At 45.2% G+C, this 40,590-nt stretch carries 35 protein-coding genes; 22 read left to right on the forward strand and 13 right to left on the reverse strand.

Annotation, left to right across the window (positions count from 1 at the left end; translation table 11 throughout):
• Positions 1-136: 136 nt before the first annotated feature.
• From iscB (JG770_RS06200) to pepV, 11 genes are all read left to right on the forward strand, one after another.
• Positions 137-1,555: an RNA-guided endonuclease IscB gene (iscB, locus tag JG770_RS06200; RefSeq protein WP_291956592.1), complete on the forward strand. Its 1,419-nt coding sequence runs from the start codon at positions 137-139 to the stop codon at positions 1,553-1,555.
• Positions 1,555-3,390, forward strand: coding sequence for a nucleoside-diphosphate sugar epimerase/dehydratase (locus JG770_RS06205; RefSeq protein ID WP_291956594.1), 1,836 nt, complete (start codon positions 1,555-1,557; stop codon positions 3,388-3,390). Before iscB (JG770_RS06200) ends, JG770_RS06205 begins: the two co-directional genes overlap by 1 nt.
• A 29-nt stretch (positions 3,391-3,419) precedes the next feature.
• Positions 3,420-4,838 carry an LCP family protein gene (locus JG770_RS06210; protein WP_291956597.1) on the forward strand — a complete coding sequence of 473 codons (1,419 nt, stop codon included), beginning with the start codon at positions 3,420-3,422 and terminating at the stop codon, positions 4,836-4,838.
• A gap of 50 nt (positions 4,839-4,888) precedes the next feature.
• Positions 4,889-5,905: a LacI family DNA-binding transcriptional regulator gene (locus tag JG770_RS06215; protein ID WP_291956600.1), complete on the forward strand. Its 1,017-nt coding sequence runs from the start codon at positions 4,889-4,891 to the stop codon at positions 5,903-5,905.
• Between the two features lie 287 nt (positions 5,906-6,192).
• Positions 6,193-7,506: an RNA-guided endonuclease IscB gene (iscB, locus tag JG770_RS06220; protein WP_291956603.1), complete on the forward strand. Its 1,314-nt coding sequence runs from the start codon at positions 6,193-6,195 to the stop codon at positions 7,504-7,506.
• Between the two features lie 155 nt (positions 7,507-7,661).
• The gene (locus JG770_RS06225; RefSeq protein WP_291956606.1) at positions 7,662-8,711 is read left to right on the forward strand and encodes a Gfo/Idh/MocA family oxidoreductase; all 1,050 of its coding nucleotides are present in this window, start codon (positions 7,662-7,664) and stop codon (positions 8,709-8,711) included.
• A gap of 57 nt (positions 8,712-8,768) precedes the next feature.
• A complete protein-coding gene (locus JG770_RS06230; RefSeq protein ID WP_291956609.1) occupies positions 8,769-9,440 on the forward strand; it encodes a cyclase family protein in 672 nt (223 codons plus the stop codon).
• Positions 9,440-10,144, forward strand: a complete 705-nt coding sequence (locus tag JG770_RS06235) for a metallophosphoesterase (RefSeq protein WP_291956611.1) — start codon at positions 9,440-9,442, stop codon at positions 10,142-10,144. The genes JG770_RS06230 and JG770_RS06235 overlap by 1 nt, the downstream gene beginning before the upstream one ends.
• Before the next feature lie 3 nt (positions 10,145-10,147).
• A complete protein-coding gene (locus JG770_RS06240) occupies positions 10,148-11,392 on the forward strand; it encodes an adenosylhomocysteinase (RefSeq protein WP_291956613.1) in 1,245 nt (414 codons plus the stop codon).
• A complete protein-coding gene (locus tag JG770_RS06245; RefSeq protein WP_291956614.1) occupies positions 11,389-12,669 on the forward strand; it encodes an amidohydrolase in 1,281 nt (426 codons plus the stop codon). The genes JG770_RS06240 and JG770_RS06245 overlap by 4 nt, the downstream gene beginning before the upstream one ends.
• Positions 12,659-14,053, forward strand: a complete 1,395-nt coding sequence (gene pepV / locus JG770_RS06250) for a dipeptidase PepV (protein ID WP_291956616.1) — start codon at positions 12,659-12,661, stop codon at positions 14,051-14,053. The genes JG770_RS06245 and pepV overlap by 11 nt, the downstream gene beginning before the upstream one ends.
• 85 nt (positions 14,054-14,138) lie before the next feature.
• On the opposite strand, the gene JG770_RS06255 is transcribed toward pepV, so the two are convergent.
• Entirely contained in the window at positions 14,139-14,303 is a 165-nt protein-coding gene (locus tag JG770_RS06255) for a hypothetical protein (protein ID WP_291956621.1), read from the reverse strand.
• 198 nt (positions 14,304-14,501) lie between these two features.
• Here JG770_RS06255 and JG770_RS06260 point away from each other — a divergent pair, with 198 nt between their 5' ends.
• Complete coding sequence (locus JG770_RS06260; RefSeq protein ID WP_291956623.1) at positions 14,502-15,290, forward strand: peptidase MA family metallohydrolase; 789 nt, start codon at positions 14,502-14,504, stop codon at positions 15,288-15,290.
• 51 nt (positions 15,291-15,341) lie between these two features.
• Entirely contained in the window at positions 15,342-16,598 is a 1,257-nt protein-coding gene (locus JG770_RS06265) for a UDP-N-acetylglucosamine 1-carboxyvinyltransferase (protein ID WP_291956625.1), read from the forward strand.
• An 87-nt stretch (positions 16,599-16,685) separates the two neighbouring features.
• Here JG770_RS06265 and mreB read toward each other — a convergent pair whose 3' ends face one another.
• The 3 genes from mreB to JG770_RS06280 form a co-directional block, all read right to left on the reverse strand.
• Positions 16,686-17,723 carry a rod shape-determining protein MreB gene (gene mreB, locus JG770_RS06270; protein WP_291956626.1) on the reverse strand — a complete coding sequence of 346 codons (1,038 nt, stop codon included), beginning with the start codon at positions 17,721-17,723 and terminating at the stop codon, positions 16,686-16,688.
• An 80-nt stretch (positions 17,724-17,803) separates the two neighbouring features.
• On the reverse strand, positions 17,804-18,058 hold the full coding sequence (spoIIID, locus tag JG770_RS06275; protein WP_291956628.1) for a sporulation transcriptional regulator SpoIIID: 255 nt from the start codon (positions 18,056-18,058) through the stop codon (positions 17,804-17,806).
• A 105-nt stretch (positions 18,059-18,163) separates the two neighbouring features.
• Entirely contained in the window at positions 18,164-18,829 is a 666-nt protein-coding gene (locus JG770_RS06280) for a M23 family metallopeptidase (protein WP_291956630.1), read from the reverse strand.
• A gap of 157 nt (positions 18,830-18,986) precedes the next feature.
• On the opposite strand from JG770_RS06280, the gene JG770_RS06285 reads away from it, so the two are divergent.
• Both JG770_RS06285 and JG770_RS06290 read left to right on the forward strand, forming a co-directional pair.
• Positions 18,987-19,775 (forward strand): flagellar hook-basal body complex protein, encoded by a 789-nt coding sequence (locus tag JG770_RS06285; RefSeq protein WP_291956632.1) that lies wholly within the window; start codon positions 18,987-18,989, stop codon positions 19,773-19,775.
• Positions 19,772-20,566: a flagellar hook-basal body protein gene (locus JG770_RS06290; RefSeq protein WP_291956634.1), complete on the forward strand. Its 795-nt coding sequence runs from the start codon at positions 19,772-19,774 to the stop codon at positions 20,564-20,566. Before JG770_RS06285 ends, JG770_RS06290 begins: the two co-directional genes overlap by 4 nt.
• Here JG770_RS06290 and JG770_RS06295 read toward each other — a convergent pair.
• From JG770_RS06295 to JG770_RS06305, 3 genes are all read right to left on the reverse strand, one after another.
• Entirely contained in the window at positions 20,563-22,461 is a 1,899-nt protein-coding gene (locus tag JG770_RS06295) for an AAA family ATPase (RefSeq protein WP_291956636.1), read from the reverse strand. The genes JG770_RS06290 and JG770_RS06295 overlap by 4 nt on opposite strands.
• Before the next feature lie 9 nt (positions 22,462-22,470).
• Positions 22,471-23,700, reverse strand: a complete 1,230-nt coding sequence (locus tag JG770_RS06300; RefSeq protein ID WP_291956638.1) for a glycosyltransferase family 1 protein — start codon at positions 23,698-23,700, stop codon at positions 22,471-22,473.
• A 381-nt stretch (positions 23,701-24,081) separates the two neighbouring features.
• Positions 24,082-24,861, reverse strand: coding sequence for an IclR family transcriptional regulator (locus tag JG770_RS06305; RefSeq protein WP_291956640.1), 780 nt, complete (start codon positions 24,859-24,861; stop codon positions 24,082-24,084).
• 250 nt (positions 24,862-25,111) lie between these two features.
• Here JG770_RS06305 and ilvB point away from each other — a divergent pair, with 250 nt between their 5' ends.
• Entirely contained in the window at positions 25,112-26,782 is a 1,671-nt protein-coding gene (gene ilvB, locus JG770_RS06310) for a biosynthetic-type acetolactate synthase large subunit (RefSeq protein ID WP_291956642.1), read from the forward strand.
• 80 nt (positions 26,783-26,862) lie between these two features.
• Here the strand turns inward: ilvB and JG770_RS06315 are convergent, their stop codons facing one another.
• On the reverse strand, positions 26,863-27,021 hold the full coding sequence (locus tag JG770_RS06315; protein WP_291956644.1) for a hypothetical protein: 159 nt from the start codon (positions 27,019-27,021) through the stop codon (positions 26,863-26,865).
• Between the two features lie 571 nt (positions 27,022-27,592).
• Between JG770_RS06315 and JG770_RS06320 the strand changes: the two genes are divergently transcribed.
• From JG770_RS06320 to JG770_RS06340, 5 genes are all read left to right on the forward strand, one after another.
• Positions 27,593-28,993: an extracellular solute-binding protein gene (locus JG770_RS06320; protein ID WP_291956646.1), complete on the forward strand. Its 1,401-nt coding sequence runs from the start codon at positions 27,593-27,595 to the stop codon at positions 28,991-28,993.
• A 113-nt stretch (positions 28,994-29,106) separates the two neighbouring features.
• Positions 29,107-30,033 carry a sugar ABC transporter permease gene (locus JG770_RS06325; protein WP_291956648.1) on the forward strand — a complete coding sequence of 309 codons (927 nt, stop codon included), beginning with the start codon at positions 29,107-29,109 and terminating at the stop codon, positions 30,031-30,033.
• 27 nt (positions 30,034-30,060) lie between these two features.
• Complete coding sequence (locus JG770_RS06330; protein WP_291956650.1) at positions 30,061-30,903, forward strand: carbohydrate ABC transporter permease; 843 nt, start codon at positions 30,061-30,063, stop codon at positions 30,901-30,903.
• A gap of 72 nt (positions 30,904-30,975) precedes the next feature.
• Positions 30,976-33,531, forward strand: a complete 2,556-nt coding sequence (locus JG770_RS06335) for a hypothetical protein (RefSeq protein WP_291956652.1) — start codon at positions 30,976-30,978, stop codon at positions 33,529-33,531.
• 49 nt (positions 33,532-33,580) lie between these two features.
• Positions 33,581-34,954, forward strand: coding sequence for an FAD-dependent oxidoreductase (locus JG770_RS06340; protein ID WP_291956654.1), 1,374 nt, complete (start codon positions 33,581-33,583; stop codon positions 34,952-34,954).
• Between the two features lie 104 nt (positions 34,955-35,058).
• Here JG770_RS06340 and JG770_RS06345 read toward each other — a convergent pair whose 3' ends face one another.
• The 3 genes from JG770_RS06345 to JG770_RS06355 are packed head-to-tail and all read right to left on the reverse strand — an operon-like array spanning position 35,059 to position 38,298.
• On the reverse strand, positions 35,059-36,213 hold the full coding sequence (locus tag JG770_RS06345) for a metallophosphoesterase (protein WP_291956656.1): 1,155 nt from the start codon (positions 36,211-36,213) through the stop codon (positions 35,059-35,061).
• Positions 36,213-37,628 (reverse strand): HAMP domain-containing sensor histidine kinase, encoded by a 1,416-nt coding sequence (locus JG770_RS06350; protein WP_291956658.1) that lies wholly within the window; start codon positions 37,626-37,628, stop codon positions 36,213-36,215. The genes JG770_RS06345 and JG770_RS06350 overlap by 1 nt, the downstream gene beginning before the upstream one ends.
• On the reverse strand, positions 37,615-38,298 hold the full coding sequence (locus JG770_RS06355; RefSeq protein WP_291956660.1) for a response regulator transcription factor: 684 nt from the start codon (positions 38,296-38,298) through the stop codon (positions 37,615-37,617). The genes JG770_RS06350 and JG770_RS06355 overlap by 14 nt, the downstream gene beginning before the upstream one ends.
• A gap of 130 nt (positions 38,299-38,428) precedes the next feature.
• Here JG770_RS06355 and JG770_RS06360 point away from each other — a divergent pair, with 130 nt between their 5' ends.
• The gene (locus JG770_RS06360) at positions 38,429-38,827 is read left to right on the forward strand and encodes a DUF2680 domain-containing protein (protein ID WP_291956662.1); all 399 of its coding nucleotides are present in this window, start codon (positions 38,429-38,431) and stop codon (positions 38,825-38,827) included.
• Between the two features lie 32 nt (positions 38,828-38,859).
• Here the strand turns inward: JG770_RS06360 and JG770_RS06365 are convergent, their stop codons facing one another.
• Together JG770_RS06365 and JG770_RS06370 are read right to left on the reverse strand one after the other, a co-directional pair.
• Positions 38,860-39,708 carry an HIRAN domain-containing protein gene (locus tag JG770_RS06365; RefSeq protein WP_291956665.1) on the reverse strand — a complete coding sequence of 283 codons (849 nt, stop codon included), beginning with the start codon at positions 39,706-39,708 and terminating at the stop codon, positions 38,860-38,862.
• A 122-nt stretch (positions 39,709-39,830) separates the two neighbouring features.
• A complete protein-coding gene (locus JG770_RS06370; protein WP_291956668.1) occupies positions 39,831-40,466 on the reverse strand; it encodes a hypothetical protein in 636 nt (211 codons plus the stop codon).
• Positions 40,467-40,590: the final 124 nt, after the last annotated feature.

Here is a 40,590-nt window from a genome sequence, read left to right on the forward strand (position 1 = left end):
TGCAACCGCATGGTTAAAAGCCCGATGGGTAAGGGCGGTGCCATGCGGGCGTACTGACTGCCAACATTGGCGAGGAGAGACAATAACAATTGCGTTACCGGCCCCGTAAGGGGCTCCGAAAGGAGAAAAAGAAAAGATGGTATTCGTACTGGACAAACATAAGAAACCACTGATGCCATGCACAGAAAAAAGAGCGCGGCTGCTCCTTACAAGAGGCCGTGCGGTGGTGCATAAGATGCAGCCGTTCACCATACGCCTAAAAGACAGGACAGTAGAAGAAAGCCAGATACAGCCGTTAAGGCTCAAGCTTGACCCGGGCAGCAAAACAACCGGTGTAGCGGTTACTGAAGAAAACGATCCGGACTGCGGCAAAGCAATCTATTTAGCAGAAATACATCACAAACCAGGCATAAAGAAATCGCTAAAACAAAGACAGGCACAGCGCCGGAACAGACGCAGCCGAAAGACGCGATACCGCAAGGCGAGGTATAACAACCGGCATCCAAACAAATGCGCCTGCTGCGGCAACAACGCAAAACACGACAGCCGGTATTGCAGCAAATGCCATCTGCGCCGCGACAACGGGTACAGAGACCGATGGCTGCCGCCATCATTGAACGCCCGCGTGGACCAGACCATGAGCATAATCAACAAACTGCGCAAAAGCATGCCGATAGCTGCCATATCAACAGAACACATCAAATTTGATACGCAGCTTATGCAGAACCCGAACATTGAAGGGGCGGAGTATCAGCATGGCCAACTGGCAGGCTACGAAGCCAAAGAATACCTGTTGGAGAAATGGGGCAGGAAATGCGTATACTGCGGCAAAGAAAACGTACCGTTGGAAGTAGAGCACATAATCCCAAAATCCAGAGGCGGGAGCAACAGGATAACCAACCTGACGCTGGCCTGCCACAAATGCAACCAGAAGAAGGGCGACATGACAGCAGAAGAATTCGGTTTTCCCGAAGTGCAGAAACAAGCCAAACAGCCGCTCAAAGACGCCGCCATGATGAACGCTACGCGCTGGGAGCTATACGACAGGCTGAAAGAAACGGGGTTGCCGGTTGAGTGCGGGAGCGGAGCAAGAACCAAGATGCAGCGTCTAAGACACGGCTTGCCGAAAGAGCATTACTACGATGCCTGCTGCGTGGGTGTCAGCACGCCGCATAACCTCAAAATTAAGGCAGCATATGTGCTGGAATTCCATGCCAAAGGCAGAGGTACAAGGCAAAGGACACTTGCGGACAAAAACGGATTCCCAAGAGGCTATCTATCCAGAGATAAGACATTCTTCGGATTCCAAAACGGCGACTATATCAGAGCCGATGTCCCGAAAGGGAAATACAAAGGCGAATACACAGGATATATAGCCATAAGGAGGACGGGATACTTTGATATACGCAGTGCCGCAGGCAAAAACCTAGCACAAGGCATACCTTATAAGTATTGTCATATTATACAAAGATACGATGGATACAAATACGAGAGGAGGCAAAGGCGCATTTCTCTCCACCCTGCGGAGGATGGAGTCTCCTGCGCCAATTTTTGATGAATATAAATTGGAAAAAAGCATTCTGGCTTATGCTGGATGTTTTATTCATTAATCTGGGCATAATAGCGGCTTTTTGGGCACGATTCGGATGGCTGCAGGTAAGCGACGTGTATATAAACACATATGTGCGCGTGATGCCGGTGTATACCATCATAATGTTGGCTGTATTTTACGTTTTCGGATTGTATGATAGCCTATGGAAATATGCCAGCGTTGACGACATGGTATCCATAACTTTAGCTACGGGATTGGGCACGGCGATAAATATGGCCGGCTTATATCTCATAACGATACGTTTTCCGCGCAGCATTTATCTTTTAAGCTGGCTATTTACACTGTTGATGGTAGGCTCAAGCCGTTTGATATTCAGAGGTGTTGCATTTTACAGGCCCATATTGTCGCGGGAACCCAAACAGCAGAGCAAGGTGCTCATAGTGGGTGCCGGCGAGGCTGGAGCCATGGTTATAAAAGAGCTAAAAAAGCACCGCGAACTGGGAATGGTGCCGGTAGCCATAATAGATGACGACAGTAATAAACAGCATGGCAGGCTGCATGGCGTTCCCGTATTGGGAAGACGCGAGGATATCGCGGAGATAGCAAAAGAGCTTCATATAGATCAGATCATAATAGCCATACCCTCGGCTAGCAGAGATGAACTGAGAGCCATATTGGATGAGTGTAAAAAGACAAGATGCCGTTTAAAAATAATGCCGGGCGTTTATGAGGTTATAAACGGTGATGTTACTATAAACCAGATACGCGATGTGAAGGTGGATGATTTACTGGGCAGAGCGCCTGTCGAGCTTGATGTGCAGTCCATAGCGGGTTATCTTACCGATGCCGTGGTATTGATAACCGGCGGAGGGGGTTCTATAGGCTCGGAGTTATGCCGGCAGATAGCCAGGTTTAATCCGAAGCAGCTGCTGATCTTTGATATATATGAAAATGGGGCTTATGATATTCAGAATGAGCTTAAAATACATTACCCATTGTTGGATTTAAAAGTGTTGATAGGCTCTATAAGGGATAGGGCCAGATTGGATAGCGTATTTGAACAATATAAACCGGATGTGGTATTTCATGCAGCGGCTCATAAGCATGTACCACTTATGGAAGAAAACCCTACAGAAGCTATTAAAAATAATGTGTTCGGCACATTAAATGTAGCTGAAATGGCTGATAAACACGGCGTTAAGCGATTTGTGCTCATATCCACCGATAAAGCCGTAAATCCTACCAACGTCATGGGCGCTACAAAACGCGTGGCTGAAATGCTGATACAGGCTATGGCCAAGCACAGCAATACCATATTTGCTGCGGTGCGGTTCGGGAATGTATTGGGCAGCAACGGCAGCGTGATACCGCTATTTAAAAGACAGATAGCGGAGGGAGGACCTGTTACGGTTACGCATCCCGATATAACGCGCTATTTCATGACCATACCGGAGGCTGCGCAGCTCGTTATACAGGCAGGCGCTATGGCTCGCGGCGGAGAGATATTTGTACTGGATATGGGCCAGCCGGTAAAGATACTGGATTTAGCCCGTGACCTTATAAAGTTATCGGGACTGGAACCCGACAAGGACATAAAAATCGAATTTACCGGATTAAGGCCGGGAGAAAAGCTATATGAAGAACTGCTTATGGCGGAAGAGGGTTTGCAGGCCACGAAGCATAAAAAAATCTATATAGCTCAGCCGGCTGATTATGATATAAGGCTGTTGAAGGAAGAACTGGAAAAACTGAGATTTATATTATTGGGCAATGGTGATGAAATAGTGGATTTTCTCGGCAAACTTGTTCCCACTTACAAAAGAGCGGCTAACAATTAGATAGGTTAAACGGGGGAAGGTTTGGAAACTTGAAAAAGAAGATTATAATATCGACGATAGCTATGGTGATTTTGCTGATAGGGGGCATGGCGGCAGGATTTTATTATGAGATAAAAAACAACCCGCAGAATGTGTTTGAACAGCCGTCTAGTGAGGCATCCGGCATATTAGCGGCCCAAAATGAGCAGAACATCGGTACGGTGCAAATGCCGGCCGGAAAGATCAATATCGCATTGCTTGGATTTGACAAGAACGCCGGGCGTATGGAAGAATACGGCAATTCGTTCCGCACCGATACTATAATGGTATTTGCTATAGATTTCGATGCCAAGAAGATTGATGTGATATCTATTCCCAGAGATAGCTATGTGAAGATAGCGGGCAAAACGTATATGGATAAAATAAACTCGGCCTTTCTGCATGGCGGAGGCTTTGACGGCGACGGGTTCAATACCTCGCTCAATACCATAAGCTCTGTGTTGGGCAATGTGCCTGTAAATTATTATGTCGCTATGGACATGGATGTGGTAGTGTCGTTGGTAGATGCTATAGGAGGGGTCTATTACGACGTAGAAAATGATATCAAGAATAATGATGGACAAGTAATAATAAAAGCAGGATATCAAAGGTTAACCGGAAAGGCTTTCTTATATTATGTGAGAGATCGTCATACTACGCCGGGCGGCGATATAGATCGCGTTAAACGTCAGCAAAAAATATTGATGGCATTGTTCGATCAGATGAAATCGCTCAAACAATTGGCTAACTTACCTGATATATATAACAGCTTTAAGGATAGAATGTATACTAATTTGAACGTTACTCAAGTAGCGGCACTGGCCATGTTTGCATCCGATTTGGATTTAAATAACGTAAATACCTATCTGATGCCGGGCGATTATTTGGAGATGAACGGGATAAGCTATTGGGGCATAGATGAAAATAAAAAAGTAGCCATGTTAAAGCAAATTTTCGGCATAGATGTTGAGCCGAACATGCGCTATGACGTATACGTTATAAAAAGCCAGTACCAAAGTACCGTTAAAGAAAGTAATAATGTGTCCGATGATTCTGACAAGCCGCCAGTTGAGCAGCCGCCTCCGTCTGAAGAGGGACCTGCCGAAGAGCCATCGGAAGAGGGGCCTGCCGAAGAGCCGTCGGATGAGGGGCCTGTTGAGGAGCCGCAGGAGGGGCAGCCTCCGTCGGATGATGGCGCTGTCGAGGAAGAGGAGTCTGTCGAGGAAGAGGAGTCTGTCGAGGAAGAGGAGTCTGCCGAGGAGCAGTCGGATGGGACGCAGCCGTCGGATGAGGGGCAGCCTCCGCCGGATAAGCAGCCGTCGTCGAATGAGGAACCTGTCCAGCCGCCGGCCAAGCAATCACTGCCGGATGATGGCCAAACCCTGTCTAAATCGAATCTTTTCGCAATTGCAAGCACCAATCCCTTGTAGTATAATAGCTGCTGTAATGCTTTACTGCTAATAAGCTTGAGGAGATAAAAATGCCCACAATAAAGGACGTAGCAAGGCTGGCCGGCGTATCGACGGCTACCGTATCGAGGGTGCTTAACGGCGAGAAGGTAAAAGAAGAAAATCGCATGCGGGTGGAAGAAGCCGTCAAACAGCTGAACTATTCGACAAATACGCTGGCACGCGCATTAAAAACAAACAAAACGATGACAGTAGGCGTAATCGTACCCGATCTGTCCAATGTATTTTTTACCACTATAGCCAAGGGTATAGAAAAAGCCCTGCATCCATATGGCTACAGCATTATGGTATGCGACAGCGATGAAAGCGTTGAAGGCGAGAGGGAGAAGATAGCCTTCCTTAAAGATAAGTTTGTAGACGGCATAATCATAATACCGGCAGGGGATCAACAGCCGGGGCTTAAACGCCTTCAAGATGACGGCATCCCGATAGTGTTAGTGGATAGACTTATCGAAGATATACAGGCTGATGCTGTACTGGTCGATAATACAAACGGTGCCTATGATGCTGTTGAACACCTGATAGTGAATGGTCACCGACGCATAGGACTTATAAGTGGTCCAAGGCATATATTTGTCGGCAAGGAACGTTTGATAGGATATGAAAGGGCTTATACCGATTATCAGTTGAGCATCGATCCCGAAATCGTTAAATATGGTGATCTGCATATAGAAAGCGGATATAAATTGATGAATGAATTGCTGGATCTGCCTTCACCACCCACGGCAATATTTGCAGCCAACTACTATATGTCGATAGGAGCAATAATGGCCGCCAACGAACGCCACATAAATATACCGGAAGAGCTCTCGTTTATAGGTTTCGACGATATAGAACTGACAAAAGTCATAAAGCCGCCGCTTACGGTTGTAGTTCAGCCTATGGATAAAATGGGGCAAGCAGCGGCGGAATTAATATATAAAAGAATGACAGGCGATGATAGCGGCCCGTTTCCTGCCATACTGCGCTTGAAAACCCAATTGATAAAAAGGGAATCGGTAAAAAAAGTCAACTACCCCTGCCTATAGAGGCAGAGGCTTGGGACAGCGTGAGGCGGCAGCCTTACGTCCCCAGGCCCGGTTGATTAGCCTTAGCCCGTCGGGACCTTTTGAACGAACGGGCTACGTTATGCCGGAATGGTTTCATTAACCAAATAGGCACTCTGGAGTACTCCACACGCTCCAGACACTGCGGCCGGCGATTAAACATCTCTGATGGGTAGGAGAAGTGTTTCCAGCGACAAACCCGGCATAACATTGGCGAAGTGGACATACCGCCGCAAGGCGGACTTATTTCCGAGAGGAGATCGAAAAAGATGGTATATGTACTTTCCAAAGACGGCACGCCCCTAATGCCGACCGAACGGTACGGCAAGGTTAGGCGCATGCTCAAAGACGGCAGAGCAAAGGTGGTCAAGGCCAAGCCCTTCACCATCCAGCTGACTTACCAAACAACGCACTACACTCAACCCGTAACCCTCGGCGTAGACGCCGGTTACGAAACAGTCGGCATCTCGGCTATAAGCGCTAAAAAAGAGCTGTTCTCCGCCGAGTGCACATTACTTAAAGGACAAGTAGAACGCAACAAAGAACGCGCTATGTACCGCCGGCAAAGGCGCAACCGCCTGCGTTACAGAAAACCCAGGTTCGACAACCGCAAGAAACCTGAAAGCTGGCTGGCCCCGAGCATCCAGCACAAGATGGACAGCCACTTGCGTTTAATCGCCATGGTGAAAAGGCTGCTGCCTATTACTGACACAGTGATTGAAGTAGCTAGCTTCGATATCCAGAAGATCAACAACCCCAACATTAAAGGGAAGGAATATCAGCAAGGCGAACAAAGCGGTTTCTGGAACCTGCGGGAATACATCCTGCACCGGGACAACCATCAATGCCAAAACCCGGACTGCAAAAACAAAGCAAAAGAGCAGGCGCTCCAGGTTCATCATATTGGCTTCTGGAAAGGCGACCGGACAGACCGGCCGGCCAACATGATCACGCTTTGCAGCAAATGTCACCGGTCGGAAAACCACAAGAAGGGCAAGTTCCTCTGGGGCTGGCAGCCAACACTAAAACAATTCAAAGCAGAAACCTTCATGACCATCGTCCGATGGGAACTGGTCGCCGCCTTGGACTGCAAGCATACCTACGGCTACCTGACCAAAACCCGCCGGATGGCATTAAGGCTAGAAAAAAGCCATGCCAACGATGCGTTCTGCATTGCAGGAGGCATTGATCAAACCCGGGCTATCCCATTTCATATCGAGCAGATCCGGCGGAATAACCGTAGTCTGCAGAAGTTTTATGACGCAAAATACATCGACCTGCGCACCGGAGAAAAAACATCCGGCCAGGAACTAAACTGCGGCCGTCGTACACGGAACAAGGAGCACAACCAACCAAACCTGCGAATATACCGGAGTAAGAAGCTCTCCAAAGGAAGGGTAAGCGTCAGAAAGCAGAGGCATATATACCAGCCTGGTGACGCTGTGGTGTACAATGCCAGGAAGTGCACCGTGAAAGGCAGCCAAAACCATGGAGAATATGTGAAGCTGGCCGAAATTCCAACTCCTGTTCGGGCTGATACATTGCAGCTTCTGTACTATGGCAAAGGGTTGCTGGTTGTTTAAAAAGATATCGCCATTCATCTCCCGCCTTGAGAGTCGGGAGTCTTCTGGCGGAATATGATCAACTGATACAGCCAAAAACTATTGGAAAATCAATATGGATAGTGGTATGATATTAAGAGATAAATTTTAAAAATACAAGGGGGATTAGAGCCAGTATGAGCAAAGATAAAAAGGTGGGTATAGGCATAATAGGCGCGGGCAATATAGCACAGAACTGTCACATACCGTCTTACCTGAAGCAGGATGATGTCGAACTGGTGGCGATATGCGATATAAACGAAGCCCGTGCCAAAGATGCTGCGGAGAGATTCGGCTTTAAGTATTATTACGCCGATTTCAATGATATGCTAAAACTGGAAGAAATCGATGCTGTTTCGGTGTGCACATGGAATAACGCTCATGCCGCGGCAGCTATTGCGGCAGCTAATGCCGGCAAAGATATACTATGCGAGAAACCTATGGCTATGAATGTAGAACAGGCTGAGGCGATGATTAAAGCGGCAAGAGAGAACAACGTCATATTTATGATGGGTTTTACCAACCGTTATCGCGCTGATAGCAAACTGCTGAAAGGATACATAGACAATGGCCGATTAGGCGATATCTATTTTGCAAGGGCTGGATGGCTGCGCCGCAGAGGCACGCCGCTTGGTTGGTTTACCGATGTGGAGAAATCCGGCGGCGGACCGCTTATAGATATAGGCGTTCATGTTATAGACCTTACGTGGTATTTTATGGGTAAACCCAGACCGGTTAGCGTGGTCGCCTCTACATATGCCAAGTTCGGTGATTACAAGACTAAGGGGGTAGACCGCTGGGTGGCGCTGGATCATGATAATCCGGTCTATAATACGGAGGATGCGGCGGCCGGCTTTATAAAATTCGATAACGGGGCCAGCCTGTCATTCGAAGTAAGCTGGGCTATAAACGGTAAGGATACCGGCATATATAGTCAGGTATTCGGCACCAAAGCCGGTGCTAACCTGGATCCGTTGACTATATACGGAGAGGAAGACGATTATTTGGTCGATAAATACCCGACATTCGGTAAGGAAAATAGTTTTGATAATGAAATAAGGCATTTCATCGATTGTGTAAAATCGGGAGCGGAGCCGATATCTCCGGCTGAGGACGGCCTGGCTGTGCAAAAAATGTTGAACGGCATTTATGCTTCGGCTCAGGCAGGCAAGGAAATACTTCTGTAAGTTGTTATATAATTATATCTATGAGCCTCCCTTTGCCCAAAAGGGAGGTTTGCCTTTATGGGGGTGAAAATTATGGCATATCAGATAATAGACATAACGCGGCCTATAGCCGAAGGCATGGTAGTATGGCCGGGGGACCCCGACGTAGCCATCGATGAGCTTTCGTCTTTGGCTCGCGGTGACAATAACAACGTATCGGCTATATATATGAGCATGCATACTGGCACTCATGTCGATGCGCCGCTGCACTTTATAGCAGGTGGAAAGGATACCGCCGAAGTGGATTTAAACCGTTTCATGGGGCGGGCCAAGGTTTTTGACATAGGCATGCATAAGGCCATAAACGCCGGTGTATTGGACAGTTTGTGCATAGCCTCAAACGATATAGTCCTTTTTAAAACGATGAATGGCCGACTATGGGATATGCCGGCTTTTGAACCGGATTTTGTGTATTTAGCCGAGGATGCGGCCTGGTGGCTGATACGCAAGGGTGTCAAAGCGGTGGGGATAGATTACCTGTCGGTGGAAGGCTTTCACCACGAAGGGGCGCCGGTGCATCACATATTGCTCAGCCACGAAGTGGGCATAATAGAAGGGCTGGATTTAAGGGCAGTGGAAAGCGGAGTGTATTATTTGATATGTCTTCCGTTGAAAATAGTCAAAGGCAACGGCAGCCCGGTTAGAGCCGTGCTGTTGTGCGATACCGAAGAACAGGAGCGTAATATTTAGTGGCATTGTATGCGATGGCGGATATACATTTGGCGCTGAGCGTCAATAAGCCGATGGATATATTCGGCAAGCAATGGGAAAATTATATGGATCGCATAGCGGATAATTGGATGGCGACTATAACGGATAACGACTGCATTATAATAGCAGGCGATATATCATGGGCTATCCATATAGAAGAGCTGGATAAAGACTTCGAATTTTTAAATCAATTGCCGGGGCAAAAGGTTTTTGTCAAAGGAAATCACGATTATTGGTGGAATTCCATGTCCAAATTGAAGGAATATGTTGAAGCGCATGGATTCCGTAATATGATTTTTTTACACAACAATGCTTATAGGTACAAGGATATTGTCATATGCGGCAGCCGGGGCTGGATGCTGCCCGGGGACCCCGGATTTACCGCGGAGGATGAAAAGGTATATAGGCGCGAGCTCATGCGCCTTCGGCTTTCGCTTGAGCAGGGCGTTAAGCTCAAAGGCGGCGAGATACTGGTAGCCATGCATTATCCGCCGGCCACTATAATAAACCCTCGTTCCGAATTTATGGATATCATGAATGAGTATGGTGTGAGGCGTTGTGTTTATGGACATCTCCACGACTCTGGCAAGCGTATAGCCATAAATGGCCGGCATGAGGGCATAGATATGTATCTTACGGCATCTGAATACCTGCAATTTATACCGTTAAAACTGGAGGATTAAGACATGGAGAGTTATATAACCGATATATCGCTGGCACCTAGCGGCCACGATAAGATTAACTGGGTCAAGATGTATATGCCGCTGTTGCGCGATATAGAGCAAGAATTTATCGATACAAAACCATTCGAAGGCATAAATATAGCGTTGTCCATACACTTGGAGGCAAAAACGGCCTACCTGTGCAAGGTATTGACCGCCGGCGGCGCCAATATGGGCATAAGCGGCAGCAATCCGTTGTCTACGCAGGACGATGTGGCAGCGGCGCTTGCCGATGACGGTTTGTTTGTAGCGGCTCATCACGGTGCAAGCCAGCGGCAGTATATGGAGGATTTAAATCATATACTGGATATAAAACCCGACATAATCATAGATGACGGCGGCGATCTGGTGCATCTGCTGCACTCGGAACGCAGTGGCTTGCAAGACCATGTGATAGGAGGCTGTGAGGAAACCACTACCGGTGTATTGCGCCTTAAAGCAAGAGAAAAAGAGGGTACGTTGGCCTTCCCGATGATAGCGGTAAACAATGCCTATTGCAAATACCTTTTCGATAACAGGTATGGTACAGGGCAGTCGGTATGGGACGGCATAATGCGCACCACCAACCTTATAGTGGCCGGCAAGAACGTGGTAGTGGCCGGTTATGGCTGGTGCGGCAAGGGCGTGGCCAATAAAGCCAAAGGTTTGGGCGCAAATGTAATAGTATGCGAAGTGGATCCTATAAAGGCCATAGAGGCCGTTATGGACGGTTTGCGCGTGATGACGATGGAGGAGGCTGCATCCATAGGCGATATATTTATTACAGTGACCGGATGCAAGGACGTCATACACGGCGAGCACTTCCAACGCATGAAGAACGGCGTGTTGCTGGCCAATGCCGGACATTTCGATGTCGAGATAAATATACCCGATCTCAAAGCAGCGGCGGTGGAGGAGAAAGAGCTCCGGCATAATATAACGGGTTACAGAATGGCTGATGGCCGCTGGATCAATCTTTTGGCGCAGGGCCGTCTGGTCAATCTGGCCTCCGGTGACGGCCATCCGGCCGAGATCATGGACATGAGCTTTGCGCTTCAGGCGCTGTCGGCTAAATATTTGGTGGAGCACAAAGGGCAGATGGATAAACGCGTATACGATGTGCCCGATGAAATAGATCAACTGGTTGCCAAAAAGAAATTGGCGTCGCTGGGTATAACTATAGACAGCCTGAGCAATGAACAACGCGCTTATTTGGAGAGCAGCGAATGAATACCCTTATAAAGAACGTGCTGGCTGTTACCATGGATGAGCGGCATCCTGTGATAAAGGATGCTTTTATAGAGATAAAAGGCGATACGATAGAGCGTATAGGTGAGCCGGATGAGATACCCGGCGATTGTCGGGTTATAGATGGACACGGCCGCATAGCTATGCCGGGGCTGGTCAATTGCCATACCCATGTGGGCATGACGCTGTTTCGCGGCTATGCCGATGACATGCCGCTTATGCGGTGGCTGAACGATAGGATATGGCCGCTCGAGGACAAGCTTACGCCTGAGATGGCGTACCACGCTTCGTTGCTGGGTATACTGGAGATGATAAAGGCCGGGGTCACATCATTCGCCGATATGTACTTCTTTATGGATAAAACAGCTCAGGCGGCGCTAGACAGCGGCGTGCGCGCCGTATTGGCCCGCGGGCTGCAGGATGATGACAAAGGCGATATGCGCCTTGAGGAGAACCGCAGACTTTATATGGATTGGAATGATGCCGGCGATGGCCGCATAAATATAATGGTAGGCCCGCATGCGGTCTATACATGTAATCCTGAATATCTTGAAAAAGCGGCTGACCTTGCTGCCGAACTTCACACCGGGGTGCATATGCACTTATCCGAGACGCAGCAGGAGGTGGACGACTGCATGGCGGCTTACGGCTGCTCGCCCATAGAGCTTGTCCATAGGGCTGGTCTTACGGCGTTTCCTATGATAGCGGCGCATTGCGTTTATCCGGTGGGCGATGATATTGCCTTGTTGAAAGCGAATAATATAAATGTTGCTTATAACCCGGTGAGCAATATGAAACTGGGCAGCGGTTTTTGTCCGGTCGACCGATACATAAATCAGGGAATAAGGGTTGGGCTGGGTACCGACAGCGCCGCCAGCAATAACAACCTTAGCATATTTAAGGAAATGCATGCTGCGGCGCTGATAGATAAGGGCAGGCTGAAAGACCCTGTTGCCATGCCGGCGTGGCGGATTTTAAGGTCAGCTACTGTGGATGGCGCCGCAGCATTGGGCATAGATAAGGCGGGGGTGTTAAAGCCCGGCATGAAGGCCGATATCATCTTGCTTGATGTCGATGGACCGCATGCTCATCCGTTGTATGACCCTGTGTCGCACATAGTATATTCGGCCAAGGATACCGATGTGGATACCGTCATAATAGACGGTCGGGTGATAATGGAACATAAAGAGGTTAAAACCATTGATGAAGAAAGGCTTTATCACGATGTAGAGAGGCTGGTGAGCGATTTTGAATATTGATGAGCTGGTACAATCATATAAAGATGAAATGATAACCTCACTAAGTGAACTTGTGCGCATAAAAAGCGTGTACGATGAGCCAAGACCAGGCAGGCCGTTTGGAGATGGCGCATATGAGGCTCTGCAATACATGTTGAATGCAGGACGGCTTTTGGGCTTTGAAGCCAAAGATGCAGACGGATACGCAGGCCACCTGCAGTATGGTGACGGCGACCGTCCGTTCGGCATACTGGTACATCTGGATGTGGTGCCTGAAGGCGATGGCTGGACTAAGCCGCCATTTGAAGCTACTGTGGAGGATGGCGCTATATATGGCCGGGGCACATCCGACGATAAAGGACCGGCTGTGGCCGCGCTTTTCGCAATGCGCGCCATTAAAGAGGCGGGCATAAAGCTTGCGCGGCCGGTGCGTTTGGTGTTGGGCTGCAATGAGGAAAATGATTGGAAGTGTGTGGAATATTATGCCCGCCATGAACATATGCCTGAAGAAGGCTTTGCTCCCGATGCCATGTATCCTGTGGTAAACCGGGAGAAGGGCCTGCTGTCATTGGCCCTGAGCGCCAGATTTGCCAGTCTGGCATCGGATGAAATAATGTTGGAAAGCATAACCGGCGGAAGCCGGGTCAATATGGTGCCGGGCAGTTGCCGATGCATAATCAAGGCATCGGCTGATAAACAGAGGTTTATAAGCGAGAGCTTGAGCAAATTCCCGTATAAGGATGAGTTTTCCATGTCGTCGGGCGTTGATAGTCAGGGTAGATGCATTATAGAATCCCATGGGAAGATGGCGCACGGCAGTCATCCGGAAGAGGGCAAAAACGCCATAGCCGCCATGTTGTTATTTTTGAAACAAGCGGGCATTGTCAATCCCTTCATCGCTTTCATCGGCGACGCCATAGGGATGGACTATAGCGGGAAAGGCTTGGGCATAAAGATGTCCGATGAATTATCCGGGTCTTTGACTCTGAATCTTGGCCTGATAGACGGTTCGCAAAACAACGGCCGGGCTGATATAGATATACGCTATCCGATAACGGCCAAACTCGCTGATATATTATCAGCCATAAAGGCTAAAGCTGAACCGGCGGGTATAGACGTTAAAATATTAAACCATAGGCAACCCCATTACGTACCCGAAGATTCACCTTTAGTACAAAAGCTGCTCAAGGCCTATAGCGACGTTACGGGACAGAAGGGGTATACACTGTCCATGGGCGGTGCCACGTATGCGCGGGCTATGGCCAAAGGCGTGGCATTCGGCGCGGTGTTTCCGGGCGGCCCGGATATGGCGCATCAGGCCGATGAACATATAATGGTCGATGATCTGGTGAAAAATGCTTTGGTGTATGCGCATGCCATATGTGAAATGTGCGTCGACAAATGACGATATCAGTACATTAGAAGATTACAAAAAAGGCCCGGCTGGGGAGAAATTAGCCGGGCTTAAAGTTTGAAAGGGGTCCTCAATCTCATTGAACAATCAGCGTTATAAGTATTATTGAAAGTACAGTGCCTATCACGCTGAAAAACGCTATTACCTTCTCTTTTTCCTCAGAGGTTAACCTGTACCTATCTATAGGCTCAAACGGCCGTTTTTTATGAAATACTTTGCGCAGTCCGCTCATCAAGCTCATAAATCTTTCTCCAATATTCTTGCTATTTCAACAATATTAGTATACCGCAAACCTCATAAATTAGTAAATAGGTCAAACATACTATTTGATATGATATTATGCGACATTTTGTTACATATATTTTCCTATATCTTTATGTAAATTTCTATGATATAATAAATATATCGGGCATACATATTTACCAGAGGGGGTATGTATGTGAGGTACAAGAGGAATATTTTAGCATCAATCGCAGTTATGTTGTGTGCGATGCTTGTGGTCGCGTTTTGCTTTTTCCCCGGCAAAATTAAAGTGACTTTCTATCCGCTTATTAAGGCGGTGGGCGGCGCGATGGTCTATGATGGGAATGAGGGTTACGGCTCTATAAGCTGTAATGATTTTATAATAGAATATCCGGAAGATAAGCGCGATGTCGCGTATATGGTTTTGGATTCGATGGAAAGCGACAGTCGTCAGGTGTACGATTTTTTCTCGTACCGTCCGGCTAAGCCGGTAGAAATAATAATATACGATAATGCCGATGATATGCGCGATGCGTTGCATATATCCAGAAACCGTACGGTGCAAGGGGCTTATTATATGGGCAAAATAACGATATTATCGCCGTATGCATGGCCTGATGCTCCAAAAACGGATATGGAAGGGTATTTTAGGGCTTCCAGTCCTGTGGTGCATGAGCTTACCCATATGGTTGTGGATGAGATAACGCGCGGCAATGTGCCTGTATGGTTGACCGAGGGTATAGCCACGTATATGGAGTACCGTATAATGGGCTACGATTGGACGGCTGATATAGATGTGGAAGAACCGTACAGCATCGAACAGCTTACAAAAGATTTTGATAAGCTTGATGAGTATCAGGCGTACAGGCAATCATTCCTGATAGTTAAGGATATGGTCGATAGATACGGGGATGAATATATAGTGGATATATTAAATTCTATGGGTTATGGTAAAGAAATAGGTGCAAAATTGTTATATAAATGATATAATTGCACTGGTTATTTATTATGCGATTTCGGGGGTAAACTTTGAGATATGGACAAGTTGCTTATATACGGCGGTAAGCCGTTAAAAGGCGAGGTTTGTGTCGGTGGATGCAAAAATTCAGCGGTGGCTGTAATACCGGCTGCTATTTTGGCTGACAGCCCATCGACGATTGAGAACCTGCCTTATATAGATGATGTATTAGTATTAAAGGATATATTGGCGGCTATGGGAGCGAAAGCCGAGCTTACCGGCAACGGCAGCATGTATATAGATCCGGCGGGCATTAGCACATTCGTTACCCCGATGGAATTGGCTCGCCGTATGCGTGCGTCGTATTATCTGCTAGGCGTTTTGTTGGCTAAATTCGGACGAGCAGAGGTGGCGTTTCCAGGTGGCTGCGATATAGGGGTACGCCCTATAGACCAGCATATAAAGGGATTGGAAGCGCTGGGCGCTAAGATTTCCATAGAGCACGGCTTTATAAAGGCGTATGCGGACGGCCTTAAAGGCGCGGAGATATATCTTGACGTAGTAAGTGTCGGCGCTACCATAAATATAATGCTGGCTGCGTCGATGGCCGATGGCGTGACTGAGATAGTCAATGCGGCTAAGGAGCCTCATGTAGTGGATACGGCTAATTTTTTGAATGCTATGGGAGCGAATATAAAGGGTGCCGGTACCGATGTGGTAAAGATTAAGGGCGTTAAGACGCTTAGAGGCTGTCGTCATAGTATCGTGCCGGACCAAATAGAAGCCGGAACTTTTATGATAGCCGCTGCCGCGACATATGGCGATGTCATTGTAAGGAATGTGATACCGGTCCATTTGGAATCGGTGTCAGCAAAAATGAGCGAGATGGGTATAGAAGTGGCGGCAGGTGATGACTTCGTGCATGTCAAAAGCAACGGCAGGCCGAAGCACACGAGCGTTAAGACGTTACCCTATCCCGGCTTTCCGACCGATCTTCAACAGCCCATGTCAGCGCTGTTATCCGTAGCCGACGGCACAAGCATTATAACGGAAAACATATGGGAGAGCCGCTACAAGCATATAGAGGAGATCAAACGCATGGGCGCTAAGATCAAAATAGAGGACAGAGTGGCTATAATAGACGGCGTTGATAAATTAACAGGCGCTCCTGTTACCGCCACCGATCTCAGAGCCGGCGCGGCTCTGGTCGTTGCGGGGCTTATGGCTGAGGGCGTTACCGAAATAAACAATGCAAAGTATATAGACAGAGGCTATGAAAATATAGATAAAAAATTAATAAGCCTGGGAGCGGACATAAAGCGTATATCTATATGATGATATAGCTGCATGGCTCGTACATAGAACAGCTCATTTATTTACAAATGATGCACCGGGCATCGATTCCAGGTGCATCATGTTTTCTTAAGATCCTATATACACAGGCGAATTGCTGTTATCCATCAATGCGCTTTCAGAGTATACGCTTATATTTTCCAAAGCCTTTCCGGCTCCAAGGACAACGCATGATACCGGATCGGATGCCACATAGACCGGTATGCCCGTTTGCTCCTGTATTAGCTTGTCCATGCCGGTTAGCAAAGCGCCGCCGCCTGTCATTATGATACCCCTTTCGCTTATATCGGCCGACAGCTCGGGCGGTGTCCGTTCGAGCACCGAATGTATGGCCTCTACTATAATATCGGCCGGCTCTTTAAGCGCCTCTACCATTTCATCTGTTGTAACGTTTACCACTTTGGGCAAGCCCGATATAAGGTTGCGGCCGCATATCTCCATCGACTTTTGTTCTTTGGAGGGGTATATGGCGCCCACGGTTATTTTCAGATCTTCGGCTGTTTTTTCGCCAATCAATATATTGTATTTTCGCCTTATGTAACGTATGATAGCATCGTCGAATTTGTCACCGGCCACCTTTATGGAATTACTTACCACTGCCCCGCCGAGCGATATAACCGCTATATCGGTGGTGCCGCCACCCACATCCACCACCATGCTGCCGTTTGGCAACGATATGTCGATGCCTGCTCCTATAGCTGCGGCTATGGGTTCTTCCATAAGATAGGTTTTATTGGCGCCGGCATCATACGAAGCGTCCAACACGGCTTTTTGTTCCACCTGCGTTATGCCGGTGGGTATGCATATTATTATCCGGGGTCTGCTCAACCGTGTGTATTTGGATACCTTGCGTATGAAATATTTTAACATTTTTTGCGTGGTGTCATAGTCCGATATAACGCCTTCTCTCAACGGCCGCGTAGCTACTATGTTGCCGGGTGTACGGCCCAGCATAAGCTTGGCTTCGCTGCCTACGGCCAGCACCTGGTTGTTATTCTTATTTATGGCTACTACTGACGGCTCCTTAAGGACTATGCCTTTACCCTTGACATATACGAGCACCGATGAAGTTCCTAAATCGACGGCCATATCATGAATTCCGAACATGGCTACTCTCCTTCTTTTGTGTATTACCCGATTTCTTTATTACATTATATCATATAATATATCATTTTCTTAAATTATTTTCATATTTTTTTAGCTATGTACTTGAGCTTTGTTGCACGACCTCCGCGTATGTGCCTTTCTGCTTTGTTTTTATCCACGATCTTTTTTACCTGATTGTATAATATGGGGTTTATCTTCGGTAGTCTTTCCGATATATCCTTGTGTACCGTGCTTTTGCTTACCTTAAAGACCTTTGCGGCTTCTCTGACAGTGGCCCTGTATTGTATTATATACTGAGCCGTTGCGACTACCCTTTCTTCGATATACTCCTTCAAAGCTTTTAACCCCCTCTAAGACGAAACCATTATATTCTTTATAATTAATATGCTGTAAAAAGAAAGGATAGAATAAAAATAGAGGAAATACCGAGAGCATTTCCTCTATTGTCCGACCTTAACCATATCGCCCGTAGATAAATTACCATATCTGGTCTTTATGCCGTTGCCATGATCTATTGTTATTACGATGCCGAACTTATCGTCCTTGGTTATGCTTTCCACCTTGCCGGCGGCGGCAGCCTTAACCTCGGTGCCGGTGGCAGCGGCTATATCTATGCCGGCGTGCGTACCCCATTGCTCGAGGGTATTTGAGTACACCAGGTGATCCTTGGCATATTCGACGCTTATCGGACCGGGTACCGGTGCTATCAGCTTTATGCCGGCGGTTGCATTGGATGTTGCAGTAGACGCCGCTTTGGCGGTTTTTACTATGTTTGTTGTTTTAGCCGGTGTTGTCGGCGATTCCTCTTTTGTTTGTTCGGCGGTTTCCTCCTCATCGACATCCTCTACCTTGATCTCGACTTTGGGGTCGTCTACCACCGAATCGGTCGGAGCCGAAGGTTGGGTTTCCGGCGGGGATTCCGCGGGGTCGCTCAACGACAGCTGTTCGGGATTGGGCAAAAAGTTGTTGTCGGACGTTATTATAGCCGTGGCTGCTATAATGGCTATGCAGGCGAATAAAACGATGTAAAAGCCTTGCTTATCCAGAAAACGGACTATTTTATCTTTTGTGAATGTGTTTTTAAACCATGCGCCTATTCGTTTCATTTTATATTCGGATACCTCCTAATATCGTAATATAAAGCTACATTCGCTATATATTCTGCCATTTTATGCAATGTTTATACACGAATATTGTTCGTATAAAGTTTTATGCGTATAATGCCGAATAAAAAATCAAGTGCAGGATTTGGAGGAAAACGATATGCTTCGCGGTCTATATAATGCAACTACCGCTATGCAGGTGGAAACCGTGCGTCTGAATGCCATAGCCAATAATATAGCTAATGCGGAGACGACGGGATATAAAAAGGATAAAATGGTGTCACAAAGCTTCCCTGATGTGCTTGTGGCCAGAATAGAAAATAAAGCCGGTGCCTCGATAAGGCCGTTTGATATCATCGGCTCTATAAATCATGGCGTGCATGTGGATCAGGTCAAGACCGATTGGTTACAAGGGCCTTTGCAGCAGACCGATAATGCCACCGATCTGGCGTTGACGGGAAACGGCTTTTTTGTGCTCAGAGTGGGCGATAACGATTATCGTTACACACGAGACGGCGCCTTTGCGGTAGATAGAGATGGTTATTTAGTAAATCAGAACGGCTACCGGGTGCAAAGATATGATGAACAGGACGACTTTGCCGATATATGGGTAGGCAATGAGCGTTTCAGCGTGGATCCAGCCGGCAATGTATATACCGACCAGCAGCAGTATGCGGGGGCAATAGCCGTAGTGGATTTTACGGACAGAGATGCTGCATTGGAAAAGGCCGGCGACAATCTCTATGTCGTGTATGACCCCGAGGAATATCAGTATCAGTTCGCAGGTGCCGGTATAAAGCAGGGGTATTTGGAAGTGTCCAATGTCGATATAAACAAAGAGATGACCGATATGATGGAGGTATACCGCCATTATGAATCGGCTCAGCGTATTGTGTCCATGCTGGATCAGACGCTGGATAAAACAGTAAACGAGGTGGGAAGGGTATGATACAGGCGTTATGGACGGCAGGGGCCGGCCTTATAAGTCAACAGTATAATGTGGATACTATAGCTAACAATATCGCCAATGTCGATACAACGGCCTTCAAGCGAAATACGGCGCATATCGAGGACATGCCCTATACGTATAAGCTGAATCCGGCCATTCCTCAACCGGCCAATGAAGGCGTGCTGCCGCATGTGGGTACAGGTGCCAGAGTGGTATCTTCGCCCAAATATTTTGCTCAGGGGCCTATGGAGCAGACCGAGCGCAATATGGATCTGGGCATAGACGGCACAGCGTTTTTTGCTGTGACCGACGGTCTGGGGAATGTGTTTTATACGAGGGACGGTAATTTTAAGCTTACAGAGGCTGAAGATGAGTATGGACAGATCCACAGCTATATAACCACAGCGGATGGTCATTGGTTGTTGGATAGGCAAGTTAATCGCATAGAGCTTCCGGCAGGCACGACAGAGGACGATATATCCATAGATCCTTCTGGAGCGGTGGTAGTCGGTGGAGCGCACATAGCCGATATCTCGTTGGTGGAATTTACAAATCCGCAGGCGCTGGAAGCGCGCGGCGATAATCTTTACGCTGTAACGGGTAACGTCGGCCCGAATTATTTGACCAACGGGGATTCAAAGGTAAGACAGGGGTTTCTTGAAGCGTCTAATGTGGATATAGCCGATGAAATGACGCGCATGATACGCGCACAGCGCGCATACCAGCTCAACGCCAGAGTGTTGCAGACAGCGGATGACATGATAGGGTTGGCCAATAGCATAAGGCGCTAGAGCTCGATGCAATCAAAAGGTGCTTTGAGCTCATACAGTGCTTGTATATCCCTTTGATGGCAGGTTAAAAATAAGACCTGCCTTTTTTGCGCCAGTTGGATTATATACTCCAGCGCCCTTTTTAATCTTATATCATCGTATTCGGAGAAGGCGTCGTCTATTATGATGGGCAACGGCTTATTGCCCGATAAAATATCGGCTATGGCCAACCTTACCGCTATGTAGAGCTGATCTATGGTGCCGGCGCTCAACTGTTCCAGCGGCACCAGTTTGTCCGTATCGGGGTCAATTACCTTTATATCCAGATCGGAGGACACCCTTAGCGATGAATAGCGGCCGCCGGTTATATGGCCGGCTAAAGAGGCGGCGGATCGGTCCAGATACGGAGCAAAATCGCGCTGTATATCGGCCGACAGTTCTGTTATAACGTCTATGGCCTTTTGAGCAGCCTGCTTTTTTAATGACATTGCATCGATATCATTCCGGATACTTTGTATATCCTCATCTATGGCCGCCAGGGGTCTTATGCCGGCTAATGAGGCGTCGACGGAGGCCTCCAGTGCCGTTAATTCGACTTCTTTATCGTGTATGGCCTGTTGCATCAGCCGTTCATATTCGGCATCAAGGCGCTCTATATCGTGCGTCAGGTTATCGAGCCGGCGCATCATCGATATAACCTGGGATGTATCGGATGCGCCTATTTTCGCAAGGATTTCACGCTTTTGTCCTTCCAGTGTTTCATAACGGTTCAGCAGCTGTTGACGCTGTTGCTCGACTGCCATGCTGTGCTGATCGAGGGCGCTTTTTAACCGCCGCATTTTGCTGTTGTCGCGTAAAAACAGCCATATTAAGGGTATCACGGCTATTATCAAAGGCGGCAGGGCTATCGAGGCCGCTGATATGGCCGCGGCGAGTATTATATAAAGCGTTCGGCGTTTTTTTATGCTGCGCAGGGCGTTGTCTGAAACTTCTGATTGACTGCGGTCATATTGAGCCAATTCGGTCCTTATGCCCTCCAATTGCCTGTCTAGCGACATCAATCGCTCTAATAGGTCGCCGTCGTTTTGTTTTATATATTCGTTGAGGGCATTCAGTTGGTCGAGTTCATATTCCAGTTTTGTTCTATTGTGCCTATTGGTTAATATGGCGGTATTATCGCTCATCCGACCGTCGCGAATGGCTGCTATTTCTTTTCTCAGGTCATGCGCTTTGGCTATGCTCTGCCGCATATCATCCATACACTTTTGTGCCATGGCTCTTTCGGCCTTGAGCTGCTGCAGCTTTTGCGCGGCTTTGGCCCATGGGCGTGTAGGCGCGTTATCCGACCCGATCCCATCCAATAGGTTATTCAGGGATGATAATGCCTTGTTGACCGACACGTCCTGCTGGCCGGATTGCATCATATTTATCCATGCGTCGGATACCTCTTTGGCCATGGCTTTGGACGAAAAGGCGTTGCGTTGGTCTATGCTTATGGTATTGGCAAAGACTGTGGCATTTAACCCCCAATGACGTATTATCACATCGGGTTCGCGCGTACCGGGGAGTATAGCGCAGATAGCGCCGATATCCTCTCCGGTGGCAGCGTCATATATGTTTACCCTGTCATTGGCAAAGTCCCGTTCTATACGGTAAACCCTGCTGTCGATTTCATATTCTATAGCGCCTGTGTATGAAGCGCCAACCCATGGCCTATAGCGCTGCCTATCATCGGTAAATGAGCGTCTGCGGGCATCGGGCTTTTTAAATCCATACAGCATTCCTTCTATAAAGCTACGTATAGTCGATTTGCCGGCCTCGTTGACACCATATATGACATTAAGGCCGGGTTTTAATTCTATAATATTGTCTTTGAATTTGCCGAAGTTTGAAATGTAGAGCTTTCTTATAATCATAGCGTCAACCTATACTATAAAGTGAAATTTCTCGATGAATCGTCTGCCTTTTATATAACTCCGCCGGGCAAGGCGATAGAGCTTTTGCGTTTGCTTTTTCCACAATAGCTCCTTCTGCAAGTTGTCAGCTATAGAATATAGGTACATATACCGTGACATTATATTGTCCCAATTATATTGTATAGCCGCATCACGAGCGTTTTGAGCCATGATTTGCATTAATTGCTCATCCTTTATCATTGCTTCCGCAGCATCGGCGAAGTCCACGGGGCTCCAATGGTTGCACAGTATGCCTGTAAGACCATTTTGTATGATATCCATGCAACCGCCGCCCTTAGCGCCTATGACAGGCAACCCTGATGCCATGGCCTCGAGCGCCACATTGCCGAAGGTTTCTATATACGACGGGAATATGAATATATCGCTGGAGGCATATGCTGCGGAAAGCTGGGGTGTTGCCATATATCCGGTAAAATACACGTTTTCAGGTGCGTGACGTGCCAGTTTATCCTTCATAGGGCCGTCTCCCACCATTATCAGTTTTATACTTTGCTCATAGCCGCGCGAATTCAATATATCCATTGTATCCATCAATACCGATAGATTTTTATCCTTGGACATCCTACCCACATATAAAAGCGCTATTTTGCCGTCAACCCCCATTTCGCGCCGCCAATTATCATCTCGGTGAACAGAATTGAACTGTTCTATATCAACGCCATTTGGATATACAAGCGCATTATTTATGCCATGTTTATCCAGTTGCGCCTTGGAGGCCGAGGAGGGGCAGCATACCGTTTTGCATCTGCTGTAAAACCATTTTAGATATTGCCAAACCACTGAATCGGCTATGGGTATCTTATAGGATTTTATCTGTTCGGCGTAGTTGGTATTATATGTAGCTACTACCGGTATGGGGTGTTCCGTCGCGTATATAAGACCGCACATGCCCATCGAAAAAGGCGTCATTATGTGTATCACGTCCGGTTTATATATATCCAGTTGCTTTTTTATTGCGGAGTAATTGGGCAAGGCGAAACGCGACTCTGGATAAAACACAAAGCGAAAGCTGGACAGCCTTTGTATATTGCCCTCATCCTCGCAATAGCCCTTGTACTCCGGAGCAAAGACCATATAGTCTATATTATTCTGGTTGAAATAATTTATCATTTGACCTAAAACGGCGCTCACACCGTTTATTTGGGGCAAAAAGCTGTCTGTAAACAGGGCTATTTTCACAAATAAAACACCTCCGCTCTATTTTCGTCCATATTCCTCTGATTCATTACAGTATATAGCATATCATAAAAAGCCCAAAAAATCCAGTTAAGGCAAAATAAATCTTCGGTTTGGAATATGGTCGTGCTCGGTAACTGATTGGTCTCCGGCTCATATGTTTCGGATGCATACTGGAAGTCAGTCGTCGGATGTCAGAGGTCAGAACCTGTGCTGACAAGATACACGCTGGAAGTAGTAGAACCAATTAATTATCCGGTTCAAACATTTGCTTCCAGCTAGGCACATTAACGACTTCGGTCTTTCTTATCCGACCTCCGACTTCTGATGACTGACCTCTAGTTACCTTCGCCTGCCTACTGCTTGCGACAAAGCTAGGTTGTCCTACATAATATTGTTATAGCCCAAGCTTTTCGATATTTGATTGGCGGTTTCTATAGTTGCCTTAATCATTTCAGCACATTTTTCGTCCGTTATCCTTACGGTGGGACCGGATGCACTTATAGCTGCTACTATCTTGCCAGTGTAATCCCTCACCGGAGCGGCTACGCATTTGGCCCCTAACTCACATTCTTCATCATCTATGGCATAACCTTGTTTCCTTATCTTGTTGATTTCGGCCAACAAGCCATTCAACGAGGTTATGGTTTTTTCCGTATACTTCTTAAGACCAGTGGTCTCCGCATACCGCTTTATTTCTTCATCGGTCATGTCGCTGAGCAATATTTTGCCCACACCTGTGCCGTGAAGAGGTGCCTGATGTCCTATTCGCTGAAAGGTTTTAACTGTCAAAGCCGGACCTTCTATTGAACAGACGTATAAAGCGGTCATATTCTCTTCCACAGCCATGAAAGCTGATTCTCCGCATTTCAAGCTTAGTTCCTTCAAGTGTGGTTGGCCTATGGTTATAAGGTTCGATTGCCTTCTAACGTGGTTGGCCAATTCAACGACTTTGAAGGTTAGAAAATATCTTTGGTTTTCATCCTGCTTTACGTATTGCAGTTTCATAAGCGATTGAAGAAACCGGTATGCCGTGCTGGCAGGAAGTTCGGTTTGCTTGGCTATGGCCTTTAATTCGCAAGGCCCGTCGCTTTTAGCCATCACTTCGATTATTTTAAAAGCGCGCTCTACAGAATTATTCATGTTGATTGCGATATCGCCCATATAAACCTCCATATAATTTATAGCATTTCGTATCGCAAAATACGCTTTTAGTATATCAAATTATCATGAATATGACAAGATATGAATCGTGGCAAAAAGCGTGGGGGGAAGTAAAATACTCCCAATGTGACATTATCATAGAATGATAATAAAAAAACAAAAAAAGTGTTGACATTTTATTTTGCATGAACTATAATCATTGTAGAATATGAAATACAATTTCACATAATGAAACGAGGGGGCTTTTTAATTGAAGATAGCAGAAGTTGTAGTCAGAATATTAGAGCGCGAAGGTATAGAGGTTGCTTTTGGTATACCAGGTTCGAGTATAAATCCGGTATATAAATATCTAGGCGATTCTAAAATAAAGCATTATAATGCTCGACATGAAGAAGGTGCTGTGCATGCGGCAGATGGTTATTACCGTTCCAGTGGCAAAATGGCCGTGGCTATAGCAACGTCAGGTCCAGCGGCTACGAATTTTGTAACAGGCCTGTATACAGCTCAGATCGATTCCATGCCACTAATAGCATTGACAGGCCAGAATACTACATCCCAATTAGGCAAAGAGGCGTTTCAATGCGTTGATATAGTATCTATAGCAAAGCCTATAGTAAAAGCAGCTTATTGCTTAACTGTCCCAAACGATGTACCCAAGATTATGAAAGAGGCCTTTAGATTGGCTCGAGAGGGGAGGCCAGGACCGGTTCTTTTAGATTTACCGTTAGATATTCAACAGGCAGATATTGATTTTAATATAGATGATTACATACCGGCCACTATAGACACCCCTAAGCCAGATATACAAAAAATAGATCAGGCTATAGATATGATATTAGCAGCTAAATCACCAGTTATGCTGATGGGTGGAGGTGTTATTCTAGCGGGAGCTAACAATGAAGCGCGGCAGTTAGCTGAATTTTTATCCTTACCTATTATAGAAACATATATGGCCAAAGGAGCGGTACCTTATGATCATCCGCTTTATGTAGGCCATGCAGGCATACAAGTAGGTGGGCCTCTTGGAAACAAGATTCTATCGGAAGCAGATCTCGTGTTAGGTATAGGTTGTCGTTTCACTGATAGGCATACGGGGGATATAGGTGTATATACGAAGGGAAAAAAATTTATACATATAGATATAGAACCAACCCAGATAGGCAAAATATTTGTACCGGATTTGGGGATAGTATCTGATGCTAAACTAGCAATAGAGGCCATACTGGACAGGTTAGCAGCAAGGCATGTAGAACGGCAACCCGATTACCGTATAGAAGTTCTGCCGGAATGGAAAAAACAATATACGCGCAAGACATATTTCGATAATATCCCTATAAAACCCCAGCGTGTTTTTCATGAGATAAACGAATTCTATGACGATGATACGATATTTACCGCAGGATGTGGTCTTGTACAAATATGGTCGGGGCAATTTCAAAGGGCGAGAAAACCGAGAAGATATATACCATCAGGCGGGGCTGGTACATTAGGATACGAATTGCCGGCTGCCATAGGCGCTAAAATAGCTAATCCGGAGAGCCAAGCTGTTGCAGTGGTAGGTGATGGCGGCATTCTTTTCATGATAGAAGAACTAGCAATGGCTTGTCATTATCAGATACCTATAACTGTGATTATAGTAAACAATGGTTATTTGAGCTTGATAAGGCAAAATCAGAAATATGGTTATAGCTTTGAGCATGCCGTAGATTTATGGTACAACGACGGGACATATACTGATTTTGTTAAGGTTGCAGAAGGATTTGGCGCTAAAGGGGAAAGAATATTTAAACCAGAAGATATAAAGTCGGCATTACAACGGGCAAAAGACGCCAATTGTCCATATGTGATAGACGTAATAGTGGAGAGGCAGACCGATTGTTCCATGGGCTCCAGCATAGAAAATGTAAAGGAATATGAATGACCTCACAACATAATTTGACGTCAGTAATATAGTTTACAGGACTTACGCAAAAGTCCGCTGAACATTGAGAATTTAATATTTTAAGCTGCGAAGTTTTTAAAGATGATTGTTCTAACGCTATCTTCGTTTATAACTTTTTGTATAAACTCGCCTTTGCTGAGGAAAGTATATACTGTAAATACCTTATCCCCGGTTTCTATTGTGGAGGCCGATTTGAGGTAATTTACAGCAGCTCTCATGCTTTCATACCCTTGAGTTATCCTCATATATTCGACAAACATATAGGGAATGAACGCTAGGATTAAATGTCCTTGCAGCTTTATATAATCTCGCATATGGTATTTCTCAAATCCTAGATATTGCCTTTATACTCTTAAAAAATACCTCAGTCTGTTATGCGAATGTTCGTATAAAGAATAAGGCCTTGTTTATAGCGCTGCCGTTGTAGAACAACCTTCATTTACAACTTAGCCAGCTTAAATATTGGATTCACGGCATTATTATTAAATTGCGTAATTCTTGATTCTTTAATGGATACTTTGGGGGGGTGAAAGCTATGCATGAATTCACGTGAGGATACCTAGAAACCGGTAATCTATATCAATAAAATTCTAGGTTAATGCAAGATTTTTAAACAAAGTATATGGACAATATACAGAAATTAGTTGTAGGGAATAATTAATTGAGGGATGAAAATGGATATATGTGGTGAACGTTAGAGGTAAGACATAAACAGTTTGGCCTTTAACATGGATTTTAAGCGTTTTCGGAGTTTTCGGAAGTACGCGTAAAATAAAAAGGAGGATAAAGATGAAACGAAATATAGTAGCTTTATTTTTGGTGATTTTACTGATTATAAGTGTTTTAGGAGGATGTTCACAGGAATCTTCCCCATCTACCAGTTCTTCAAATGGTACCACTAATAATTCATCAACGGGAACATCTTCTACATCTGAACCTTATAAAGTACATTTTTGGGCATGGACCAATCCAGATAATGTGAAACCTCTTATCGAACAATTTAATAAGGATTTTGCAGGGAAGTATGAGCTTGTTTACGAAAAACTAGCGGATGCGGAAACTTTAACTATCAACACCGCTTTAGCTTCGGGTGAGCCGATCGATGTAATGACGCAATCAGGTGCTTTTGATACAAGAGTTCGGGCTGATAGTGGACAATATTTAGCGCTCAATGAATTTTTTGATGCTTGGGGCAAAAGCTATGCTGAATTACTTGGCCCAGCGGCTGAAGAAGTTTATAACTTCGACGGTAAATATTATGCGGTGCCGTATTGTAGAAATATTCAAGTAGTGTATTTTAACAAGAAAATGTTTGATGCAGCAGGTGTACCATATCCGGATCCTAATTGGACATGGGATGATTTTAGAGAAACCGCAAAAAAATTAACTCATGGTGAAGGCGCAAATAAAGTTTATGGTGTAATGGCGGATTTTGCCAACGAATATTGGCGAGAAATTGCTATGCAAAAGCTTGGGAATTTCTGGTACTATAATGAAGATTTCACTGCCACGCGTTTTGATGATCCTGCTGTAAAAGAGAGCCTTCAATTCTGGTATGATATGGCGATGGTGGATAAAACCTGTGTGCCGCTGGATGAATACAAGGCCTTAAAGTATGACAATGATACAACCGGCATGAACGGTTTATATCAGGGCAAATATGCGATGTTGCTCGTGCCTGTATATGGTTCTCTTTACTTGAACGAGAGTTATGGTAAGATACCGGAAGGTACTGACATTGGAATGACCAATATGCCTTTGCCAGCTGGAAGCAGTAAGCCAATAACTACATTCTATACTTCTACTGCTAGCATTCCTGCGAATGTTAAAAACAAAGAAGCAGCATGGACACTGCTCAAATATATTTGCTTTGATCGCGCCGATCTTTTTGCGGGTCCTAAAGCCATGCATCCCGGTTATGATTTTGAGACTGCAGAGGAAAGGCGTGCTTTTGAAGATATTATCTTTGATCATCCTGGCCTTGACAAGGATATGGCTATGCAAGTTATGGCGTTACCCAGAGACTTAGTGTGCGAAGATAACTCTGTGATTCAAGGGCAAGCTGTAATCAATGAATTGATAAAGGCAGACATTTCAAAGGTTTTCAATGGTGAGATGTCTGTCGATGATTGCGTAAAAGATTTGAAATCTCAAGGTGATGCTGCTATTGCTAAAGATTTGAAAAAGTAATATACCTTATATAAGATTAGGATATGGTACTTTTTCTCTAGGGATGGTAATCGATAATCAATCGCTATCCCTAGAGAATATTTAAGAAATTTAGAGGGAAGGAAGAGATTAATATGTCAACCTCAACTACGGTTTCCGCTGTAAAAAAACAGCAAGGGCATGGTGCTCTTTCTAAACATGAGAATCTAATCGGCTGGGCTTTTCTTTCACTAAATTTGGCTGGGTATATATTATTTAAATTAATCCCACTTATAATAGCACTTGTTTTAAGCTTTTGTGAATGGAATTTTGTTTCCGGCTGGGAAGGAATAAGATTTGTTGGTTTAGAGAATTACGGGCAACTTTTTAGTGATGAAGTATTTTTAGTTTCTCTGCGAAATACCATTTTTTACGCAATTGCAACAGTTCCAATAGCGATTTTTATAGCACTGATTTTCGGTGTTATATTAAATGATAAGGTATATTTCAAGAGTATTCTCCGCCTTGTATTTTATTTACCGAACATATCATCAATGGTGGCTGTATCGCTTGTATGGATGTTTTTATTTTTGCCTTCTTATGGGCCTATTAATGAGTTCTTACAAACAATTGGTATTGCTAATCCACCCAGATGGCTTAATGCTTCAAGTACTTCTCTTTTATCAATCGCAATAGTGGGTATATGGCAAGTGCTCGGATACAATACTATAATTATACTTGCTGGGCTTCAGGGTATTCCAGAATCTCTTTATGAGGCGGCTGAGATGGATGGCGCCAATGCTATGTGGAAATTTTTCAAGATAACTATTCCGTCACTATCGAATACATTATTCTTCCTTACCATAATTTCTATTATTCGTTCTTTTCAAGTGTTTACACCTGTACAGATCATGACTGAAGGCGGACCTGGCACGTCCTCATCAGTCATTGTATATTATATATACACAACTGCTTTCCAATATAATAACATTGGATATGCTAGCAGCATGGCTTGGGTTTTATTTTTGATGGTTTTCGTTTTTGCTGCAGCAAGAATGAGGTTCGCTAACAAAGGAGATTAAAACTGGATAGATTGAGAGGAATGGGGTATGTTGATGGGATATGCTAACAAAAAGAAGTTAATAAAGATTGTATTAACTGTTTTTATGGCTGTATTAGCAATTTTAATGGTTTTGCCGTTTGCTTGGATGCTTTCTGCTTCTTTTAAACCAGATAGTGAAGTATTTAACTTTCCGATTGAATGGATACCGAAGACATTTACATGGGAGAATTACATTAAAGTATGGGCTTCAGATATTCCTTTCCCGACTTTTTTTATGAATTCGGTAAAAGTAACGGTTCTTGCAGTTATCGGTGAGGTCTGTACCAGTGCTTTGGCAGGTTATGCTTTTGCAAAGATTAAATTTAAAGGACGTGATCTAGCCTTCCTTATATATGTTTCTACGTTGATGTTTCCTAGCCAGATGATGTTGATTCCGCGTTTTGTTTTATTTAAGACGATGGGCATTTATAATACTCATTGGGCACTGATTCTACCTGGCATGTTTACTGCGTTCGGTACATTCATGCTCAAGCAATTTTTTGAAAGTATTCCTGAAGAATTGACGGAATCGGCCAGAATGGATGGGGCAAATCATTTTATTATTTTTACGCGTATTGTTCTCCCATTATCAACCGCTGCTTTGAGTGCGCTGATTATATTTCAGTTTGTGTCTATGTGGAACGAATATGAACCGGCGTTGGTTTACCTTAGGGATGTAGATCTAGCTACTATACCGCTGGGACTTAAGTATTTTCAGGATGAATCTTCTACGAGTTACGGCGCTGTTATGGCAGCCTCGGTTTGTTCATTGGTGCCCATCTTCATTATATTTCTCACTTTTCAAAGACAATTTGTTCAGGGCATTGCAATCTCAGGTTTGAAAGAGTGAGGCGTTTTTATTAAATGTGAATATGAGATGGGATGGATATTTATCCAAAATTAAACACAAGGAGCGTAAAAGATGCATACATTATCCGAGATATTTATTCATTATGTTAACGTTAGCGGATGTGCGCAGTTTGGCAAAAAAGAGTTTTTGGCTGCACTTTCGGGCTGCAATGTAAAAGTGAGTGAGATAAATCACTGGATATCGCGCATTAATAGCGACGATCTGTTTGTTGTTGCCGGCACCATTGCCGAGCGCAATGTTCAAATTTTACTTGAAAATGCTGGCATAGAATATGGTTTAAAACCGGAAAGCGTTGTTTATCAGTGGTGCGATACGCAGGGCGGTAAGGTCCTTGTTATTGCTGGCAGCGATGATGTTGGGCTGATGTACGCATTGCTTGAAATGGCTGAGCGAATCGAGGCCCATGGTTTTGAGGCCATTGTAAACACAGAGAATCTGGTGGAAAGTCCTGATAATAAGGTTCGTTGTGTAGATAGGTATATTGTGGGGCATTTGGATGATGAATGGTTTAAATCCGAGGAGTTCTGGCGTTATTATTTGCCTCGCCTTGCTAAAGCGCGTTTTAATCGTTTTTGCCTTATCGTAGGTTTTGATACGGCTTATATGTCGCCTCCATATCCTTTTTTTGTTCCTGTAAAAGGCTACGAATATATTACTGTAGGTGGTTTGAGTGAGGAGGCACGGGATGATAACTTATGCGCATTGCGCCGTGTAGGTCAACTTTGCCATGAATACGGTCTTAAATTTGTGTTTGCAACTTGGCAGCAGCGCTCATGGACTAGTGTCCAGGGGCAGCTGGTAAGTGGGCTTCCTGATAGTGAAGAAGAATTCAGCGAATATTGCCATCAAGGATTGCGCGCATTACTCCATGACGTTCCAGAAATCGATATCGTTCAATTTCGTGTTAACCATGAATCCGGTGTAGGTACCCAGATTTCATCTGAAAATTTCTGGAATCATTGCACTGATGCTGTTGCGGAAGTTACTCGAGAGGATAAGCGGCCCATTATTCTCGGCTTGCGCGCTAAAGGGCTTACTGATGCGATGATCAATTACGCGTTGTCGAAGGGTTTGCATGTAGAGGTTCCAACCAAATATTGGTGTGAGCATGCCGCGCTTCCATATCACATTTCTATAATGAGGAGCGAAGAGCTGGCGCGTTTGGAAAACTTAAATCATAGCCGCCGTTATTCCTATGCTGACATGTTGAAGAAACCTAAATATTATGATGTATTTTTCCGGCTGTGGAATTACGGCTCAACTAATTTGTTCATTTGGGGCGATGCGGATTATGCGCGTAGATTTTCCATGAGCTGCTCATTGTCTGGCTCCATAGGCTTTGAGATTAATGCACCGCTAGCGCTCAAGTATGGTCATGAATTATTACACAAAGAAATATGGAGTACCTTCGCTGATCCATCGCTCCGTTCAGGCAAATGGGAAGATGAACGCTTTTGGATGTGGTATATCGCTTATGGGCGAATGGGCTATTCTGTTAATACGAATCCGGAGGTTTGGATGCGTGCGTTTCGCGCTCGTTTTGGCGAAAAGAGTGCTACTTATATAGAACGTGGTTTACACGCGGCTAGTAAGATTGTTCCGTTTATTACAACAATACACATGCCAGTACATCCTTCCTTGTCGTATTGGACCGAGATGAACACGGGCGGAGCATTATTCGCCGAAAACAACCTTTTTTATGGTGATATTACTTATGGAGCAAGTGAACCAAGCGATCATGGGCTTTTTTATGGGATTGATGAATATGCTGCAGATTTGTTTTCGGGAAATCTCAGGGGTAAGTATTCCCCGCTGCAGTCGGCACGATGGCTTATACAGTTTGCTGAAGATACGTATCGTTCAATAGAACAAGCTGATGCTATTGATGAGAACAGCACAAATGCCGAATATCGGGCTTTGAGAACAGATATACTGCTTTTATGCGATCTCGCTCGCTACCATGCCAATAAGATATTAGCTGCTTTTGCTCTTAAATGCTTTGAGATTACGAAAGATAAAACCTATTTATCGGACTGTACTTTGTTGCTCAGACGAGCTAAGCAACATTGGATTTTATTATCTGAATCAGGGCTAAGAGCTTATCATCATGATTTGGAGTTTTCCACTGGCGGTTCGCAGACACGACATGGTACATGGAAGGATCTATTATGCGAAATCGAGGCTGATGAAAAAACACTATTAGCCCTTTTAAAGGACAATAACATTGAGATAAATGAAGAACTTACCCATTGTTACAGTCCTAAAGATCTTGATGTTAGTATGTATACAATGAGCGAAAATTGGCCTAAAACCCATAAAGCGCATATGCCGCTTACTGTAGAGGTTACGCTTGCGGATTTAACCCCAAAGCCATTTGTACTTCATTATCGCCATACCAATCAACTTGAAGGAGAATTTAGAGCCATTGAGATGTCTCCTACCGACAAAGGATGCTGTGCAACGATCCCTACCGAATATCTAACACCGGAATGGGATTTGATGATCTATGTAACAATGCAGAATAGAGATGGTTCATGCTTGATGTTCCCGGGTATCTATCATCCGAAATTTCCATATCCATATCATGTGATATCTATTTTGAAATGATTATAAAACAGCGACGAATTGATGAAATATAAAGGAAAGGTGATTATTGATGAGTAAAAAGTTTATTAAAGAAATTAAAGAAACTCCTGTTAATTATGAGTGCGATGTTCTGGTAGCAGGTGGTGGGACTGCCGGTGTAGTGGCTGCATTATCTGCCGCCCGTAATGGAGCCAACACTATATTGGTCGAGCGCTATGGTTTTTTGGGAGGTACTATGATCAATGGGGCAGGGCCGCTTCATAGTTTTTACAATTTGTATAAAGCGTTTCCTGGAGCAGAGAAGATTCAAGTTGTACGTGGCCTTCCTAGCGAAATTATCGATCGCCTTGTTGCTTATGGGGGTTCTTACGGCCATTTAGAGCAAGATCAAGGAGGGGATTATGATTCAGTTATAACATTGATTGATCGTGAGATATTCAAAGAAGTTATCCTTGATATGATGATAGAGGCCGGCGTTCATATTTTGCCTTATACGATGATAGCTGATGTTATTATGGATGGTAATTCAGTAAAAGGGGTGATCATAGAGGGCAAATCAGGACGTGAGGCTATTTTGACTAATGTTGTTGTTGATACTACTGGTGATGCCGATGTTGCATTTAAAGCAGGTGCGAACTGTGTCAAAAAACACGAAACCACATCAGTGGGTATGCCATTCGGGATGTGCAACGTTGATATAAAGCGCTTAGTTGCATTTTTAGAGGAAAACAACCTCATAACTCAAATTGTTAACGTCGATAAGGATATCAAAGCTGATAATGTTGTGCGGCTTGGTTTTGACCTCAAAAAGATACCGGTTTTCAAAGAATTTATGGATAAAGATGGGATGTGGGGACCTCTTTGTATAACCTACCATGAAAATGAATGCTCGTACATAAATTCTGCAAACCTGAGAGCGGTGGATGCTACGGATACTGAAGCTCTTTCAAATGCTGAAATAGCGTTGCGCAAACAGGTTATGACATTGTCGAGGATGCTCAAGCAGTATATCCCAGGTTTTGAGAAGGCATATGTAAGCTGGACACCGGTGGGTGTAGGCGTTAGATATACTCGTGTTGTAGAGTGCGAACACGATATGACGCTCGATGAAATAATAAATTGTGCCCGCTTCGATGATGAAGTCATGCTTTATGGTTTCCATGATTGTGCGCCTAGGATCATGATTAAAAATGCAGGTTACTATGGTATTCCATACCGTGCCTTATTGCCCAAAAAGATTGATGGTTTGCTAGTCGCTGGCCGTATGATCACTAGCGATTGGGCTGCGCATATGTCTACGCGCAATACCGTATCATGCATGGCGCAAGGTGAGGCGGTAGGAGCTGCTGCTGCGCTATGTGCGAAATACGATGTTAATCCGCGCGAATTAGATGTTCAACTTTTGCGAGAAGCCCTTGTTGATCAAGGTGTATTCCTCGGTTAGCTATATTCTTATCTCTCTTTTGAAATACAACCGGTCTGATACTGAGGCCGGTTTTTTTAATATGCTCGGCATCAGACGATGGTTTGATAGTGAAAGCCCATTTATTACGGGTCCTGCAATAGCGCCTGTAACCCCATGTATAAGGCATGGCGTAGTACCTGCTGCTGATCGCCTGCGGCGGTGTTTAATGCATCTTCCATATATTCTATGAATCGGCCTATTATATCATCCCTGTGCTGTTCTTTTATATACTCGAGGTCGTAATCGGGGACGGTCTGGTCTACCACGGATATGCTGAAATATTGCTCCTTCAAATCGTCTATTATATCAGCCATGCTCTGTTTAAGCTGCGGATCCAACCGGCCGGTGAAGGTGAGCGTATATAGATTGAAAGAGCGGTTTTGCGGGCTATCCGAGTCCAGTATGCGTTTTGCCACATCCTCGCTTGTCTGGGCACCGTCCAATGATATTGTCGCGTTTATATAACGCCTTTTGGCTATCGGTATCAGCTCTATACAAGCAGCGTTTTTATCAAGGCGACCGGATATAATGCCATGGTATCCCGTTTCGCTGCTGTCCAGCGGCTCTATGCTGCCTGCATAGGCCGCTAAAACATCCGTAATAGAGCCGGTGGCATCCAAAGGCTGTATATGGCCGCTTGCATGGAAGGCATACGGCCTGTGTATGTGTCCCAAGGCTACGTAATCCATGTGCCATCCTATCATTTGTTGTATGGCGATGGGTAAATACGGCGATGATGAGGATTGCATCAAAGCGTCGCCATGTATGACGGCTACATTGATCCTCGATGTATCTGTCGGGCCAACATCAATACAATTATCGTATATTTCGGGCCTATCCCACCCGAATCCATATACCGATATAGGCATGTCGGGCAGGTCTATGCGCTCGATAGATGGCGTTGTGAATATATGCACGTTGGGAGGCCATGGCCAATTTATGTAAAAGGACCTGCTGTGCACATAATCGTGATTGCCCGGCGATATAAATATGCGCGTCCCGGCGACGCCGGCAAATGAGCGGCTTATATCGGCTATTACCGGCCGGGTGATATACTCATTTTCAAAAAGATCGCCTGTTATAAATAACAACGGTATATGCTGATCTTCCGCCATTTTCAATACAGCCTTCAGTGTATCTATAATATCCTGACGTCGCTGACGTGCTATGAACGAAGGCAAGCTCTTAAAAGGCGTGGCTATATGCAGGTCGCCTATTTGCATAAACGGTATTTGCATCAGTTCACCTCCCGGTACAAGGGCAAATAGAAGGCAAAAGCAGTGCCTTGGTCCGGCTGGCTTTTTACAGTTATATCAGAGCCATGGGCGGCCAATATGCCACGGGCAATGGTCAACCCCAAGCCGGTACCCTTTTTATTGTTTTTTCCCGTGTAAAACTTGTCGAATATATGCGGCAGATCATCTGGCGATATGCCGCGACCGGTGTCGCTTACCTGTATAAAGGCTTTGTCGCCGCGTTTTTCGGCCGATACTATAATGCGGCCATGTGGCGGAGTATGGTTTATAGCGTTTTGTATGAGATTATAGAGTACTTGCTCTATGCGGCCTTCATCGGCGAGTACGATTATATTATCATCGGCAGAAGCTTTCAGCTCTATCTGATTTTTAGCTGCTGCAGCTTCAAATCGCCAGCAGATATCATTTATACTTTGACTTATGCTGAAAGGATGGGGATTTATGGACAGCGATCCTGACTCCAACTGCGACAGATCCAGCAGATCGCTGACCAGCTTTTGCAGCCTGGCAGCCTCATCGAGGATGATATCCACATACTGCTTTTGTTGCTCCGGATCTTTGACCACACCATCTTTTAAGGCCTCGCTATATCCGCGGATCAATGATAGCGGTGTACGCAGTTCGTGCGATACATTGGCGATGAGATCGCGGCGCATCTGATCCAACTTAGCCAGCTCGGACGACATATAATTTATAGCCGAGGCTAACTGCCCCAGTTCATCCTCGCCTTTTATATTCACTTTTTTGTCGAAATGGCCGGCAGCTATATCTAAAGTTACGTTTCTCATTGCGGTGAGAGGACGCGATATATAGTTGGAAAGCCATAACGCAAATAGCATGGCTATAAGCATGAGTATTATAGCCAGCCAAAGCGTGCGCATGTTTATAACCGATACGGTGCTGCGCAGGGTTTCGGCCGGCACATGCATAACCACCGCACCTGCAATCTGCTGTTCTATCAGTATCGGCGTGGCGGCCACTATATTCTCGGTATAGCGCATGGGCATATTGCTCTTGTATACGACGGTATTTCCGGATAATAATTGTGAATAATCACTGCGCGACAGCATGGTGGGATTATGCCCTCGCCCGTTCATCATGCCCATCATTCCTCCAGATTGGCCTTGCACAAGATCGTCGCGGCTCAATATGGTTATGCTGGCGTTTAAAAAACGTGAGATCATGCTCACCTGTTGCTCGATTTCAGCGGAGCTTTGGGCAGATTTTATCATTGACGCCAATTGTTGGGCGTTTGCGGCCATTTGTTGAGCCTGCTGATCAAAATAAAAGCCCTGCATTAGCTGCCACTGGAATATCATGAATACGGCAAAGATCAATATTATGAGCAGTGATATAGAGATCCATAACCGCATGTAAAGGTTTTTAAACCGGATCATCGAATTTGTATCCCACCCCCCATACAGTAGCTATGTAACGGCCATAATCGCCTAACTTGGCGCGTAGGTTTTTGACATGCGCGTCTACCGTACGCGAATCGCCATAAAAATCATATCCCCATACGTGATGCAGCAGTTGTTCGCGTGAAAACACCTGTCCGGGATGGGAGGCCATGAAAAAGAGCAGATCGAATTCCTTCGGAGTAAGAATGATATCTTGGTCGTTTATGGCTACCCGACGCGACAATGGCTCTATTGATAAATTTCCATACCTGATCACATGATCCTGCGCGTTCGTGTTACCGTGGCTGCGTTTCAGCAAAGCTTTTACACGGGCCACCAGTTCTTTTGGGCTGAACGGCTTTACTACATAATCGTCCACGCCCAGATCGAAGCCGAAAAGTTTATCGTTTTCTTCGCCGCGGGCGGTGAGCATTATAATAGGTACTTGAGAGGCTTGCCTTATCTGACGGCATACCGTCCATCCGTCTACATGAGGTAGCATCACATCGAGTATCACAAGGTCTGTCGGATACTGCTCAAAGAGCTCGAGGGCTTGCTGTCCATCAGAAGCCTCTAGCACCTCAAATCCTTCGTTTTGCATATAAAGGTACAATAATTGCCGCATCCTTTCTTCATCCTCTACCACCATTATTCTGAAACCAGCCATATCAGACTCCTCACTAGTTTGATCGTACACTATTATAGCATATTTTACGCTTTCTTCACAGTTCCATAAAACTTTCTTCATGTCCATGCGTTAATATATAATTGAAAACAGAAACGGGAGGTGAAAAGCGATGAACAAAAAAGTATTTATGATAGTAGCCGTAATAGCAGTGCTCATAGTAGCGGCCACCACTGCTTTGGCAGCTGATGATCAGCCGACGGTGCAGCAACCTGCACAGAGCGCTGATGTTCAGCTTACGCCACAGCAACAGCAGGAGATAGATTCGCTATATGAGCAGATGCAGGATATACGCAACGAGATTATTGACAAATATGCTGAATACGGTGCTATAACCGAAGCTCAGGCCGAACAGGCTAAGGCCAACAGCGAGGCTATGACAGAGCGCATGAAAGAGCGAGCGGCTGATGGCTTTGTAGGTTGCGGAGCAGGCTACGGAATGATGGGCGGTAGAGGCCGCGGAGCCGGCTTTGGAGCTGGTTTCGGCAACAATGCGGGTACAGTACAATAACATAATGATAAAATAGCCGGGCATTTACCCGGCTATTTTACTGCCATCTTAATGGCGATAGCATCATCGGGTTTTTGTTCTCCCGGTAATATGGCTGCTATGATACCGGTATAACTTACGCCATGGCGCATGTGAAAGGCTATGGCCGATGCTATCTGGCGCGGTATATATGCTATATCTGAGCCGTAATCGGTATATATATGCACTGCATTGGGGTCGTGGATGTTATTGGGCTCGGCCTCGAATACGACGGGTTGACCGACGTCAAGGTATTTCATTGCACTGAAACGCCCGTCGTGACTCATGCCGGCGGGATGGACATAGAATTCACATCCCGGCGTGCCATAGATGCGCTTAGGATCTTGTTCAGGCAAATCCAAAAAATCAGCGGTCAAAAATGGCAGGTTCCTGTTCTTATGCCAATTGCCATAGTCGGCCTCGGCGAGCAGATTCAAGCGCATGTCATCGGTCAATACCCTCTGCAATAAGTGGCTTTCCGATAGCGAAAGGCTATCGCCGTCGATGATATCCAGAGCCAGCCATACAGCACCGCACCATATATACGGGAAAGCAGTGCCTATACCGTGTACGCGCTGTTTCCACAAGACGTGTTTATCGCTGCTGTTTGCATGGCCTATATATTCCAGAATATAAAAGCCTTTGGCCGGCGGGTTGTATATACTTTCCTCTGCTTGCCCCACCTCGTCGCGCAGCAGCTTTTTATAATATGCCATGTCGATTATGCCGTCTTTTTGCCTCTCTTCCAGATCAATGACCTCAAATCCCTCGTCGCTTATAGGTCGCAATACCGCTGTCCATGCGGTGGCGCTGTCGTTCAACATGTCTGAACCGCCCAACCATAGCTTGTAATCGTTGTTCATGATAATGCCTCCGTTTCTTTCATACTTATATATTAGCACGCGGCGATATTATAACGGTTGCATATCATATAAAATCCAGAAATATGATAACATCATATTAATTTCATGTTTCATATATGCTCTTAGCTCATGTTAAAAATTAAGTCGCTTTGTTCCCGAATATTTAATTCCTTAAAATACCGATTCTCCAATGGTATCCATTCATAAAGAAATCTTTTTAGCATAGAAGCCCCATTTCTTTTTAGGATTCGGAGACTTTGCTCTTTTTCATCAATATACAAAAAGATCTTCAGATCATAATTGTTTATTAAAGTTGGGTGCATACTGTAAGAACCCTCGATAATATTAAGTTTTTTCGGAATTACTGATACTGACTGCCTAAAAGCCTTTTGTTTGCAGTCGTATATGTTATATTGAAATTCACGTTTGCTATGTAATCCGTTAATTACTTCCTGCTTAAATCGAACATAATCTACATTTCCACCCACTTCTTTTAAACGCTCTTCTGTCTTAAGTTCAGGAGTTAGGAAGAAATCATCCATATGAAATATGTTACAGTCATATACGCTGCTTATCAAAGAGGCCAGGGTGCTTTTCCCAGCACCACTGTTCCCGTCAATGGCTACATTAACTGTATCATGTGATTCCATCAAAGAATCGATTCTGCAGAATATCTCAAAAAAGTCGCGGTATTCCTCCTCTAATTTCTGCAAACTGTCATTTTCATTTTCAATCAGGGGCCGGTCGGTGTATTTCATACTCAATTTATCACACATCTTCTATAAGAGCTAATTGCGTTGTTTGAAAAGGCGGATAAATAGCGTTTTAGCAGGTATAGGAGAAAATATTTTACCCCATGCACATGCCTAAAATTAGCGTGGT

It is taken from the genome of Mahella sp. (assembly GCF_020054945.1).
Lineage (GTDB): Bacteria > Bacillota > Clostridia > Mahellales > Mahellaceae > Mahella.

Coding starts and splice junctions, on each gene's coding strand:
- iscB (WP_291956592.1), top strand. CDS start 137: ATGGTATTCGTACTGGACAAACATAAGAAACCACTGATGCCATGCACA.
- JG770_RS06205 (WP_291956594.1), top strand. CDS start 1,555: ATGAATATAAATTGGAAAAAAGCATTCTGGCTTATGCTGGATGTTTTA.
- JG770_RS06215 (WP_291956600.1), top strand. CDS start 4,889: ATGCCCACAATAAAGGACGTAGCAAGGCTGGCCGGCGTATCGACGGCT.
- iscB (WP_291956603.1), top strand. CDS start 6,193: ATGGTATATGTACTTTCCAAAGACGGCACGCCCCTAATGCCGACCGAA.
- JG770_RS06225 (WP_291956606.1), top strand. CDS start 7,662: ATGAGCAAAGATAAAAAGGTGGGTATAGGCATAATAGGCGCGGGCAAT.
- JG770_RS06230 (WP_291956609.1), top strand. CDS start 8,769: ATGGGGGTGAAAATTATGGCATATCAGATAATAGACATAACGCGGCCT.
- JG770_RS06240 (WP_291956613.1), top strand. CDS start 10,148: ATGGAGAGTTATATAACCGATATATCGCTGGCACCTAGCGGCCACGAT.
- JG770_RS06245 (WP_291956614.1), top strand. CDS start 11,389: ATGAATACCCTTATAAAGAACGTGCTGGCTGTTACCATGGATGAGCGG.
- JG770_RS06255 (WP_291956621.1), bottom strand. CDS start 14,303: ATGAGCTTGATGAGCGGACTGCGCAAAGTATTTCATAAAAAACGGCCG.
- JG770_RS06265 (WP_291956625.1), top strand. CDS start 15,342: ATGGACAAGTTGCTTATATACGGCGGTAAGCCGTTAAAAGGCGAGGTT.
- mreB (WP_291956626.1), bottom strand. CDS start 17,723: ATGTTCGGAATTCATGATATGGCCGTCGATTTAGGAACTTCATCGGTG.
- JG770_RS06280 (WP_291956630.1), bottom strand. CDS start 18,829: ATGAAACGAATAGGCGCATGGTTTAAAAACACATTCACAAAAGATAAA.
- JG770_RS06285 (WP_291956632.1), top strand. CDS start 18,987: ATGCTTCGCGGTCTATATAATGCAACTACCGCTATGCAGGTGGAAACC.
- JG770_RS06290 (WP_291956634.1), top strand. CDS start 19,772: ATGATACAGGCGTTATGGACGGCAGGGGCCGGCCTTATAAGTCAACAG.
- JG770_RS06295 (WP_291956636.1), bottom strand. CDS start 22,461: ATGATTATAAGAAAGCTCTACATTTCAAACTTCGGCAAATTCAAAGAC.
- JG770_RS06305 (WP_291956640.1), bottom strand. CDS start 24,861: ATGGGCGATATCGCAATCAACATGAATAATTCTGTAGAGCGCGCTTTT.
- JG770_RS06315 (WP_291956644.1), bottom strand. CDS start 27,021: ATGAGAGCTGCTGTAAATTACCTCAAATCGGCCTCCACAATAGAAACC.
- JG770_RS06320 (WP_291956646.1), top strand. CDS start 27,593: ATGAAACGAAATATAGTAGCTTTATTTTTGGTGATTTTACTGATTATA.
- JG770_RS06325 (WP_291956648.1), top strand. CDS start 29,107: ATGTCAACCTCAACTACGGTTTCCGCTGTAAAAAAACAGCAAGGGCAT.
- JG770_RS06330 (WP_291956650.1), top strand. CDS start 30,061: ATGTTGATGGGATATGCTAACAAAAAGAAGTTAATAAAGATTGTATTA.
- JG770_RS06335 (WP_291956652.1), top strand. CDS start 30,976: ATGCATACATTATCCGAGATATTTATTCATTATGTTAACGTTAGCGGA.
- JG770_RS06340 (WP_291956654.1), top strand. CDS start 33,581: ATGAGTAAAAAGTTTATTAAAGAAATTAAAGAAACTCCTGTTAATTAT.
- JG770_RS06345 (WP_291956656.1), bottom strand. CDS start 36,213: ATGCAAATACCGTTTATGCAAATAGGCGACCTGCATATAGCCACGCCT.
- JG770_RS06350 (WP_291956658.1), bottom strand. CDS start 37,628: ATGATCCGGTTTAAAAACCTTTACATGCGGTTATGGATCTCTATATCA.
- JG770_RS06355 (WP_291956660.1), bottom strand. CDS start 38,298: ATGGCTGGTTTCAGAATAATGGTGGTAGAGGATGAAGAAAGGATGCGG.
- JG770_RS06360 (WP_291956662.1), top strand. CDS start 38,429: ATGAACAAAAAAGTATTTATGATAGTAGCCGTAATAGCAGTGCTCATA.
- JG770_RS06365 (WP_291956665.1), bottom strand. CDS start 39,708: ATGAACAACGATTACAAGCTATGGTTGGGCGGTTCAGACATGTTGAAC.
- JG770_RS06370 (WP_291956668.1), bottom strand. CDS start 40,466: ATGAAATACACCGACCGGCCCCTGATTGAAAATGAAAATGACAGTTTG.